The organism is Enterobacter sp. UPMP2052 (assembly GCF_053709675.1).
Genome location: NZ_JBSKJR010000002.1, coordinates 57,672 through 114,230, shown reverse-complemented (window position 1 = coordinate 114,230; position 56,559 = coordinate 57,672). Strand labels below are relative to the sequence as shown.

Genomic DNA, 56,559 nt, shown 5'->3' with positions numbered 1-56,559 from the left:
CCTTCGCCGCAACGCGGGAATGCTTCTGTGAAGATAAATAAAGCGCTACTGATGCGCCTCGCCCCCCTGTTTAGCCTGGTGCTGCTGGTGCTGTTTTTCAGCTTCAGCTCACCGTTCTTCTTTAATACCGAAAATATCATGACCATCGCCCTGCAAACGGCGGTGATTGGCATCATGGCTATTGGCGTCACCTTTGTGATTATCACCGCCGGGATCGACCTGTCGCTTGGCTCGGTGGTGGCCTTTTCAGGCGTTGCAGTGGGGATCGCCGCCGGGTTTGGACTGCCGCTGCCGGTGTGTATTCTGGCGGGCGTGCTGGCGGGCGGCGTGTGCGGCTATGTGAACGCATTTTTGGTGACGAAGATGACCATCCCGCCGTTTATCGCCACCCTCGGGCTGATGATGTCGGTTCGCGGCATCAACATGGTGATGACCGACGGGCGCGCGATTTACTTCTCTGACTACCCGCAGTTCCGAATGCTGGCGCAGGGCCGTCTGTTCGATGTCCTGCCCTATCCGGTGTTTTACCTGGTGATTGTGGCGCTGATTGCCATGTGGATCCTGAAAAAAACGGTGATGGGGCGCTATATCTACGCCGTCGGCAGCAATGAAACCGCAGCGCACCTTTCCGGGATCAACGTGCAGCGGGTGAAGATTTTCGTCTATGCCTTCTGCGGCCTGTTAACCGGCGTGGCCGGGGTGATCCTCGCCTCTCGCCTCAACTCCGGCCAGCCCACCGTGGGGGTGGGTTACGAGCTGGAAGCTATCGCTGCCGTGGTTATCGGCGGCACCAGCCTGATGGGCGGCGTGGGTACCATCGGCGGCACCATCATCGGCGCGTTCATTATGAGCGTGCTGAAAAACGGCCTCAATTTGATGGGGGTCTCCCAGTTCTGGCAGATGGTGGCGATGGGAGTCGTGGTCGTTGCTGCCGTCTATCTGGATACGTTGCGTAAAAGAATGCGTTAGGTTCCCGACATAAAAAAGCCCTGCAAACCCTACTACGGAGCAAAATAATGAAAACCAGCCATATCCTGAGCGCCCTGTCGCTCGCCGCAATCATGACCAGCAGCGCGCTGGCGAAAGAGTTAAACCTGCCGGTGGTCAGTAAAGGCTACCAGCACGAATTCTGGCAAACGGTCAAAATGGGGACCGAAGCCGCTGCAAAAGAGCTGGGGGATAAGACCAGCTACGTAGGCCCGGCGGATGAAACGCAAATCGCCGAGCAGATCCAGCTGGTGGAAAACACCATGGCGCAAAAACCGGACGGCCTGCTGCTGGCTGCGCTGGACGCCAACGCCCTTGCCCCGCTGGTGGAAACCGCCAACAGCCGCGGGATCAAGGTCGTGACCTTTGACTCCGGCGTTAACTCCGATATTCCGGCCAGCTTTGTCGCCACCAACAACCGCAAGGCGGGCGCGCAGGCGGCCGATGCGCTGGCCGAACAGGTCGGCAAAAAAGGCAAGGTGGGCATTATTGCGCACGTTGCCGGAACAACATCGGCTATCGAACGCTCCGAAGGTTTCAGCGAAGAGATGAAGGCGAAGTACCCGGACATTCAGGTGCTGCCGGTGCAGTACAGCGACGGCGATCCGCAAAAAGCGATGGATAAAACCATCGATATGGTTCAGGCCAACCCGGATATCGCGGGCATTTATGCCACCAACGAAGGTTCAACGCTGGGCGTGGCGAACGCCATCGACAGCCAAAACCTGAAAGGCAAAGTCAAAGTCATCGGCTTCGACAGTACCGAAGCGATCATCAACTTCCTCAAGAACGGTGTGATCCAGGGGTTTGTGGTGCAGGACGCATACCAGATTGGCTATCAGGGGATTAAGGCGCTTAATGCGGCGATCGCCGGGCAGACCGTGGCGAAAGAAATTGATATTCCAGTCAAATATGTCAACGCGCAGAATATCAACACCCCTGAAATTGATAAACTGCTGCATCCGTTTGGTAAAAAATAAGGGAGTTCAGGATGAGTGACGGCTATTTCCTCGGGGTTGACGTCGGATCGGCCAGCGTGCGCGCCGGGCTGTACTCCGCACAGGGCGAGCGTTTGCGCTTCGCGACCCGCCCGATTTCGCAGTTTCGCGCCGACAACGCGCGCGTAGAACAATCCTCTGCGGAAATCTGGCAGCAGGTTTGCGCCGCGGTACGGGAAGCCGTCAATGCATCCGGGGTCGCCCGCGACGCGATCCGCTCCATAGGGTTCGACGCCACCTGCTCGCTGGTGGCGCTGGACGCCCAGGGCCATGGCCTGAGCGCGTCGCCGGACAGCCCGGCGGCGCAGGACATTATTATGTGGATGGATCACCGGGCGCAGGAGGAGACTGCCCGCATCAATGCCACCCGCGACCCGGCACTTGGCTACGTGGGCGGCGAGGTGAGCATTGAGATGGAGCTGCCAAAGCTGCTGTGGCTTAAAGAACGCCATCCTGAAACCTGGAACAACGCCTGGCGCTTTTTCGATCTGGCTGATTTTCTGGTGTGGAAAGCGACCGGTCAGGACGTCGCCAGCCTGTGCACCCTCACCTGCAAGTGGAACTATCTGGCGCACGAGGCGCGCTTCAGCGATACGCTGCTTCAGGCCGTGGGGCTGGAGAGCCTGCTGACCAAAATCCCAGAGACGATCCTCGACGTGGCCGACCGCGCCGGCACGCTAAGCCCGCTGGCCGCACAAGAGCTGGGATTACCCGAACACGTTATTGTCGCCAGCGGGATGATTGACGCCCACGCGGGCGGCGTGGCGCTGACCGGCGCACAGCCTGAAGGTACGCTGGCGCTGATTAGCGGCACCTCAAACTGCCATATGCTTGCCAGCCAGACGGCGATCTTTACTCCCGGCGTCTGGGGCCCGTACTGGGGGGCGATGCTTCCCGGCTACTGGCTGACGGAGGGCGGGCAAAGCGCCGCGGGCGCGCTGGTTGACTGGACGCTGCGCGAGCATCACGCCAGCGCGGCGCTGTTTGCCAAAGCCGAGGCGGCGCAACGCCATCCGGTCGCGGTAATTAACGACTGGGTGGCCGCGCTGGAGCAGGAAGAGAAATACCCGACCCGTAACCTGCATGTTCTGGCGGATCACCACGGCAACCGTTCCCCGCGCTCGCGCCCGGACGCCCGGGGGAGCGTAGTGGGGCTGACGCTAGAAACCGGCGAGCGCGCGCTGGCGAGGCTCTACCTTGCGACGTTGCAGGCTATCGCCTACGGCACGCGGCATATCATCGACACCCTGCACAATCACGGTCACAGGCTGTCGCGCATTGTTATCTGCGGCGGGGCGACCCATAACCGGCTGTGGCTGCGGGAGTATGCCGATGCCACCGGCTGTCACATTCACCTTCTGGCTGAAGAAGATGCCGTTACGCTGGGGGCTGCACTCTGTGGCGCGGTTGCCAGCGGCGCGTGGGCAACGCTGTCCGACGCGACCCGGGCGATGGTCAACACCGGCGACGCCATCGCCCCTCGCCCGGAAACCGCCACCTTCCACCAGCAAAAATATGCCGCCTACCTGGCGCTATGGACCCAGCAGCAGGCGCTTAATCAACTGATGCAACAGGAAATGTAATGGCAGGATGCGTATGCTTTATCTGCGGTTTTTCACACACGAAAAGGATTGAGGCGTAGCGATGGCCAAAACAGTTGAACAGATAGCGAAGGATCTGAATTTATCCGTTACCACCGTGCGCCTGGTGCTGGGCGGCAAAGCCGGGCAGTACCGGATCAGCATGAAAACGCAGGCCAGAATCAATGAACACGTTGAGCGCTACGGCTACACCCTGAATCATTCAGCACGCAGCCTGAAGCTGAACAAAACCGAGACGCTGGGGCTGATCGTCCCCAATATCTCGAACGTGTTCTTCGCCACGCTTGCAGAAAAGCTGGAGCTGCGCTGCCGCCGTTCGGGCTATCAGCTGATGATCAGCTGTACCTACAACGACGTGGACTATGAGAACAAGCTGGTCAGAGCCCTGATGGCGCGAAACGTCGATGGCCTGTTTATCGTCCCCTCGACGCTGGAAAACCAGCAGCATCATCTGCGGCAGATCCAAAAGCCGCTGGTGCTTCTCGACCGGGATTTTGGCTTCACCGACAACGCGCTGGTGGAGAGTCATAACGAAGCCGGTGGCGATGAACTGGCGCGCAGCATGTTGGGCGTCAGCGATACCCCGCTCTGGTTCCTGGTAGGCGATACCGCCCTGCCGAGCATCACTGACCGACTTAACGGCTATTTGCATGCCCTGAACACGGCGGGCATTGATCACCGCGACTGGGTGATTGAAGGCCCGGACAATACGCCGCAGGGAGGATATGCCCTGATGGACAAACTGATCGACAGCCATGGCGTGCCCCAGGCCTTTATCGCCTCGTCGCTCCCGGTGCTGGAAGGGGCAATCGAGGCGCTGCGCGCGCGCGCCGGCACCGTGCCGCAGCACATCAATATCGGTACGTTCGATGAACACCCCATGCTGGGATTCCTGCCGAACAGCGTCTGGTCGATGCAGCAGGATGAAGATACCTGGGCGGAAAAAGCGTTTGAGCTGATGCAACGAGCCATCGACGGCGAAGCGGTCAACGAGACGGCGAAGGTGGATATGAAGCTGGTCAAACGTTCCCGTCAGTAAAAATAAAACTGTACCCGGAGAATAAAAATGGAACGAGCCAGATTAGCCAGAGACATCATCGACACCTGCCTTGAGATGACCCATCTGGGATTGAATCAGGGCACCGCAGGCAATATCAGCGTGCGCTACCGCGACGGCATGCTGATCACGCCGACCGGCATTCCCTACGAGCGCCTGACCGAAGAGAGCATCGTCTACGTTGATGCCGGGGGTCGCCACGAGGAGGGGAAGCTGCCGTCCAGCGAATGGCGTTTTCATCAGGTGGTGTATCAAACCCGCCCGGAAGCCAACGCGGTGGTGCATAACCATGCCGTCCACTGCACGGCGGTTTCGATACTCAATCGTCCGATCCCGGCCATTCACTACATGATCGCGGCCGCGGGCGGCAACTCAATCCCCTGCGCGCCCTACGCCACCTTCGGCACGCGGGCGTTATCCGAACACGTTGCCGTTGCCCTGCGCGATCGCAACGCCACGCTGCTGCAGCATCATGGGTTAATCACCTGCGAAGAGAGTCTCGAAAAAGCGCTGTGGCTGGCACAGGAGGTGGAAGTGCTGGCAAAACTGTATCTGACAACGGTGGCGATTGTAGACCCGGTTCCGGTGCTGGATGACGACGAAATTGCCGTCGTGCTGGAGAAATTCAAAAGCTACGGCCTGCGCGTGGAAGCGTAATTTTTTTACCCGGGGGTGCTTTTATTACACCCTCGTAATATCTCTTAAACAAACACCTATTTACCACACTTATCACCCCGCCTAAACTATGGCCTGCTTTTTGGTAGAGGTGGTAATGAACGATTATAAAATGACGCCGGGCGAGTTGCGCGCGACCTGGGGTTTAGGGACTGTTTTCTCGCTACGTATGCTTGGCATGTTTATGGTCCTGCCTGTTCTGACCACGTACGGCATGGCGCTTCAGGGCGCCAGCGAAGCGTTGATTGGCCTGGCCATTGGTATCTATGGTTTAGCCCAGGCCATTTTCCAGATCCCCTTTGGCCTGCTGTCAGACCGCGTGGGCCGTAAACCGCTTATCGTCGGCGGGCTGCTCGTCTTTGTGCTCGGCAGCGTGATTGCCGCCCTCTCCGACTCCATCTGGGGGATTATTCTTGGCCGCGCCCTGCAAGGCTCCGGCGCGATTGCCGCTGCCGTCATGGCGCTCCTGTCGGATTTAACCCGCGAGCAAAACCGCACCAAGGCGATGGCGTTTATCGGCGTCAGCTTTGGCGTCACCTTTGCCATCGCGATGGTTCTCGGCCCGATCATTACCCATCACCTCGGCCTGCACGCCCTGTTCTGGATGATCGCCGTGCTGGCGAGCGTGGGTATCGCCTTAACCCTGTGGGTGGTGCCGGACAGCAAAAACCACGTCCTCAACCGTGAGTCCGGCATGGTGAAAGGCTGCTTCAGCAAAGTGTTGGTTGAACCGCGCCTGCTGAAGCTGAACTTCGGCATCATGTGTCTGCATATTCTGCTGATGTCGACCTTTGTCGCCCTGCCGGGCCAGCTGGCGGCTGCGGGCTTCCCGGCGGAAGAACACTGGAAAATTTATCTGGTGACGATGCTCATCTCCTTCCTCTCGGTGGTGCCGTTTATTATCTATGCCGAAGTGAAGCGCAAGATGAAGCGCGTTTTCGTGGGCTGCGTGGCGCTGCTGCTGATTGCGGAGATCGTGCTGTGGGGCTCCGGCCCGCACTTCTGGGAGCTGGTTGCCGGCGTGCAGCTGTTCTTCCTGGCGTTTAACCTGATGGAAGCCCTGCTGCCGTCGCTGATCAGCAAAGAGTCTCCTGCGGGCTATAAAGGCACGGCGATGGGCATTTACTCCACCAGCCAGTTCCTCGGCGTGGCTATCGGCGGCTCGCTCGGCGGCTGGGTGGACGGCCTGTTTGACTCGCAAACCGTATTCCTGATGGGGGCGCTGCTGGCGATGGTCTGGCTGTTTGTCTCCAGCACCATGAAAGAGCCACGCTACGTGAGCAGCCTGCGCGTTGAAATCCCTGAGGGCATAGAGATTAGCGAAACGCTGAAACAGCGGCTTGAAGCCACGGAAGGGGTGAATGAAGTGCTTATCGTCCCGGAAGAGCGCAGCGCCTATGTCAAAATTGACAGCAAAGTCACCAACCGGTTTGAAGTGGAGCAGGCGCTAAACGCCTGAAAAAATGCCCGGTCTGACCGGGCATTTTCGTCTTAATCGCGGAAGTTTTTAAACTGGAACGGCTGTCCCAGATCGCCGCCGCGGATCAGCGCCATTACGCCCTGCAAATCATCACGGGATTTACCGGTAACGCGGATCTCTTCGCCCTGGATCTGCGCCTGGACCTTCAGCTTGCTGTCCTTGATGAGCTTAACGATTTTCTTCTGCACCGCGCTCTCAATACCCTGCTTGAGTTTGGCTTCAACAAACCAGGTTTTCCCGCTGTGGACAAACTCTTCCGGCACGTCCAGCGAGGTGCCTTCAATGCCGCGTTTTAACAGCTTGGCGCGCAGAATATCGAGCAGCTGATTGACCTGGAAATCAGACTCGCTCAGCACTTTAATGGTCTTATTTGCGTCGTTCAGCTCAAACGTCGCCTCAACGCCACGAAAATCGAAACGTGACTCAACTTCACGGCTTGCGTTATCCACGCCGTTGCGGACTTCCTGGATATCAACTTCGGAAACAATATCGAAAGATGGCATCTTTTCTTCTCCCTTCATTTTTGTTGCGTTGCATAATACCCGTAACGAGGCATAACGAGAAGCTTAGCTGACGGCGCTATACTTAGGCCGTAACACCTGGCGCAGTTGCAGGTGAGGAGGAACAATGAAAATAACAGTGCTCGGATGCGGGGCGCTTGGTCAGCTGTGGCTGACGGCGCTGTGCAAGCACGGACACGAGGTACAGGGCTGGCTGCGTGTGCCACAGCCCTATTGCAGTGTAAACCTGATTGATGAAGACGGAAGCATCTTTAACGAATCACTCATCGCCAACGATCCGGATTTTCTGGCGCAAAGCGATCTGCTGCTGGTCACGCTGAAAGCGTGGCAGGTTTCAGATGCGGTAAAAGCCCTGGCGGCCCAACTCCCCCCGACATCGCCTATTCTGCTGCTGCACAACGGCATGGGAACCCTTGATGAGCTGAAAAGTATCGCGCAGCCGCTGCTGATGGGCATTACCACGCACGCCGCGCGTCGGGATGGCAACATCATCGTCCACGTTGCCAGCGGCGTAACGCACATCGGCCCTGCCCGCGAACAGGATGGCGACTACAGCTATCTGGCTGACGTTCTGCAAAGCGTGCTGCCGGACGTGGCCTGGCACAACACTATTCGCCCGCAGCTGTGGCGTAAGCTAGCGGTGAACTGCGTGATAAATCCGCTGACCGCGCTGTGGGATTGCCCCAACGGCGAGCTGCAAAATCATCCGCAGGAGGTTGCCGTGCTGTGTGCCGAGGTGGCGGCAGTGATTGAGCGTGAAGGCCTGCACACGTCGGCGGAGGATTTACGCTATTATGTCGACCAGGTAATTGATAGTACGGCAGAAAATATCTCGTCGATGCTGCAGGACGTTCGGGCGCTACGCCATACCGAAATCGACTATATCACCGGCTATCTGTTAAAACGCGCTCGCGCGCACGGTGTTGCAGTGCCGGAAAACGCCCGCCTGTATGACCTGGTTAAACGTAAGGAGAGTGAATATGAGCGTGTCGGCACTGGTCTGCCTCGCCCCTGGTAGCGAAGAAATGGAAGCCGTGACCACCATCGATGTGATGGTACGCGGCGGTATCGCCGTCACAACGGCCAGCGTGGCCAGCGACGGCAATCTGGCTGTCACCTGCTCACGCGGCGTGAAGATCCTCGCCGATGCGCCGCTGGTGCAGGTGGCGGATGGCGATTACGACATCATCGTGCTGCCTGGCGGTCTGAAAGGCGCGGAGTGTTTTCGCGACAGCCCGCTGCTGGTTGAGACCGTTCGTCAGTTTCACCTTTCAGGGCGCATCGTCGCCACTATCTGCGCCGCAGCCGGCACGGTTCTGGTGCCGCACGATCTCTTCCCGATTGGCAACATGACCGGCTTCCCTGCGCTCAAAGAGACCATCCCGGAAGATCAGTGGGTGGACAAGCGCGTTGTCTGGGACCCGCGCGTCAACCTGCTCACCAGCCAGGGGCCAGGTACGGCGATTGATTTCGGGCTGAAGATTATCGACCTGCTGGTCGGGCGCGAGAAGGCCTACGAAGTGGCTTCGTCGCTGGTGATGGCGGCGGGAATTTATAATTTCTACGAAGCCTGATGCATAAAAAAGCCGGGTGACGGCTACGTCTTACCCGGCCTACAAGACCACAACGCAGGCCCGGTAAGCGCTCGCGCTACCGGGCAAGAACGCTACGGGCGATACACCTTCACATTGGCAAAGCCCTGCTCACGCAGATAGAGCGCCTGCAGACGGCTCATCACGCCACGCTCACACCACAGCAGGTAGGTTTTGCTCTGATCAAGATCGCCGAATTTGGTGCTCAGCTTGTAGAACGGCAGAGACACGACCTCAACGCCTTCAACCTGCAATGGTTTGTCGTCCTGCTCGTCAACGGAGCGAATATCAAGGATCGCGTCGTTAGCGCCGAAACCGCTGACGGTTTCAACTTCTACGACGTCCTGCTGAGTCTGCTGAGCGATCTCGCGGATATCGATGTTCGACGCTTCCGCCACCACCTTATCCAGGATTGCGAAATCAAAGTTTTCTTCTTCCGCTTCGATTTTCGCCTTCACCGCCTTCACGGTTGGGCTTTTCGAGATCACGCCGCAATATTCCGGCATGGTACGGGCGAAATCTTCAGTGCCGATTTCACGCGCCAGATCGATGATGTGCTCTTTGTCATGGGAGATCAGCGGGCGCAGGATCAGCGTGTCGGAGACGTTATCGATCAGGCGCAGGTTGGTCAGGGTCTGGCTCGACACCTGGCCCAGCGCTTCGCCGGTGACCAGCGCCTGCACGCCGTAGCGCTCAGCCACTTTCGACGCTGCGCGCACCATCATGCGCTTGAGCACCACGCCCATCTGACCGTCGTCGACCTTCTCCAGGATTTCACCGACAACCGGTTCAAAGTTGATCGCCACAAAGCGTACACGGTGGGAGCTACCGAAGCGGTTCCACAGATAATGCGCCACCTGACGTACGCCAATTTCATGCGCCGCGCCTCCCAGGTTGAAGAAGCAGTAGTGAACGCGACAGCCACGACGCATCAGCATATAGCTGGAAACGCCGGAGTCAAAACCGCCAGAGATCAGCGACAGCACATCTTCCTGCGTGCCGATCGGGAAGCCGCCGATACCTTCGTAGCGGCCTTTCACCAGCAGCAGGCGATCGTTCTCGATTTCGAGATTCACGGTCACGTCAGGGTGAGTCAGACGCACGCGCGCCGTTTCAACGTGCTGGTTCAGACCGCCGCCAACGTAGCGTTCCACTTCAATTGAGCTGAACTCATGCTTGCCGCGACGCTTCACGCGCACGCAGAAGGTTTTGCCTTCGATCTGATCGCGATACTGCGCCAGCGCCTTCTCAAAGATGTCATGCAGGGAAGTGAAGGGTACATCTTCCACTTCCAGAATATGGTGGATACCCGGAATGCGGGTCAGCGCGTCGCGAATATCCAGACGCTTGTTTTCGTCTTTCGCGCGAACTTCTACGTGGTCCCAGTGACGCACCACGGCAAGGGTGTCATCGTAGTGCTTTAATACGTTACGGATGTTCCCGGTGAGAATTTTAATAAAGCGCAAACGCACAGATTGGCTTTTGATGGTGATTTCAGGGAACAATTTAATGATAAACTTCATGGCGGCAATGTTTCTTAGGCAAGCGATAAGGCTTGTAATGGAAAAGTACAGCAGCCCCTATAACCGAAGGCTGCTTCCAGGCGCGCAAGTATACCACCATCGCGCGGCTCCTGTGCACATTGCGCGTTATTTGATAATTGCCCCGAGTCCGTTACCATGTCGGGGCTGAGAATATAAGAGTCAATTCACTATGCCGAAGAAGAACGACGCACCGGCCAGTTTCGAAACTGCGCTGAATGAACTGGAGCACATCGTAACCCGTCTTGAAAGCGGCGATTTACCGCTGGAAGAGGCGCTGAACGAATTCGAACGCGGCGTGCAGCTGGCGCGCCAGGGGCAGGTCAAACTGCAGCAGGCCGAGCAGCGCGTACAGATCCTGCTCTCTGATGCCGAAGATGCCAAACCTGCGCCCTTCACACCGGACGCCGAGTAAATGGATTTTGCCACCGAGCTTCAGGCGCGCGTTGTGCGCGCCAACGACGCCCTGCGCCGTTTTATCGCGCCACAGCCTTTTCAGAACACTCCACTGGTTGAAGCCATGCACTATGGCGCACTCTTGGGTGGAAAGCGCCTGCGGCCGTTCCTGGTGTATGCCACGGGCAACATGTTCGGTATCAGCGACGCCACGCTGGACGCCCCGGCCGCTGCCGTTGAGTGTATCCACGCCTATTCGCTGATCCACGATGATTTACCGGCCATGGACGATGACGATCTGCGTCGCGGCCAGCCGACGTGCCACATTAAGTTTGGCGAGGCGAATGCCATTCTGGCCGGAGACGCCCTGCAAACGCTGGCATTCTCGATTCTGAGCGATGCGCCGATGGTCGAAGTGAGCGATCGCGATCGTCTGGCCATGGTGTCCGAACTGGCGATGGCCAGCGGCGTGGCCGGCATGTGTGGCGGACAGGCGCTGGATCTGGAAGCCGAAGGCCGTCAGGTGAATCTTGAACAGCTGGAGCGTATTCATCGCCATAAAACGGGGGCATTAATACGTGCCGCCGTTCGACTGGGGGCATTGAGCGCCGGGGAGCAAGGGCGGAAAGCCCTGCCGATTCTGGACAGATACGCAGAAAGCATCGGTCTGGCGTTCCAGGTTCAGGATGACATTCTGGATGTGGTGGGCGATACTGCAACATTGGGTAAACGTCAGGGTGCGGACCAGCAGCTTGGCAAAAGTACCTACCCCGCCCTGCTGGGACTTGAGCAAGCCCAGCGTAAAGCCCGAGATCTGATAGAGGATGCCCGTCAGTCGCTGAGTCAGCTGGCCGCGCAATCCCTGGATACCTCGGCACTGGAAGCGCTAGCGGACTACATAATCCAGCGTAATAAATAAACTACCTATCTCGATGAGCCTTTGATGAGTTTTGATATTGCCAAATACCCGACACTGGCGTTAGTGGACTCCACCCAGGAGCTGCGTCTGCTGCCGAAAGAGAACCTGCCGAAGCTGTGCGACGAACTGCGTCGCTACCTGCTCGACAGCGTCAGCCGCTCCAGCGGCCATTTCGCCTCCGGGCTTGGCACGGTTGAACTGACCGTGGCGCTGCACTACGTCTACAACACGCCGTTCGATCAGCTGATCTGGGACGTGGGACACCAGGCATATCCGCACAAAATTCTGACCGGACGTCGCGATAAAATTGGCACCATTCGTCAGAAAGGCGGCCTGCACCCGTTCCCATGGCGCGGTGAGAGCGAGTATGACGTGCTGAGCGTCGGCCACTCGTCCACGTCGATTTCTGCCGGGATCGGGATTGCCGTTGCCGCCGAAAAAGAGAATAAACAGCGCCGCACCGTCTGCGTTATTGGCGACGGCGCGATCACCGCGGGCATGGCCTTTGAGGCGATGAACCACGCGGGTGATATCAAGCCAGACATGCTGGTTATCCTCAATGATAACGAAATGTCGATCTCCGAGAACGTCGGCGCGCTGAATAACCATCTGGCGCAGCTGCTTTCCGGCAAGCTCTACTCCACCCTGCGGGAAGGCGGCAAAAAGGTCTTCTCCGGCGTGCCGCCAATCAAAGAGCTGCTCAAGCGTACGGAAGAACATATCAAAGGCATGGTTGTGCCGGGCACGCTGTTTGAAGAGCTGGGCTTTAATTATATCGGCCCGGTCGACGGCCACGACGTGCTGGGACTGGTGACCACGCTCAAGAACATGCGTGACCTCAAAGGGCCGCAGTTCCTGCATATCATGACCAAAAAGGGACGCGGATACGAACCGGCGGAAAAAGATCCGATCACCTTCCACGCGGTACCGAAATTTGACCCGACCAGCGGCTGTCTGCCAAAAAGCAGCGGCGGCATGCCGAGCTACTCCAAAATCTTTGGCGACTGGCTGTGCGAAACCGCCGCGAAAGACAACAAGCTGATGGCCGTAACACCTGCGATGCGTGAAGGCTCGGGTATGGTGGAGTTCTCCAAAAAATACCCTGACCAGTATTTCGACGTGGCGATTGCCGAGCAGCACGCGGTGACCTTCGCCGCCGGGCTAGCGATTGGCGGTTACAAGCCGATTGTGGCGATCTATTCCACCTTCCTGCAGCGCGCCTACGACCAGGTGATCCACGACGTGGCTATCCAGAAGCTGCCGGTGCTGTTTGCTATCGACCGTGCGGGCATCGTCGGTGCCGACGGCCAGACGCACCAGGGGGCGTTCGACCTGTCATTCCTGCGCTGCATTCCTGACATGGTGATCATGACCCCGTCAGATGAAAACGAATGTCGTCAGATGCTTTTTACCGGCTACCACTATCAGGATGGCCCAAGTGCGGTTCGCTATCCGCGCGGCAACGCCGTGGGGGTCGAACTTAAGCCGCTGGAAAAACTGGCGATCGGCAAAGGCCTGGTCAAGCGTCGCGGTGAGAAAGTCGCCATCCTCAACTTCGGTACGCTGATGCCGGAAGCCGCTCAGGTCGCCGACACGCTGAACGCGACGCTCGTCGATATGCGCTTTGTGAAACCGCTCGACGAGGCGCTTATTCTTGAGATGGCCGCCAGCCACGAGCTGCTGGTCACGCTGGAAGAAAACGCCATTATGGGCGGCGCGGGCAGCGGCGTGAACGAAGTATTGATGGCGAACCGTAAATGGGTGCCGGTACTGAACCTCGGCCTGCCGGATCACTTTATTCCGCAGGGCACCCAGGACGAAGCCCGCGCGGCGATTGGCCTTGACGCCGCCGGTATCGAAGCCAAAATCCGCGCCTGGCTGGCATAATCCCTCCCCTTTTCCGCTCCTGCTATGCTTAAACATCAGGTTTAAAAACAGCAGGAGTGGAACCATGCAATACACAACATTAGGAAAAACAGACCTCAAGGTTTCCCGACTTTGCCTGGGCTGCATGACGTTTGGCGAGCCTGACCGCGGGAATCACGCCTGGACGCTGCCGGAAGAGAGCAGCCGCCCCATCATCAAACGCGCCCTTGAGGGCGGCATTAACTTCTTTGACACCGCCAACAGCTACTCCGACGGCAGCAGCGAGGAGATCGTGGGCCGCGCCCTGCGCGATTTTGCCCGTCGTGATGAGGTCGTCGTTGCGACGAAGGTTTACCATCAGGTCGGCGATCTCGCCGAAGGGTTGTCCCGGGCGCAGATCCTGCGCTCCATCGATGACAGCCTGCGCCGCCTGAACATGGATCACGTCGATCTGCTGCAGATCCACCGCTGGGATTACAAGACGCCCATCGAAGAGACGCTGGAGGCCCTGAATGACGTGGTCAACGCGGGCAAAGCGCGTTATATCGGCGCGTCGTCGATGCATGCGTCGCAGTTTGCCCAGGCGCTGGATCTGCAGGCGCAGCACGGCTGGGCGCGATTTGTCTCAATGCAGGACCATTACAACCTGATCTATCGCGAAGAAGAGCGCGAGATGCTGCCCCTGTGCTATCAGGAAGGGGTAGCGGTGATCCCGTGGAGCCCGCTGGCGCGGGGACGCTTAACCCGCCCGTGGGGGGAAACGACAGCCCGCTCGGTATCGGATGCGTTCGGTAAAACGCTGTATGAAAATACGGAAAGCAGCGACGCCGTGATTGCGGAGCGCCTGGCGGGCATTGCAGATGACACCGGCGCAACGCGCGCGCAGGTGGCGCTGGCATGGCTGCTGAGCAAACGTGGCGTTGCGGCACCGATTATCGGCACCTCGCGCGAGGAGCAGCTGGACGAACTGCTGAACGCGGTAGACATCACGCTGACGCCAGAACAGATTGCCGAGCTTGAGACGCCGTACGAGCAGCATCCGGTGGTAGGGTTTAAATAAACAAAAGCCGGGTGGCGGCTTCGCCTTACCCGGCCTACAAAATCATATGCTCGCGTAGGCCGGGTAAGGCGAAGCCGCCACCCGGCAACACGGAGCGTACAAAATCACCCGAAGTGATCGTACCCTTTCCAGTCGAGCGTGACCGGCGCGCCATCCCGGACAAACTGCAGCCCTTCGCTTTCCGGCATAATCTGCCCGATGCAGGTAAACCGCGCGCCCAGGTGCCCTAACGCAACGTCCAGCGTCCCGCGGTTCAGTTCCGGAACGGTAAAGCACAGCTCGTAATCTTCACCACCGGACAGCGCCCAGCGCAACGCCTGCTCAGGCGCTGTGTGACGCAGGAGCTGTTCTGACAGCGGGAAAAGGTCGAGATCGACACGCGCACCTACGCCGCTGGCCTTGAGGACATGACCGAGATCGGAGATCAGGCCATCAGACAGATCGATAGCCGAACTGGCGCGATCGCGCAGCGCCTGGCCGTGCAGAATACGCGGCGTTGGGCGCAGATGGCGTTTGACCAGATACGCCGCATCGTCTTTATCTTCAACGGTTAAACGGTCCTGAAGGATCGCCAGCCCTGCGGCGCTATCCCCCGGCGTACCGGTAACGTAAATCCAGTCGCCCGGTTTGGCCCCGGAACGCTTCAGGGCCCGTCCAGCGGGAACATAGCCGTGGATCGCCAGGGTCATGGACAGCGGCCCGGCCGTGGTGTCTCCCCCGATCAACTGCATATCGTAATAGTTGAGCTGATCAAACAACGCATCGCTAAAGACTTCAAGCCAGACTTCATCGACATTCGGCAGGGTTAAGGCCAGCGTCAGCCACGCGGGATCGGCCCCCATCGCCGCCAGATCGCTGACGTTAACCGCCAGCGCTTTATACGCCAGGTCAGCAGGATCGATATCGGGAAGGAAATGACGTCCGCACACTAAGGTGTCGGTGCTGATAGCCAGCGTCTGTTTTTCAGGAATATTGAGAAGTGCACAGTCATCGCCAATGCCAGTTTCAACATCAAGACGAGAGGTTCTGACACGGTCGAAATAACGGGCAATCAGGGAGAATTCGCCGCATGCCATACGTTATGCCTCAGCAAATAAAAGAAAAAACCGGAGCCGCACTGCCGGTGAGGCAGTGCAAGACTCCGGTTTGCGGATCACTTTTTGTGGGGACGGATCGCAGGTGCGGCTTTATCCAGCACGCCGTTAACAAACTTGTGGCTGTCTTCAGCGCCGAAGGTTTTCGCCAGTTCGATCGCTTCGTTGATGGCCACTTTGTACGGCACATCATCACGTTTGGACAGCTCGAACAGCGCGATACGCAACACTGCTTTTTCAACCTGACCCAGCTCTTCAAGAAGACGGGACAGGTATGGCTTCATCAGGCCATCGAGATACGCGCTATTAGTCGCCACTCCCGACAGCAGTTCACGGAAGTACAGAACATCGACGTCTTTCACGTCCTGTTCTGACAGGAACTGGTACTCAACATCGGCGATGTCGTTGTGGGACAACTGCCAGGAGTAAAGTGCCTGAACGGCACATTCACGGGCGCGGCGACGAGCAGCAGGTTTCACGGAATTCCCCTTACAAAAAAATCAGGCCTTAATGGCTTTCAATACGTTGATCATTTCAAGCGCGGTCAGTGCAGCTTCTGCACCTTTGTTACCGGCCTTGGTGCCAGCGCGTTCGATGGCTTGTTCAATACTTTCGGTGGTCAGCACGCCAAACGCGACAGGAATTTCAGCGTCCTGGGCGACGTGTGCCAGACCATTGCTTGCACCGCCCGCTACGTATTCGAAGTGCGCAGTGCCGCCACGAATAACCGTACCCAGGGCAATCACCGCGTCGTATTTACCGGTTTTCGCCAACGCGCCCGCTGCCAGTGGCAGTTCGTAAGCACCTGGAACCCAAACAACGGTAATGTTGTCATCTTTTACCTGGCCGATACGTTTCAGGGCGTCAATTGCACCTTCCAGCAGGCTGTCGTTGATGAAGTTGTTGAAACGCGCAATGGTGATGGCGACGCGAGCGTCCGGGGTAGCTACAGCAGCTTCAATAATGTTCATACTCTTCCTTTACGGGTTCATTTGGCCCCGCAGGGGGGCGGATTTTATCATAATACTTTGCATACTGCTTCCCTATTTCGGGAGCAATTATGCTGTCGTTAAGTGCAGGCAAACATCCGGGCCTACCGGACGGATCTCGCTGAATTTGAGTTGCGGTGCATCGGCCAGTTTTTCAAGGCCAGGCAGCACAAACAGGCCGCGCGCGTCGTTGCCCAACAGCACAGGGGCAACGTAGACAATCAGCTCGTCCACCAGCCCCGCCTGCAACAGCGCACCGGCCAGCGTCGGCCCTGCTTCAACCCAGATGCTGTTCACCTGCTGCTTGCCCAGCAGCATCATCAGCACCACTAAATCAAGATGGCCGTTGTGTTCCGGCACCATAATGCTGCGAACGCCTTCCGGCCATTGACGCGAATCGTCTTTGGTGCGGGCAAACAGCGTTTCACCGGGCTGGTGCACGATACGGTGTTCAGGCGTAACGCGGTTCTGGCTATCAATCACAATGCGCAGCGGCTGGCGCAGGTTTTCCTGCGGGTAGAGCGCCTGGGTATCGGCGTTCAGTTCGTCCCAGCGCACGGACATCGCCGGATCGTCGGCCAGCACCGTTTCACTGCTGGTGAGGATAGCATGGCTTTGCGCGCGCAGACGTTGCACATCGCGCCTTGCCTGCGGCGAGGTGATCCACTGACTTTCACCGTTGGCCATCGCCGTGCGGCCGTCCAGAGATGCGCCCAGCTTAAGCTGAATATAGGGGAACCCGGTTCGCATACGCTTCAGGAAGCCTTTGTTGAGGGCTTCCGCATCCTGCATCATCAGGCCGTGGCTAACGTCGATCCCTTCCTGCTGCAAGCGGTACAGCCCGCGCCCGGCCACCTGCGGATTCGGATCCTGCATAGACGCGACAACGCGCGAGACACCTGCCGCAATCAGCGCTTCACAGCACGGCGGCGTGCGCCCGTGGTGGCTGCACGGCTCCAGCGTCACGTAGGCGGTTGCCCCCCGCGCCTTTTCGCCGGCCATCCGCAACGCGTGGACCTCGGCATGCGGCTCACCCGCGCGGTAGTGGAACCCTTCGCCGACGATCTCGCCGTCTTTCACGATAACGCACCCTACGTTCGGATTAGGATGGGTGGTAAAACGCCCGCGCTGCGCCAGCTTCATGGCTCGCGCCATGTAAATCTCATCCTGCATGCGTTTAATCCTGTAAGCGGGCGATCTCTTCGCCAAACTCTTTGATATCTTCGAAACTGCGGTAGACCGAGGCAAAGCGGATATAGGCAACTTTATCGAGCTTTTTAAGCTGCTCCATCACCAGGTTGCCAATCATTTTGCTTGGCACCTCGCGCTCCCCTAACCCACGAAGATGCGATTTAATGTGGTTTAACGCCATTTCGACGTCATCTGCACTGACGGGCCGTTTTTCCAGCGCTTTTAGCATCCCGCTGCGCAGCTTCTCTTCATTGAACGGCTCGCGGACATCGTTGCTTTTGACCACGCGCGGCATCACCAGTTCGGCCACCTCAAAGGTGGTGAAACGCTCGTTGCACACCAGACACTGCCGACGGCGGCGTACGGAGGACCCTTCGCCCACCAGGCGAGAGTCGATGACTTTGGTATCCACAGCGGAGCAGAATGGGCAATGCATACGGTATCCCTGTTATCTGGTTAACTGAGTTTCATTTTACCCTGATCTGGCCCGACAACAAAGGAAGAGCTTTTTGAGACAAAGGATCTATGCCTGACGACAGGATGCTGGCTACCATTACACGCATCCGTTATTTCAAGGGAAATAAACGCAATGACAAGACGTTACCTAAGAATTCTCCTGGTGGGAAGCCTCTTCACCCTTAGCGCATGCGCACAGCAAACTGAAGTCCGCGAGATGAAACAAAGCGTGAATACGCTTAACACGGCGATGGACAAACTGAATAAAGAAACCGTGAAAATCACGCAGCAAAACGCGCTGAATGCAAAATCCGCCAGCGGTGTGTATCTTCTGCCCGGTGCCAATACGCCTGCGCGCCTGAACAGCCAGATCGGCATGCTGAAAATGTCGCTGGTTAACCTCGCGCCGAACGCCGAAGGCACGCGCGCCACGCTGCGTATTCAGGGCGAATCCAACGATCCGTTGCCGGCGTTTAGCGGCACCGTAGAGTGGGGGCAGATCCAGGGCACCACGGAAAGTTTCCAGGAGGTGAACGTGAAGAATCAGCTGATCACGGCCCCTGCCAGCACGCTCGCGCCGAGCGATGTTGATATCCCGGTTCAACTGAACGGCCTCACGCCGGACCAGTTAGGCTTTGTTCGCATCCACGACATCCAGCCCGCCGCGCAATAATCCTCCTCTTTAGCGGAGTACGCTGTTACTCCGCTAACATTTACACGCTGAAAACATTGGCAACATAAATGGTTGTCGATACAATCCCCGCCGTTTAAAGTACGCAAACGTGAACGCAATCGATTACGTATGTGAGAGAACTGTGAAACAACACGTATTTTTGTGAGCAGGGATTCCTATAATAGGCTCCGCAGAAACACGAAATATTTAGAAACGCAATTCGCGCATTTTTCACTCCCGGAAGGGAATTTCAATCAGTGGCATGATTATGAAAAAAACATTACTCGCAGCCGGTGCAGCGCTGGCATTGTCCTCCTCTTTCACTGTTAACGCAGCGGAAAATAACAAACCAGAATATGTTTCCGACTGGTGGCATCAGAGCGTTAACGTGGTGGGCAGCTACCACACCCGTTTTGGACCGCAGATCCGCAACGATACCTACCTGGAATACGAAGCGTTCGCTAAAAAAGACTGGTTTGATTTCTACGGCTATATGGATGCGCCGGTCTTCTTCGGCGGTAACACCGACGCGAAAGGTATCTGGAACCACGGTTCTCCGCTGTTCATGGAAATCGAACCACGTTTCTCCATTGATAAGCTGACTGGCACCAGCCTGGCGTTTGGTCCGTTTAAAGAGTGGTACTTCGCAAACAACTACATCTACGACATGGGCCGCAACGCCTCCGGTCGTCAGAGCACCTGGTACATGGGTCTGGGTACGGACATTGAAACCGGCCTGCCAATGAGCCTGTCCATGAACGTCTACGCGAAATACCAGTGGCAGAACTACGGTGCCGCGAACGAGAACGAGTGGGACGGCTACCGTTTCAAAGTGAAATACTTTGTGCCACTGACCCAGCTGTGGGGCGGCAACCTGAGCTACATCGGCTTCACCAACTTTGACTGGGGTTCAGACCTGGGCGATAACGATTTCCGCGACCTGAATGGCCGTAAAGCGCGCACCAACGACTCCATCGCCTCCAGCCACATTCTGGCGCTGAACTACGATCACTGGCACTACTCTGTCGTGGCGCGTTACTGGCACAACGGTGGTCAGTGGAACGATGACGCCAGCCTGAACTTCGGCAACGGCGACTTCAGCGTGCGTTCTACCGGCTGGGGTGGTTACCTGGTGGTGGGTTACAACTTCTAATCTTTGCGGGATTCGCCCGGTGGCGCTGCGCTTACCGGGCCTGGGATCCGAAATTGTGCGGGCTGATGCCCTCACCCCTACCCTCTCCCACGGGAGAGAGTGCAAAGACAAAAAAAATCCCGGTCAACAGACCGGGATTTTTTTATGCGGAAGACGCTGTCTTACGGCAGAATTGACGGCTGATCCGCCCCTTCTTTTTCGACCTTCTGCTGCAGCAGGTGCTCACGCTTCATGCCGAGTTTCAGTGCCAGCGCGGACGCCACGTAGATGGACGACGCCGTACCGATAGAGACACCAATCAGCATGGTCAGCGAGAAGCCTTCCAGTACCGGGCCACCGAAGAGATACAGCATCAGGATAACCATCAAGGTGGTACCGGATGTGATCAAGGTACGGTGCAGCGTCTGGGTCAATGACACGTTAAAGATTTCGTACGGCGTACCGCGACGGATCTTACGGAAGTTTTCACGGATACGGTCAGATACCACGATACTGTCGTTCAGTGAGTAACCGATAACGGACATCAGGGATGCCACAATCGTCAGGTCAATCTCAATATGGAACAGAGACAGTACGCCCATGGTGATCACCACGTCGTGCGCCAGGGCGATAACCACGCCTGCCGCCAGTCGCCACTCAAAGCGGAAACCAACGTAAATCAGGATGGAGATCAGCGCCACCATCAGCGCCATCGCACCGGTTTGCGCCAGGTCCGCACCCACGCTTGGGCCGACGAACTCAATACGCTTAACCGTCGCATTCTGGCTGGTCGTTTCGTTAATGACGTGAACGACCTTGCTGCCCAGCTCCTGGCTGCCGTTGGCATCGTGCACCGGCGGCATACGCACCATGATGTCGCGACTGCTGCCGAAGTTCTGCAGCAGCGGCTCTTCGAAGCCCGCTTTCTGCAGCGATTCGCGCATCTGGTCCATATCGACCGGTTTTTCCAGGGTGATTTCAATCACCGTACCACCGGTGAAATCGAGACCCCAGTTAAAGCCTTTCACACCCATAATGGCGATGGAGAGAATCAGGAGAAAACCTGAAATCCCGAAGGCCCAGTAGTCCCAGCGCATAAAGTCCCAGACTTTACGGCCGTGGTTCAATTGTTCAACAGTATATTCCTGTGCCACAACGCACTCCTCAGATAGACAGCTTTTTGACGCGCTTGCCGCCATACAGCAGGTTCACGATGGCACGGGTGCCGACAATAGCGGTAAACATTGACGTTGCAACACCGATACCGGTCGTAATTGCAAAGCCTTTGATAGCGCCAGTCCCCACTGCATACAGGATAAGAACCTTAATCAGTGTTGTTACGTTCGCATCGAAGATGGAGCTAAACGCCCCTTTATAGCCTTCTTCAATCGCCTGCTGCACAGAGCGACCGTTGCTCAGCTCTTCTTTGATACGTTCGTTTATCAGTACGTTCGCATCGACCGCCACCGCAAGGGTTAAGACGATACCCGCAATCCCCGGCATGGTCAGCGTTGCCCCCGGCAGCAGAGACATGATACCGATGATCAGCACCAGGTTTGCCACCAGCGCGGAGGTCGCAATCAGACCAAACTTCTTGTAGAAGAAGATCATGAAGAGAATAGAGACCACCAGACCGGCCAGACACGCTTCCAGACCCTGTTTGATGTTCTGCATACCCAGGGTTGGACCAATGGTACGTTCTTCAACAATCTGGATTGGCGCAATCAGCGCACCGGCACGCAGCAGCAGAGAGAGCTGACGCGCTTCGTTCGGGTTGTTGATACCGGTAATACGGAAGCTGTTACCCAGACGAGACTGGATGTTGGCGATGTTAATCACCTCTTCCTCTTTCACCAGCACAGAGCGACCGTTAGCGTCTTTCTTACCGCTGTCTTTGTACTCCACGAACAGGGTCGCCATCGGTTTGCCGATGTTGTCCTTGGTGAAGTTAGACATGATGTTACCACCCGCGCTATCAAGCGAGATGTTAACCTGCGGCTGGTTGTATTCGTCCTGGCTGGAAGTGGAGTCGGTGATATGGTCACCGGTCAGGATCACGCGTTTGTACAGCACAACGGGCTGGCCTTCGCGAGTCTGTTTCACTTCGGAGTCGCCTGGCACACGGCCAGAAGCGGCAGCCGACTGATCGACGTTGGTATTCACCAGGCGGAATTCCAGGGTTGCGGTTGCACCCAGAATCTCTTTCGCACGCGCAGTATCCTGGATACCCGGCAGTTCTACCACGATACGGTCAGCACCCTGACGCTGTACCAGCGGCTCGGCCACGCCCAGCTGGTTTACACGGTTACGCAGAATGTTGATGTTCTGCTGAACAGCGTATTCACGGGCTTCACTCAGACGCGCATCGGTCATGACCGCACGCAACTGGTTGCTGCCCTGGGAGGTGATCACCAGATCGCGATGACGTTGAGACAGGTAAGTCACAGCCTGGTCGCGTGCCGCGCCGTCGCGGAACGTGATGCTCAAGCCGTAGTTATCTTCTTTACGCACGGTCGTGTAGGCGATGCCTTTTTCACGCAGATCGCTGCGCAGGCTGTCGATATTCTGTTCCTGCAGCTTGCCAAGGGCAGTGTCCATATCCACTTCCATCAGGAAGTGAACGCCACCACGCAGGTCAAGACCGAGTTTCATTGGCTCTGCGTTCAGCGCAGCCAGCCAACGTGGGGTTGCAGGAGCAAGGTTAAGCGCCACGACATATTTATCACCCAGCACGCCCATCAGCGCTTCACGGGCGCGGAGCTGCGTGTCGGTGGTGTCGAAGCGAGCAAGAATTGCGCCCTCTTCCAGTGCCACAGACTTAGCGGTAATTTTTTCTTCTTGTAACGTTTTCTGGACCTGGATCAGCGTTTGCTCACTGGCGGCGACACCGCGCGCGCCAGTGATTTGAACGGCCGGATCCTCACCATACAGGTTGGGAAGCGCGTACAGCAGGCCGACGATAATCACGACGACCAGCATGATGTACTTCCACAAAGGATAACGGTTTAACACGGCAGTTCCCTTTGGGAAAAGTTGGGATTACAGCGCCTTCATGGTGCCTTTCGGCAGAACGGCAGCTACGAAGTCACGTTTGATAACCACTTCAGTGGTGTCGTTCAGGGCGATAGCAATATAGCCGCTTTCAGCTACTTTGGTTACGCGACCGACCAGGCCACCGTTGGTCAGCACTTCATCGCCTTTCGCGATGGAGTTCATCAGGTTTTTGTGCTCTTTGGTGCGTTTCTGCTGTGGACGCAGGATCATGAAGTAGAAGATCAGACCGAACACAACCAGCATCAGAATCAGAGACATTGGGCTGCCCTGTGATGGCGCGCCAGTTGCTGCTACCGCATCAGAAATAAAAAAGCTCATTCAAATTCCCTCATTATTAAAATTAATCAACGTTCAACGGCGGAACATCCCGACCCTGACGTTGGTAGAAATCGGTCACGAAGCTCTCTAATTTACCCTCTTCGATAGCCTTACGTAAACCAGCCATTAAGCGCTGATAATAACGAAGATTATGAATGGTATTGAGACGCGCACCTAAAATCTCGTTGCAACGATCGAGATGATGCAGGTACGCACGAGAATAATTGCGACAGGTATAGCAATCGCACTCGGAATCGAGCGGGCTGGTGTCACTCTTATGCTTCGCGTTACGGATTTTCACCACGCCATCGGTCACAAACAGATGCCCGTTACGCGCGTTACGGGTTGGCATGACGCAGTCGAACATATCAATGCCGCGACGAACGCCTTCCACCAGATCTTCTGGTTTACCCACACCCATCAGGTATCGCGGTTTATCGGCCGGGATTTGCGGGCAGACGTGCTCCAGAATGCGGTGCATGTCTTCCTTCGGCTCACCCACAGCCAAACCGCCGACAGCGTAGCCATCAAAGCCTATCTCTACCAGACCTTTAACGGAGATATCACGTAAATCTTCGTAAACGCTGCCCTGAATAATGCCGAACAGCGCATTTTTGTTCTGCAGGGCGTCAAAACGGTCACGGCTGCGCTGCGCCCAGCGCAGGGACATTTCCATTGAACGCTTGGCGTAATCCCAGTCTGCCGGGTATGGCGTACATTCATCGAAGATCATCACGATATCGGAACCGAGATCGTACTGAATCTCCATGGATTTTTCCGGATCGAGGAAGATCGGATCGCCGTTGATCGGATTACGGAAGTGCACGCCTTTTTCGGTGATCTTGCGGATATCGCTCAGGCTGAAGACCTGGAAACCGCCGGAGTCGGTAAGAATAGGGCCTTTCCACTGCATGAAGTCGTGCAGGTCGCCGTGCAGCTTCATGATTTCCTGGCCCGGGCGCAGCCACAGGTGGAAGGTGTTGCCGAGGATAATTTGTGCGCCAGTGGCTTCAACTTCTTCCGGCGTCATCCCTTTTACGGTGCCGTACGTGCCCACAGGCATAAACGCGGGGGTTTCCACCACGCCGCGATCAAACACCAGGCGACCGCGGCGTGCGCGACCGTCGGTGGTATCAAGTTCAAATTTCATTTTTTCTCCGACGTCAGAAAAACAGTCCAACGTTGTAAAACGGTGCCGCGGACTTATTCCCCGACACGCTCATTCAAAGCCTGCGGATTGTACGTGATAAACATCGCGTCCCCGTAGCTAAAAAAGCGATATTTTTGTTCTACCGCAGACTTGTAGGCCGTCATCGTGTGCTGATAACCCGCGAAGGCCGACACCAGCATAATTAATGTTGATTCAGGCAGATGGAAATTGGTTACCAGCGCATCAATCACTTTGTACTGATAGCCTGGGTAGATAAAGATTTGGGTATCGCCAAAGAACGGCTCGATAAGATCGGTTTTTGCCGCCTGCGCCGCGCTCTCAAGTGAACGCACGGAGGTTGTCCCGACCGCCACAACACGGCTTCCACGCGCTTTCGCCGCCAGCACCGCGTCAACCACCTCCTGCGGCACTTCGGCATACTCGGAGTGCATGATGTGATCTTCAATGCTGTCTACGCGTACCGGCTGGAACGTCCCCGCGCCAACGTGCAGCGTGACGAATGCCATCTCAATGCCTTTTGCGCGCAGCTTTTCCAGCAGCGGTTCATCAAAGTGCAGGCCCGCCGTGGGGGCAGCCACCGCGCCAGGCTTCTGGCTGTAGACGGTCTGGTACAGCTCACGGTCAGACTCTTCATCCGGGCGCTCAATGTACGGCGGCAGCGGCATATGGCCGATGGCGTTGAGGATATCCAGCACCGTGCGTTCGTCGTTAAACTCCACCTCAAACAGCGCATCGTGGCGCGCGGTCATGGTCGCGTTAATGCTCTCGTCATCGCCCAGCAGCAGCTCTGCGCCCGGCTTCGGCGCTTTCGAGGCGCGAATATGTGCCAGAATACGTTTATCATCGAGCATACGTTCAACCAGCACCTCAATCTTGCCGCCGCTGGCTTTACGACCAAACAGGCGCGCCGGGATCACGCGGGTATTGTTAAACACCAGCAGATCGCCAGGGTTGAGCTTGTCGAGCAAATCGGTGAAAGTACCGTGCGTCAGCTCGCCCGTCGGCCCGTCCAGTGACAGTAAACGGCAGCTACTGCGCTCAGGCATGGGATAGTGAGCAATCAGGGATTCAGGTAATTCAAAGGAGAAATCGGCGACGCGCATGACGTATACTCGTGACTTAAAAACAGGCGGCATAGTCTAGTGCTCACACCCTTTTGCTGCAACAACTAGCCGCCCCCGGACAAATAAAACGCATGAATTTTCTCGCTCACCTGCATCTTGCTCATCTCGCAGAAAGCTCTTTATCCGGCAACCTGCTGGCCGATTTCGTGCGCGGCAACCCCGCCGAGGCGTATTCCGCAGAGGTTGTCGAGGGGATCTTTATGCATCGCCGGATCGACGTCCTGACCGATAACCTGCCGGAAGTGACCGAAGCGAAAGCATGGTTCCGCCCCGAAACCCGCCGCGTCGCGCCAATTACGCTCGACGTCATGTGGGATCACTTCCTGTCGCGCCATTGGGAACAGCTGTCGCCGAACCTGCCGCTGCCGGAATTTGTACGCTATGCCCGTCAGCAGGTGGCGATAATTTTACCGGACTCCCCGCCGCGTTTTGTCAATCTCAACAACTATCTGTGGTCTGAACGCTGGCTGGAGCGGTATCGCGAGATGGATTTTATCCAGAACGTCCTGAACGGCATGGCCAGCCGCCGCCCGCGTCTCGATGCGCTACGCGATTCCTGGCACGACCTGGACACGCACTACGACGCGCTGGAGAGCCGTTTCTGGCAGTTCTACCCGCGCATGATGGCGCAGGCGAAAAACAAACAGCTGTAACAGGATCTGCATTGATAGGTAAAAGCTGGCTGAACGATTGTCAGCACCTCTTTGTCTTATGGCTGCACACTCTCTATACTGGCCCGCGTTGCGTTCCAAATAACCTTAGTATCTACAGGAGAATCATATGGTTCTGGTAACTCGTCCGGCTCCGGATTTTACGGCTGCAGCAGTTCTGGGCAACGGTGAAATCGTTGAAAACTTCAACTTCAAACAGCACACCAACGGTAAAGCGACCGTTCTGTTCTTCTGGCCAATGGACTTCACTTTCGTTTGCCCGTCTGAGCTGATCGCGTTCGACAAACGTTATGAAGAATTCCAGAAGCGTGGCGTGGAAGTCGTTGGCGTCTCCTTCGATTCTGAATTTGTACACAACGCATGGCGTAACACCCCTGTCGACAACGGCGGCATCGGTGCGGTGAAATACGCGATGGTTGCGGACATCAAACGCGAAATCCAGAAGGCTTACGGTATTGAGCATCCGGACGCAGGCGTTGCGCTGCGCGGTTCTTTCCTGATCGACGCGTACGGCATCGTTCGTCACCAGGTTGTGAACGATCTGCCGCTGGGTCGTAACATCGACGAAATGCTGCGCATGGTTGACGCGCTGCAGTTCCACGAAGAGCACGGCGAAGTGTGCCCGGCTCAGTGGGAAAAAGGGAAAGAAGGCATGAACGCGTCTCCGGACGGCGTGGCTAAGTACCTGTCTGAGAACGTATCTAGCCTGTAATCGGCACGGTTTACGAAAAAGGCCCGCTTATGCGGGCCTTTTTGTTTGTGCGTTTCCCCCCTCACCCCAACCCCCTCCCTCAAGGGAGAGGGGGCAATCCGTGCGGAAAACGCTTTCGCTCCCTCGCGTTAAAACGCGAAGCATGAACAGCCAAGCACGCCCCAGAACGCCTGCTCGTCCGATACCGGAATCGATGACTGGCGCGCGATACCGTGCGCGTGCCCATGCACCCCGCAGCTGCCGATACACTGATGCATCTGAACCACGGCGCCAACGTGATTGGCTGCAGGCGGCGCAGAGCGGTAATGGCCTGGCACTTTCACCACCGGTGACCACTCCGGCACTACCGGAACAGGCGGCGGCGACAGCGGGCTGAACTGCCCGGCGGCATACACCACCTTGCCATCGACCACCGTCAGCACCGATTCAATGCCCTTAATCTCCTCCTCCGGCACGCTGAAGTAGTCTTTCGACAACACCACCAGATCCGCAAGCTGCCCTTCGACCAGGCGGCCCTTCTTGCCCTGCTCGCTTGAGAACCATGCGCTGCCCGCCGTCCACAGCTCCAGCGCCACGTCGCGCGGCAGGCGGTTGTTATCGTCATACATTGCCAGCCCACCCACGGTGCGCCCGGATACCAGCCAGTAGAGCGCCGTCCACGGGTTGTAGCTTGCCACCCGGGTTGCGTCGGTACCTAACCCAACCGGCACCTCCAGCTCCAGCATTTTGGCCACCGGCGGCGTGTGTTTCACCGCCTCTTTGCCGTAGCGATCGACAAAGTACTCTCCCTGGAAGGCCATACGATGCTGCACCGCGATCCCGCCGCCCAGGGCCTTCACGCGCTCGATGTTGCGCTCGGTGATGGTCTCCGCGTGGTCAAAGAACCAGTGCAGGCCGTTAAACGGAATATCTCGGTTGACCTTCTCGAATACGTCCAGCATACGGCTGATAGATTCGTCATAGGTAGCGTGCAGGCGGAACGGCCAACGGTGCTCTACCAGATGGCGCACCACGCGCTCCAGCTCGTCTTCCATCCCTTCCGGCAGGTCCGGACGCGGCTGGAGGAAGTCTTCAAAATCCGCCGCCGAGAAGACCAGCATCTCGCCCGCGCCGTTGGCACGGTAAAAGTCCGTTCCCTGCCCCGGCTTGAGCATGTCGGTCCAGCGCTCAAAATCTTCCAGCTCCTGTTTCGGACGCTGGGTAAAGAGGTTGTAGGCAATACGTACCGTCATCTGCTCTTTGGCGTGCAGCTCGGCGATCACCTCGTAATCTTCCGGGTAGTTCTGGAAGCCGCCGCCCGCGTCGATGGCGCTGGTCAGCCCAAGGCGGTTCAGCTCGCGCATAAACTGGCGCGTGGAGTTCACCTGCTGCTCAATCGGCAGTTTCGGCCCTTTCGCCAGCGTGGCGTACAGGATCATGGCATTCGGTTTGGCGATCAGCATCCCGGTCGGATTGCCGTGGTTATCGCGCACGATCTCACCGCCCGGCGGGTTTGGCGTCTCTTTGGTATAGCCGACGGCTTTAAGCGCCGCCCGGTTAAGCAGGGCGCGATCGTAGAGGTGCAGGACAAACACCGGGGTATCCGGCGCCGCTTCATTAAGCTCCTCGATGGTTGGCATCCGGCGCTCGGCAAACTGGAACTCGCTCCAGCCGCCTACCACGCGCACCCACTGCGGGGAAGGCGTACGGTCAGCCTGATCTTTCAGCATCCGCAGCGCGTCCACCAGAGACGGCACGCCTTCCCAGCGCAGCTCCAGGTTGTAGTTCAGCCCGCCGCGGATCAGGTGCAGGTGCGAATCGTTCAGGCCGGGAATGACCGTACTCCCCTTCAGGTCAACAATCTGGGTGCCCTGGGTCGCAAAGCTCATGATGCGATCGTGATTCCCCGTGGCAAGGATCTTGCCGTTGGCGATGGCGACCGCTTCCGCGAGCGGATTGTCGCGATCGAGGGTGTGGATCTTACCGTGGGTGAAGATCAGTGTGGCAGTGTGGGACATAAGGTCCTCCTTTGGGCCGACTCAGGCTTTTTTCAGCCATCCGGCAAACAGACGGGTCACGATGGGCATCCATAGCCAGACCACCAGCGCGACGACACAGGCATCGTTAATCAAATGCAGCAATAAAGAGCCTTTCAGACCAGGAAGTAGCGCCCCGGTTACCTGCGGCACCACGTTGGTGCTGGGGAAAATCACCAGCAGCGTGATAAGAAACTGCTTCCACTGCTTCGGCTTGCGGATGTGCGGTTCGGGCGGGGTAAACCAGAATGCCGCGTCGGTGCGCACTTCGGTTTTGTCTCCTTCCGCCAGTAACGGCTCAATCTCTTTCACCAGCGCGTTACGGGTTTCAGACTGCGTCCACGCATAGAGGTGTTCGGGGGTGTCGAAACGAATAATGATCGTCCACAACTGCTGTCCTTCCTGGGGGCGGATCACGTTCGCGCCAAGGTGTCCGGGAAAGTCCGCCGCAATGGGCATAATTTTGCCAAGCCACTGTTCGTACCGCTCAGCCTGTCCCGGAAGAAGCGTGTGAGCAATCACCAGCGTCACATGAGATGTTTGCGCCATATAAATTCCTGGTCAAAATCGGGCGGGAAAGACCCGCCCTGAAAGGCTTAAGCTTTACGCTCAGGCGCGCCATGTACGAGGGTATAGGCATAATCGACACCCATGCCGTACGCGCCGCTGTGCTCGCGCACCAGGTCCATCACCGCATCGTAGGTGCCTTTACGTGACCAGTCGCGCTGGTACTCAAGCAGAACCTGCTGCCAGGTCACCGGCACCGCACCGGCCTGTACCATACGGTCGATAGCGCGTTCATGGGCATCCACTGAAGTGCCGCCGGAGGTGTCGGTTACCACGTAGACTTCAAAGCCCTCATCAAGCGCCATCAGCGCCGGGAAGGTCAGGCAGACTTCGGTCCACAGGGCAGAGATGATGAGTTTTTTGCGGCCCGTCGCTTTTACCGCCGCAACAAACGCGTCATCTTCCCAGGAGTTCATTGAGGTACGTTCAATCGGTTTGACGTCAGGATGAACTGCCAGCAATTCTGGCCAGATATAACCACTAAAACTTTTTGTTTCGACTGAGGTATAGATAACCGGTACATCAAATATTTTGCCGGCTTTCGCCAGGGCAACCGTATTATTCTTTAATAATTGTCGGTCAATATTAGCGACTCCAAAGGACATTTGTGGCTGGTGATCGATAAAAATCAATGCGGAGTTTTGTGGGTCAATCAGTTCACGAATAGACATAAAAGTACCTTTTAATCAATATGTTAAAAGCCAACGTTTGTGTGTGCTAAATGAGAAAGGGCCCTGACTGATTAAGCAAATTGAGTATAGCGAGAATTGATTAAGAGGATATTAAAGAAATTTGTCTCCTCTGGTGAATTAAACAGAACAAGATCGAATATATTCTGCGGCAGGAAATAAACACCTGCCGCGATTAAGGATTAATTGCCGAACCAGATACTGGCGGAAACGGCAGGTAGCGACAGGATATTTTCCTGAATGGTGCCTTTTCCCTCTTTAAGCAGCCACGTTTTTACGTTTAGCAGCGGAGAGTGGTCCAGCACCACCTCACAGGCTTCACCGCGGTTTATCGCCACCAGCACGCGCTGCTGGTTATAGACGCGGACAAACACCACCACGTTATCGTGGGCGTAGACCACCTGACAGCCGCCGTAGCGCAGGGCGAGACTCTGTTTACGCACTTTCGCCAGGCGTTGATAGAGGCTAAACAGAACCTTGTCCTGTTTTTCTGGCTCCCATGGGAAGGTTTTGCGGCAGAACGGATCGTTATTGCCATCCAGCCCCACCTCATCGCCGTAGTAAATGCAGGGTATGCCCGGCCAGGTAAAGAGCCAGGTAACGGCCAGCGGCAGGCGCGCCACGTCCTTACCCAGTAGCGATTTAAAGCGGGCGGTATCGTGGCTGTCCAGCTGGTTGAACATCCTGAGCTGCTGCTGATGCGACAGGCCAGCGCGGTAGTTATCCATCCACGCCATGCAGGTTTCAGCGTCGATATGCTGCGGATCGTAAGAGATATCCGTGTTGGCAAGGAATCCCCACAGCGGGAAGGTAAAGCCGCGATAGTTCATCGACGCATCTTCCGCATCGGCCTGCAGCCACTGGCGGGCGTCGCCAAAATGTTCACCAAAGACGAACGCGTCGGGGTTGGCGACTTTCGCCGAGTGGGTGATTGCGGCAACGTGGATCAGGTTGTTTCGCGCCCCACCCGCTTCGCCCAGCATATGCACCACGTCCAGCCGCCAGCCGTCCATGCTCCACGGCGCCTTCAGCCAGTGGCGCACAATGCTCTCTTCGCCACCGTAAATCTCATTCACCAGCGTGGGCGACTGAAAATCCAGCTTCGGCAGGCTGGGATAGCCCAGCCAGTCGAGCGCGCGCCCTTCCTCATCGAAGCTGTACCAGTCGCGCTGCGGCGAATCCGGGTTGTGGCACGCGCCGCCCATCGACTGGTTATGGCGGTCAAACCAGGCGTGCGAATCGCCGCTGTGGTTGAATACGCCGTCCAGAACCAGACGCATACCTTCGCGCTGCGTATTTTCCCGTAAGCGCAGGAGCGCTTCATCGCCGCCAAACTGCTCGTCAACGTGACGATAGTCCTGGGTATCGTATTTGTGCACGCTCGGGGCTTTAAAGACCGGGTTCAGGTACAACGCGGTGACGCCGAGGGACTTCAGGTACGGAAGTTTTGCGCTGATCCCGTCGAGATCGCCGCCGTAAAAGGTCGAGCCGCCCGCCTGCGCGGTAAGCGGTTCATCCCATGCTTTCAGGATAATGTCGTGCCCTGCCGCATGGTGGTAATAGACCTTATCCTGATCCGCGGTCCGCTTTTCGCTTCGGGCAAAGCGGTCCGGGAAAATCTGGTAAAAGACCTGGTCATTAACCCACTGCGGGCCGTGATCGGGATAATCCACCGCGAACTGCTCCAGGCGCGCGGGCGGGAAACGGCTGAACCCCTGCGGAGTGAACCACAGCTGGCGGTTATTCCACAGCAGTTTAAAGCTATAGCGCCGACGCGGCTGGCCGCTGCCCAAATCAATATTCGCCCGCCACGCCGTCACCCCAGGCTGCGGCTGGATGCGCTGTTTGTGCATTTTCAGCGTCGTTTCTTCGTTATCCACTTCAGCGCGAAGCGTCACGCGTTCAGGCTGATTTTCTCCCGCCAGCCAGAGCGTAATCACCAGATTGTCTTTGTTTTGCTTAACAAATGGGGCAACCGGAAGGTGCCAGGCATTTAACATCACGAATCCCCTTTGATGAAATTGACGTCACCTTGCCACAGGGTAGTTAAGGTTAGCTCACCATGAGGGGATTTATTGGGGGAGGAGGACGGGGGAGGAGGCATCAGGCCCCTCTCCCACAGGGAGAGGGGAAAGAGGATTACTGCGCTTGCGCCAGCTGACGGTCATGGCGGCGTTTAAACACCCAGCCCACCAGCAGCAGGACGATCCACGCCAGGCCGACGTACAGCGAAATGCGGGTATCCGGGTGATAGCCAATCAGACCGATGATAAACACCAGGAAGATCAGCCCGGCCACGGTGGTTGGTACCCCGCCCGGCACTTTAAACTTCAGCGCCTTAACCTCGTCCGGCGGCAGCCGACGGCGGAATGCAATCTGCGACAGCAAAATCATGATCCACACCCACACGGTAGCGAACGTGGCCAGCGAGGCAATCACCAGGAAGACGTTTTCCGGCATGATGTAGTTCAGGTAAACCGAGAACAGCAGCGCAACGGTCATGACCACCACCGTCACCCACGGCGTACCGCGGCGCGACGTTTTGGCAAACACCTTCGGCGCGCTGCCCTGCTCCGCCATGCCGTGCAGCATACGGCCTACGCCAAACACGTCACTGTTGATCGCGGAAAGCGACGCGGTGAGCACCACGAAGTTCAGAATGCTGGCCGCAAAGGCAATGCCCATGTGCTGGAAGGTCAACACGAACGGACTGCCGTTGGTGCCCACCTGGTTCCACGGATAAATGGACATGATCACGAACAGCGTCCCCACGTAGAACACCAGAATACGCATCGGCACGGAGTTGATGGCGCGCGGAATGGATTTCTCCGGGTCTTTCGCTTCGCCCGCGGTAATACCGATAATCTCGATCCCACCGTAGGCAAACATCACCATCTGCAGCGACATCACCATTCCAAGCCAGCCGTTGCTGAAGAAGCCACCGTTGGTCCACAGGTTATGGATCCCGGTCGGCTGCCCGCCGTTACCAATACCCCAGATGATAATGCCGAAACCGGCGAGGATCATGATGATGATGGTCGCGACTTTGAAGAAGGAGAACCAGAACTCCAGTTCGCCAAACACCTTCACGCTCATCAGATTCACGGCGCAGATGATCAGCACGACGCTCAGCACCCATATCCAGTGCGGGACGGCGGGGAACCAGACGCCCATATAGATCCCAAACGCCGTGACGTCGGCAATTGCCACTATCAGGATTTCAAAGCAGTAGGTCCACCCGGTAATGAAGCCCGCCAGTGGGCCGAGGTTTTCCTGAGCATAACGCGAGAAGGAGCTGGCGGACGGATTATGAACCGACATCTCCCCGAGCGCGCGCATAATGATGTAGGCCGCCACGCCGCCGATGATATAGGCCAGCAGCACGCTGGGACCGGCCATTTTGATGGCATCTGCCGAGCCATAAAAAAGACCGGTACCGATAGCAGAGCCCAGCGCCATAAAGCGGATGTGGCGAGTGCTCAGTCCACGTTTAAGTTTGTTAGTGCTTTCCATTTAAGTCTTGCCATTCAACACGAAAAAACAAAAAACCACGGGGCCTTAAGCCCCGTGGTTAAACACTTTGTTGCCGTTGATTAATGGGCGTTCGATGTTACCTGACGCCCTGCTGCACGGTCCCAGACAATAGCCAGAACCAGCGCGACAACGGTAGGCAGCAGCCAGGCCAGACCTTGCTCGGACAGCGGCAGACGCTGTGTCCAGCCAGGCAGCACTTCACTGAATGCCGATGCTTTAATCCCGTCAAGGATACCAAAAATCAGGCTGATAAACATGGCCGGCGCAATAATTCGCGAGGAGTTGTTCCACCATGGACGGGTAAAGCTCAGCACCACCAGCACGATGCACGGCGGATAGATGGCCGTCAGCACCGGAATAGAGATTTGAATCAGGTGGCTCAGCCCCAGGTTGGATACCGCCATGGAGAAGATGCCAAGGATAAAGACCAGCGTGCGGTAAGAGAGCGGCAGATACTGAGCAAAGAACTCCGCACAGGCGCAGGTCAGGCCAACCGCGGTCACCAGACACGCCAGGAAGATCAGTACCGCCAGCAGCATGCTGCCCGCACCACCAAAGGTGTGCTGAACGTAAGCATGCAGGATCGCCGCACCGTTGGCATTCTGATCAACCAGCGTTGCGCTATCGGACCCCAGGCGGAACAGCGCCAGATACAGCAGCGTCAGACCCACACCGGCCATCAGGCCAGCCCAGATGGTGTAGCGGGTCAACAGGCGCGCTTCGGTCACGCCGCGAGAACGCGCGGCATTCACGATAACAATACCGAAGACCATCGCACCCAGCGTATCCATCGTCAGATAGCCGTTTACAAAGCCGTTAGAGAAGGCTGCGTTCTGGTAGGCATCCATCGCGTGGCTGATAGGCCCCGCCGGCCAGATGATGGCGGCAACGGCCAGCACGATCAGCGCAATGATTTTCAGCGGAGCCAGGAAGTTACCCACGGTATCCAGCAGTTTGCCCGGATAGAGGGAAACCAGAATCACGATGGCAAAATAAACCAGGCTGTAGATAAACAGCGGCATCGCGCCGTCACCGGTCAGCGGAGCAATCCCCACTTCGAAGGAGACGGTCGCGGTACGCGGGGTCGCAAACAGCGGGCCAACGGCCAGATAGCAGACGGTCGCCAGCAGGACGCCCGCCACTTTGCCAATTGGCGTGCTGAGGCTATCGACGCCGCCACCCACTTTCGCCAGCGCGACCACGGTAAGCACCGGCAGCCCCACGGCAGTAATCAGGAAGCCAAACGCGGCGGTCCAGACGTGTTCACCCGCCTGTAAACCAACCATAGGAGGGAAAATGATGTTGCCTGCGCCAACGAACAGCGCAAATGTCATAAAGCCCAGCGCGATGATGTCACGCGATTTTAAGTGATGGGTCATAGAACCTTACTGCCTGTGGATGTGGTGTTGAAAACGTTGAGATTTTCGCCATCCCTCGCGGGACGATACAGCGGAAAATTTGCTCAATTTCAGCGGGATATGCTCCCGTCCTGGCGTGGCGAAGAATAGTTTTTCGATTTACCACGCAAATACAGTCGGTCTGACAGTATATGGGGGGCAATTTAAACGCTTATAACGTTTAAAGGCAAGGAGGGATCGTAAAACCAGAACAATATACCAGCATAGAAATTCAAGGCAGCACGATACGCCATATTCAGGAAAAACCCATGGCTAATCATGCGAACAAAAAAACAACAGCCGTATAATATTCACCCGCGTTTCGCTTGACTGCAAAGCAAACGGGCCAGCATACGCTGACCCGTGGAAAGGTAAAATGACACGCCCGCCGTCAGGCGATCTTTTTGGCAATCAATCGTTCCGGCATGACGAAACTGAAACGGGTTCCTTTGCCCGGCGTACTCTGAATATCAAGACGGCTTTCGTGGTGATTCACCGCATGTTTCACAATCGCCAGTCCAAGACCGCTGCCCCCGGTCTGGCGTGAGCGCGCTTTATCCACACGGTAAAAACGCTCGGTCAGGCGCGGAAGGTGCTCCGGCGCAATGCCCGGACCGTTATCCTCGACGCTGAACTCAGCCCCCGCCGGGGTAGGCTGCCAGCGCACTACGATATGCGTTCCCTCCGGCGTGTGGTTCACCGCGTTATAGACCAGGTTGGAGATGGCGCTGCGCAGTTCATCCTCGCTGCCGAGCACTTTGAGGCTGTTATCCACCTCAAAGTTGAAGGTGTGTTTCTTATGGCTTAACGTCTGTGCTTCACGCTCCACCACGCGCAGCATCATCGGCACGTCAATGGTGTCAGTGAGCGCCAGCGACGGAGCCGCTTCGATTTTCGAGAGCGTCAGTAGCTGCTTCACCAGCCCTTCCATCCGGTGCGTCTGCTCGCGCATGGTGTGCAGGGCTTTCTCGCGCGGTGCTCCTTCCAGCGTTTGCTCCTGCATCATCTCCAGATAGCCCTGCAGCACCGTCAGCGGCGTGCGCAGTTCGTGGCTAACGTTGGCGAAGAAGTTGCGGCGCGCCCCTTCCAGCTGGTGCATCTGGGTCACGTCGCGCGCCACCATCAGCCACTGCCGATCGCTGTAGGGCATCACGCGGATCTCAAGATGACGGCCATTGTTGAGCTTCAGATCGTGCGGGCGGGTAAAGTCACGCTTTTTGAGGTACAGCGTGAACTCGGGATAACGCAGAAGGTTAAGGATATTCTGGCCATTGTCATCCGGCCAGCGCAGGCCGAGCAGCTGTTGCGCCAGGCCGTTACACCAGAAGATGGTCCCCTCTTCGGTGGTTAAAATAACCGCATCCGGAAGCGATTCTGCGCCGCTGCGAAAGCGTTTTATCAGGCTGCCCAGCTCGCGGCGGCGCTTTTTATTACGCATCTGCATCTGGTGCAGGCCGTACAGCAGCGGCTCCCAGCTTCCGCTTCCCGGCGGAGGGGTCATACTTCTGTCCACCCACAGCCACCAGGAGAGGCGCAGCAGATTCCAGAAATGCCAGATCAGCAGTCCGGTCACCGCGGCCAGTAAAAACCACGGCAGATAGCCAAAAATAGCCCCCAGAATGAAGGCCGGAATACAGCATAAGATCAGTTCAAAGACGAGCCTTTTCCATGACAGACGTTCCAGCACGCGTCACACTCCTGTCATTGTTCAGAAACGGGTCGAAAAACGATAACCCGTGCCGCGGACCGTCTGCACCATGCGATCGTGGCCGCTCAGTTCCAGCGCTTTACGCAGGCGGCGAATATGGACGTCAACCGTTCGGTCTTCGACATAGACGTTAGTTCCCCAGACGTTATTCAGCAACTGTTCGCGGCTGTAGACGCGCTCCGGATGGGTCATAAAGAAGTGCAGGAGCTTAAATTCGGTCGGCCCCATGTCGAGAGGATTTTCGCCGGTCATGACGCGGTGCGAGGTCGGGTCAAGGCTCAGGCCCTGCATCTCAATCACCTCTTCCACCGCCATCGGCGAAATACGGCGCATCACGGCTTTGATGCGGGCAACCAGCTCCTTCGGGGAGAACGGCTTGGTAATGTAATCATCCGCGCCGGTTTCCAGACCGCGAACGCGATCCTCTTCTTCACCGCGCGCCGTCAGCATAACCACCGGAATATCGCGGGTCATCGCTTCACGTTTAATGTGTTTGATAAACTGCAGGCCGGAGCCGCCGGGCAGCATCCAGTCCAGCAGGATCAAGTCGGGCCAGGGTTCATTCAGCTGATTCACCGCGCTGTCATAATCTTCCGCTTCAATCGGCTGGAAACCGTTTTGTTCGAGCACGAAGCACACCATTTCACGAATCGGAGCTTCATCTTCTACGACCAGAATACGTCTCGCCATACTTTGCCCTGTTTTGTCTTATTTAAGTTACATGTTGTAATTCGGCGCCATTATGCGTCAGATTTATGACAGATTTATGAAAAACATTACCATCATCAATGGCAAACTGTTGTTTTATTACAGCGGTTATTTTCCGTTCCCTGAAAGTTTATAATCCCCCCATCTTTTTTCGCCACGGATCTGATATGCGCATACTTCACACCTCGGACTGGCATCTGGGTCAAAATTTTTACAGCAAAAGCCGCGCCGCTGAACATGAAGCGTTTCTGAACTGGCTGCTGGAGACGGCCCGGTTGCAGGAGGTCGACGCAATTATCGTGGCAGGCGATATTTTTGATACCGGACAGCCGCCGAGCTATGCGCGCGAGTTGTATAACCGCTTTGTGGTCAACCTGCAGCAAACCGGCTGTCATCTGGTGATTGTCGCGGGCAACCATGACTCCGTCGCCACGTTGAATGAATCCCGCGATATTTTGGCGTTCCTCAACACGACCGTGGTGGCGAGTGCCGGGCACGCGCCGCAGATCCTGAACAAACGCGACGGCACGCCGGGGGCAGTGCTGTGCCCAATCCCGTTTTTACGCCCGCGGGATATCGTTCAAAGCCAGGCCGGCCTTTCCGGCAGCGAAAAGCAGAAGCATTTATTGCAGGCCATCACCGACTATTATCACCAGCAACACGCACAGGCCTGCACCCTGCGCGGTGAACAACCTCTTCCCGTTATTGCCACCGGCCATTTGACCACCGTCGGAGCCAGTAAAAGTGACGCGGTTCGCGAGATCTATATCGGCACCCTGGACGCTTTCCCGGCGCAAAACTTCCCGCCTGCCGACTACATCGCCCTTGGGCACATTCACCGCGCGCAGGTGATTGGCGGCTGCGAACACATCCGCTACTGTGGCTCGCCCATTCCGCTCAGTTTTGACGAAACGGGCAAGGCGAAATGCGTGCATCTGGTGAGCTTCACCCACGGCAAACTCAGCGCCGTTGAGCCGCTGGAAGTCCCTGTCACCCAGCCGCTGGCGGTCCTGAAGGGCGATCTGGCCGCCATTACCGCCCAGCTTGAGCAGTGGCGCGGCGCAGCGCTTAACCCGCCCGTCTGGCTGGATATCGAAATCACCACCGACGACTACCTGCACGATATGCAGCGTAAAATTCAGGCGCTGACGGAAGATCTTCCCGTCGAAGTGTTGCTGGTACGCCGCAGCCGCGAGCAGCGCGAGAAACTTCTCTCAGGTGCCCGGCGCGAAACGCTTAGCGAACTCCGAGTGGAAGAGGTCTTCGAGCGGCGGCTTGCGCATGAAGAGCTGGACGATGACAAACGCACAAGGCTCAACGAGCTGTTTGTTCAGACTCTGCACACCCTGCATGACGAGGAAGAAAGCGCATGAAAATTCTCAGCCTGCGTCTGAAAAACCTCAACTCGCTCAAGGGCGAGTGGAAAATCGATTTTACCGCTGAGCCTTTCGCCAGCAACGGGCTGTTTGCCATTACCGGTGCTACCGGTGCAGGCAAAACTACCCTTCTCGACGCTATTTGTCTGGCGCTGTACCACGAAACGCCGCGCCTGCAAAAAGTGTCTCAGGCGCAAAACGACCTGATGACGCGCGACACCGCCGAGTGCCTGGCAGAGGTGGAATTCGAGGTCAAAGGCATCGCCTACCGCGCGTTCTGGAGCCAGAACCGCGCGCGCAATCAGCCGGACGGGAACTTACAGGCTCCGCGCGTGGAACTGGCGCGCTGCGAAGACGGCAAAATTCTCGCCGATAAAGTGACGGATAAGCTGGAACAAACCGCCGCGCTCACCGGGCTGGACTATGGCCGCTTTACCCGCTCAATGCTGCTCTCTCAGGGGCAATTCGCCGCGTTTCTTAATGCTAAGCCGAGCGATCGCGCCGAGCTGCTGGAGGAGCTGACCGGCACCGAGATCTACGGGCAGATTTCGGCCATGGTGTTTGAGAAGCACAAAGCCGCCCGCAGCGCGCTGGAAAAGTGTGAAGCGCAGGCTGCGGGCGTCGTGCTGTTAAGCGAAGAGCAACAGCAGCAGTTGCAGCAAAGTTTGCAGGTGCTTACTGACGAAGAGAAAACCCTGCTGGCAGAGCAGCAAAGCCACCAGAAAGCGTTCCAGTGGCTGACGCGCAGCGACGAGCTGATTCGTGAACAGCAGCGCGCCGCCGCTTCGCAGCAGCAGGCGCAGCAGGCACTGACCGATGCCGCGCCTGAGCTGGCAAAGCTCCAGCTGGCTCACCCCGCCGCCCAGCTACGCCCGCTGTGGGAGCGCCAGCAGGAGCAAACCACCCGCCTGGCGCAGACGACCCAGGTCATTGCTGAAGTAAACACTCGCTTACTCGACAGAGCAGCGCTGCGCTCGCGTATCCGCAACGGCGCGCTTCGCCATCGGGAGCAGCTGCAGGCAGAGCATACGGCTCTGGCGCAATGGCTGAGCGAACAGGATCGTTTTCGCCAGTGGGGACAAGAGATTGCTGGCTGGCGGGCGCAGTTCGCGCAGCTGAATCGCGATAAAAGCCAGCTTGCGGCACAATCGGCGCGCATTGCTGAACTGCGCCAGAAGCTGGCTGAAATGCCGGAGAGCGCGCTGACGCTGACGGCTGAGGCCATCACTACGGCAATGGAGCAGCAGGCGCAGTCACGGGCGCTCCGTCAGCGCCTGACCGCGCTACACGCGCGCTATCAGCCACTGCAAAAACGGCTGCGCCAGAATGCGCAAAGCGTGCAGAAAGCGCAGGCTGAGCAGGTAAAACTTAACGAAACCCTGAGCCTGCGTCGTCAGCAGTACAAAGAAAAAAACCAGCACTATCAGGATGTCGTTACGCTTTGCGAACAAGAAAAGACCATCAAGAAACTGGAGGCGGAGCGGGCAGATTTGCAGGCAGGCAAACCTTGCCCGCTCTGCGGTTCAACCACTCATCCGGCCGTCACGGAATACCGGGCGCTGGAGCTGAGCGCCAATCAGCTGCGTCGTGACGCGTTAGCCAAAGAAGTTGCCGCGCTAAAAGACGAAGGGTTGCTGGTGCTCGGGCAGGTAAATGCCCTGACCCAACAGATCCAGCGCGAGACAGAAGAAGCTCAGGCGCTCTCTCAGGAAGAGCAAGCACTCACTAAAGAGTGGCTGGAGGTCTGCACCTTCCTGAACATAGCGCTGAACATTCAGGATGATATCGCCCCGTGGATGAGCGAGCAGGAGCAGTACGAACGCCAGCTGTATCAGCTCAGCCAGCGACTGACCCTGCAAAACCAGCTCAATGAACTGGACGCACAGGCGCGCCAGTACCAGCAGCAGCTGACGTCGACGCGTCAGGCGCTGGCATCCTCGCTCCAGTCGCTGTCGCTTAACGTGCCCGATGACGGGGCTGAAAGCGTCTGGCTCAGCGCACGCGAAACCGAATATGCTCAATGGCAGGAAAAACAGACCCAGCACGGTGCGATTCAGGAACGTATAAACGCGTTAACGCCCATTCTGGATACGCTGCCGGTCGGCGACGATGCACAAGCCGAAGCGGTGATTCCTGAACACTGGCGCGCGATCCACGACGAATGCGTGTCGCTGCAAAGTCAGCTCAGCACGCTTCAGCAGCAAGAGACACTGGAGCGCGAACGGCTCCAGCACTCTCAGGCCCAGTTCAGCGCCGCGCTGGACGCAAGCTGCTTCACCGATCGCGACGCGTTCCTTGCCGCACTGCTGGATGAGGATACCCTCCTTCGTCTTGAACAGCTTAAGCAGACGCGTGAAAATCAGCTTCAGCAGGCCACAGCGCTGGCCGGGCAGGCCAATCAGCAGCTTGCCGGACATCAGACGCTTCGCCCGCAAGGGCTGGAAGCCGATGCACCTGCGCTGCAGGCGACGCTGACGCAGCTGGCGCAAAAACTGCGTGAAAACACGACGCGCCAGGGTGAAATCCGCCAGCAGCTTAAGCAGGACAGCGACAACCGGCTGCACCAGCAGGCGCTGATGCAGCAAATTGAAGAGAGCGCCCGCCTGGCCGACGACTGGGGATACCTGAATGCGCTGATTGGTTCCAGTACGGGCGACAAATTCCGTAAGTTCGCGCAAGGCCTTACGCTGGATAATCTGGTGTGGCTCGCCAACCAGCAGCTTAACCGGCTGCACGGGCGCTACCTGCTTCAGCGCAAGGCCAGCGACGCCCTGGAGCTGGAAGTGGTCGATACCTGGCAGGCCGATGCCGTGCGTGATACGCGAACCCTTTCCGGGGGAGAGAGCTTCCTGGTCAGCCTGGCGCTGGCCCTGGCGCTTTCTGACCTGGTGAGCCACAAAACCCGCATTGATTCCCTGTTCCTTGACGAGGGCTTCGGCACCCTCGACAGCGAAACGCTGGATACCGCGCTGGACGCGCTCGACGCGCTGAACGCCACCGGGAAAACCATTGGCGTGATCAGCCATGTCGAGGCGATGAAAGAGCGCATTCCGGTGCAGATCAAAGTGAAGAAAATTAACGGACTGGGTTATAGCAGGCTGGATAAGGTGTTTGCGGTGGGGTGAGGGTACAGTGGTGCGGTCTGATGCCCTCACCCCAGCCCTCTCCCTCGAGGGAGAGGGCTGGGGTGAGGGGGAGCGGGCCGCACCACGGGCCGCACCACCCAATATCTCACTGTGGCCACAGCCACGCTGCGCCGCGCACGCCGCTGGAATCCCCGTGCACCGCTTTGCGGATGGGGGTTTCGCACTCTCCACCGAAGACCCACTGCTTCACCAGGTTTGGCACCGTGGCGTACAGCCGATCAACGTTGCTCATGCCGCCGCGGAGGACGATAACGTCAGGATCAAGGATATTCACCACGTGCGCCAGCGATTTTGCCAGACGCATTTCGTAGCGACTGAGCGCCAGTTCCGCTACCGGATCCTGCTCTTCAACCAGCCGCATGATCGCATTGCCCTTGAGCGACTGCCCGCTCAGGCGATGGTAATCCGTGGCAAAACCGGTCCCGGAGATAAACGTCTCAATGCACCCCTGCTTGCCGCAGTAGCACGGAACCTCAGCACGGTATTTCAGCTCGTCTTCATCCATCCAGGGCAGCGGATTATGGCCCCACTCGCCCGCCGTGCCGTTACCGCCAATGTGCGCGCGGCCGCCAAACGCCACGCCTGCGCCGCAGCCGGTGCCAATAATGACCGCAAAGACGGTCTGCGCGCCCGCTGCCGCGCCATCAATCGCCTCCGACACCGCCAGACAGTTGGCATCGTTTGCCAGACGCACGTCGCGGTTCAGGCGTTGACTTAAGTCTTTATCGAAAGGCTGTCCGTTGAGCCAGGTGGAATTGGCGTTTTTCACCACCCCGCTATAGGGCGAAAGCGATCCCGGGATGCCCATTCCCACGGTGCCGCGCTGCCCCGTGGCCTGCTCGGCCATCTCAATCAGGCTCGCGATTGTCTCGATGGTTTGATGATAGTCATCACGCGGCGTCGGCAGACGGTGGCGAAACAGCTGCTCCCCCTGCTCGCTCAGCGCGATAACTTCTGTTTTGGTGCCGCCCAAATCGATCCCAATACGCACAGGACACTCCTCTTTATTTTGATTATCAACAGAGTAGAAGCGGTCTACCCGATTAGCAATGCAAGCGATGCGACAATTCGCTATCATGCCCGCTGATTTAACGACAAGGCCGTGGAAATTATCATGCTGTGGTTCAAAAATTTGATGGTTTACCGTCTCAGCCGCGACGTTTCGCTGCGTGCAGAAGAGATGGAAAAACAGTTAGCCGCTTATACCTTTTCCCCTTGCGGTAGCCAGGATATGGCGAAAACCGGCTGGGTTCCGCCAATGGGTTCACAAAGCGATGCCTTGACCCACGCCAGCAGCACGGGCCAAATCATCGTCTGCGCCCGTAAAGAGGAAAAAATCCTGCCGACGCCGGTGGTGAAGCAGGCGCTCGAAGCGAAGATTTTCAAGCTGGAAGCCGAACAGGGCCGTAAGCTGAAAAAGACCGAAAAAGATTCCCTGAAGGATGAGGTGCTGCACTCGCTGCTGCCGCGCGCCTTCAGCCGCTTTAGCCAGACCATGATGTGGATCGACACCGTCAACGGGCTGATCATGGTGGACTGCGCCAGCGCCAAAAAAGCTGAAGATACGCTGGCTCTGCTGCGTAAAAGCCTCGGCTCGCTGCCGGTGGTGCCGCTGGCGCTGGAAACGCCGATTGAGCTGACCCTGACCGAATGGGTGCGTAGCGGCAGTGCCGCGCAGGGCTTCCAGATCCTGGATGAAGCCGAGCTGAAAGCGCTGCTGGAAGATGGCGGCGTGATCCGTGCCAAAAAGCAGGACCTGGTGAGCGACGAGATTGCGGTGCACATTGAAGCAGGCAAAGTGGTCACGAAACTGGCGCTCGACTGGCAGCAGCGCATTCAGTTTGTGATGTGCGACGACGGCTCCGTGAAGCGTCTGAAGTTCTGCGATGAGCTACGCGATCAGAATGAAGATATCGACAGGGAAGATTTCGCCCAGCGCTTTGACGCAGACTTTATCCTGATGACAGGCGAGCTGGCGGCGCTGATTCAGAGTCTGGTGGAAGGCCTTGGCGGAGAAGCGCAACGCTAAGGTAAAACACAGGCCGGGCACGCGTGAGCGCTACCCGGCTTAACTTTATTTCAGGTAGCGGCACAGATAAGAGGTCGGTTCAGCCACCTGCAAGTGAAACTCGCTGTGGCCCGGCACGTTGAAAACCTGGCCCGCGGCAAACACTTTCCACTCTGTCTCGCCCGGCAGCAAGACGTTCAGCGCGCCGCTGACAACCGTCATCTCTTCCGCTTCTGCGGTACCAAAGGTGTATTCTCCTTCAGCCATCACGCCGACACTGGCACGGCCAGTACTGCTGCTGGTAAAACCAATGGATTTCACTTTACCGGAAAAGTATTCATTACTTTGAAGCATGGGCTGGCCCTTATATTTATTGATAAAAATTCACTATAGGGGCCAGGCTCATCGCCTGTCACGCAAAATCATCAGACCAGCAGTTCAGAGGCCAGGCGGGCAACCAGCACGTTGGACAGGAGCACCGGCACATCCAGTGCTTTCTGCAGTAAATCACGATGCCGCTGGTGGAAACCCAGACAATCCAGCATCAGAACGTCAGCCCCCTTTTCTATCAGCTCACGGCCCGCGGCAATCAGTTTCGTCTCGCTATCCCAGAACGGATTGGCCAGCGCGTAGTGCGGGGTTTTCGCCAGTACCTTCCATTTATTGGCCTGGTTATCGAGCAGCTCTTCGATAGGGACGATAACGCCCACCTGATGACCGTCAACAATAGAGGCAACCAGCGGCGGGATAATACGCATCGGTTCAAGGAGGATTGCATTACGTGCCACCAGGCCAGTAATGGGGGCGGTGCTCATCAGCAGGATGACGTCATAATTTTGATTATCAAGGACTTCAATGACGCCCTGCAGGGCGCGCTCAATTTTTTGTCGCGAGACGTGCGCTATTTCACCGTCACTTAACAATGTCGGCAGGGCATCCTCCCCCGGTTCAATAGCGTAGTCTTCCATGACCTCTTCCCGACTGATCTTACCCAACAGGCTCAGATGGACAATCTGTTGTTCAGAGATATGCTCGGTTAAGAGCGGTAACACTTCGCTTACGGGAACCACCCCAATAGTGAGGATCGCCAATGTTGCCTTCATTTTTTTCGCCTTCATTCACTACCACTGCGTTGACACAGGCACAGGCTCACTACGCTGCGCGCCTTCTGTTGCACTTTACCAGCACAAAAGCGTAGCAGCTGATCTTCAGACCGAAGTGTAAAGATCCCATGGCCTTTCCGAAAGCGCCTGTAATAACTAAATATTAACTCCTGCTTAACAACAACGCCGAGTTAAAAGTGTGATATCAACACAGTTGTAGCGAATTTAGGAATTTGTCAGGTCTTTTCAGGATCTTCGTAACGCCGTTTGGCGTCCCGCGCTTCCTGTTCAGTTTCATGTTCGCTGATCAGCGAGTCTGGTTTCGGGTGGTCAGCACGCAGCTGGTACCAGGTAACGGTTTGATCGCCGTTACCTTTTTCGACGGTAACAATACGGGCTTCACGCGGATAAGGGGGTCTGGTTGGCATAGTTCATCCTTTTTGACTGTCTGAACTATGAGTATAGACGGCGGCTAGCTGGCGCAAGCCAAACGCAGGGCGGTAATTATCTGAATTACTACCTCTTCAGGGGCAGCAGAGGCATCAACCACGTGGTGTGCCGCTTCGCGATAGAGCGCATCACGCTCCGCCAGCACCTCGCTTACCTCTTCGCTGATCGGCTTGCCGGTGAGCGTCGGGCGTTGCCCCTCTTCCGGAAAGGCTTCCAGTCTGGCCACCAGCGTGGATACCGGGGCGCACAGATAGATTACGATCCCGTTCTCGTGCATAAACTGACGATTATAAGGTGCCAGAATGATCCCGCCGCCGGTAGCCACAACGGTGGAAGGTGCCGTTACCGCTTCGAGGGTTGCCGTTTCGCGTGCGCGAAAACTCTCCCAGCCCTCTTCGTCGACGATCTCCGCGATGGTTTTCCCGACCTGCGTCTGTAGCCAGTGATCGGTGTCGACAAACTGACTGTGATTGATCCGCGCCAGTTCAAGACCAACGGTGGTTTTCCCACAGCCGCGGGGGCCAACTAAAAAGATGGGTGGGTTCATGACCAGGTGTTCCCCTTGAAGCCGGATGGCTGAAGACTGTAAAGAAATTATTGCAGAAGATGTTGCGTTTACTTTACTGCAAAGCGGTACGGAATGACAACCCTGTGGAGGCCACACTGTACCACAATTTAAGAAGGGTTCTTATTTCGCCGTGCGGCGCTTCACCTCGAGCAGCCATTTATCCAGCTCTGCGGCAAACTGCTGGCGGTCACGTTGCGATAAGCTGTCTGGCCCACCGGTTTGCACACCGCTGGCACGCATCGTATCCATAAAATCACGCATGGTAAGTTTTTCGCGGATGGTCGCAGGCGAGTAGCGTTCGCCGCGCGGATTCAGCGCCGCCGCGCCTTTCTCCAGCACTTCTGCGGCCAGCGGAATATCCGCCGTGATCACTAAATCCTCGGCGCTGCACAGGCGCACAATTTCGTTGTCTGCCACGTCAAACCCCGCCGGCACACGCAGGGAACGGATAAACTTCGACGGCGGTACGCGGATATTCTGGTTCGCCACCAGCGTCAGCTGCATCTGCACGCGGTCGGCCGCGCGGAATAAAATCTCTTTAATCACATTCGGACACGCGTCCGCATCAACCCAAATCGCCATATTGTCTCCCCTTGTTGATCTGTGACTATTGTCGCCTGCATTTCGTTGTTAAGCTATCCATCAGAGACGACAACGCATAATAACGGAGAAACGTGATGGATAAGAAAATCGGGTTTATCGGCTGCGGCAATATGGGCAAAGCGATTCTGGGCGGTCTTATCGCCAGTGGACAGGTTCTGCCGGGGCAGATTTGGGTCTATACCCCATCACCGGATAAAGTCGCGGCGCTGCGCGATGAGTATGGCGTTAATGCGGCGGAAAGCGCTCAGGAAGTGGCCCAGGTGGCGGACATCGTCTTCGGTGCAGTCAAACCCAACATCATGATTAAGGTCCTGAGCGACGTCACCTCCAGCCTGAATAAAGAGACGCTGGTGGTCTCGATTGCCGCGGGCGTGACGCTCGACCAGCTGGCGCGTGCGCTGGGACATGACCGCAAAATTGTCCGCGCCATGCCGAACACCCCTTCGCTGGTCAATGCTGGTATGACGTCCGTGACCCCGAACGCGCTGGTCACCTCTGAAGACATTGCCGATGTGCTCAATATTTTCCGCTGCTTCGGTGAGGCGGAGGTCATTAATGAGGCCATGATCCACCCGGTGGTGGGCGTAAGTGGCTCTGCACCCGCCTACGTGTTTATGTTTATCGAGGCGATGGCGGATGCTGCCGTGCTGGGCGGGATGCCGCGCGCGCAGGCCTATAAATTTGCCGCACAGGCGGTGATGGGGTCTGCCAAAATGGTGCTGGAGACCGGCAAACATCCGGGTGAGCTGAAAGATATGGTCTGTTCACCGGGCGGCACCACCATTGAAGCCGTACGCGTGCTCGAGGATCGTGGGTTCCGCTCGGCTGTCATCGAGGCGATGGAAAAATGCATGGAAAAATCAGAGGCGCTCAGTAAATCCTGATCCGCAGTGCCGGGCGTCAGGCGGCGACTTCAGTGCGGCCGCGCCCGGCGTTTTTCGCCTTATAAAGGGCAACATCAGCGGCTTTCAGCCATTCGCGATAGTGCCCAAACTGCGTCCTCCACGGCGCAACGCCGACGCTTATCCGTAACCGCACGCCTGGCGCCCGGGGTAACGTCATGTGATTCAGACGCTCATGAACGCGCGACATCGCCGCAATCGCACTCTCCGCAGGCGTGCCGGACATAATCACCGCAAACTCATCCCCACCGAAGCGGCCAATAAAATCGCCCGCGCGCAGCGACATCTGAAGCTGGCGGGTGATAGCAATAATGGCCTCATCGCCCACGTCGTGCCCCCAGGTGTCGTTAATGCTCTTAAAGTGATCGATATCGATCAGCAGGATGGTCGCTTCCCGATGGCTGCGGCGGCACTGCTCGTACTCATTTCGCAGGAGATTTTCCCAGTGGCGGCGATTGTAAACGCCGGTCATGCCGTCACGGCTGCTCATGAGTTCCAGCCGCCGCTTATGTTCAGCTAGGCGAATTGCCGTCTGGTGGCTGACCCAGGCGAAGAGCATGGGATAGAGGATCAGCACCGGCAGCGTCAGCCCCCACTCCAGCCCGCCGGGCGCGAAGGTTACGATGTTGCCGGTCAGGTGTAAGGTGATCAGCGCTGAGAGCACGGCCAGGATCGTGCCGGTTAAGAACAGGCGAAAGCCGCCCGCCCCCATCATATTCATGCCGATCATCATGAACAGCGCGGCAGACGGCAACGCACCGATCCCCATCAGGCCAATCCAGACCCCGGCGATAATGGCGTCCACCTTCAGGTTGTAGACTTCCCGGCGGTAAGGCGCGGCGGAGCGGAAGGCGAGCTGCCAGGCCAGGTGCGGCCAGATAAACGCCCAGCCGACCAGCAGTAGCCACCAGCCGCCGGGCAGAAAATGGCTGACCAGCACGCCCGCAATCGGGAAAAACATCGCCGCCAGCCCCACGGTTCGCGCCAGCCGCACCCGCCGGGCAAACAGGAGGCCGGAACGGTGTGAGTCATCCTGAAAAAGATCCTGATGCCACTCTTCCTGAACGCTCTCTTTAGTGTAAAAAATTTCATCATTGATCATTTTTGGGAATAGTCTGAAACAATTTCCCAAATTATAGAGAGGGGGTGTACGGGGGAAGTATGAAATTTCGGGTGAGGCACGACCGTGCCTCACCCGTTTGCACTACACCTGTTTCTTCAGGCAGGCACTCATAAATTTGCTGCGATCCTCGCCCTTAAGCATTTGCTGCGTTGCCTGGGCGCTGCATTCACGCATCTTTTGCTGCTGCGGCGTCAGGCTTTTCTCGCCCGGCTTTGAAGCGCCGTTTTTAAGGCAGTCGCTCATGTAGGTTTTACGCGCATCCCCTTTGAGGGTTTGCGCTGTCGCCTGCTGGTTGCAGGTGGTCATGCGCTGCTGCTGAGGCGTTAAGGTTTTTTCTGCCGCGTTCGCTGAAGCCATCAGGAACACGCCGGAGAGTAGCGTAATCAGTATTGTTGTTTTCATTGCACCATCCTTTTGTGAAATCACCCTTTAAGTCTGGTTCGTGGTGCAGAAAAAACCACCCGGCGGATCGCATTTCCGCCGGGAAAAACCGTTATTTCAAGCCAAGCGCCGCTTTCATGGTGTAGAAGAGATCCGTCTGGTCAGTCAGCCCTACCACGTTGGCCGCATGCGGGCCGTAGGCCGCAATGCGCAGCTGGGTGCCGGTATGCTCCATTGACTCTTCTTCAGCGTTGCCGTAGCTCATCACCATCACCGCGCCGTCTTTGGTGTTCAGCGCCTGGGTCAGACCCGGTGCTTTAGCGTCTGACGGGATAATCTGGCTGGCATGCGCGTGGTCAGCGGTGACCACCACCAGGGTGTTACCGTCTTTCTTCGCGAACGCCAGCGCCTTCTGCACCGCCTCGTCGAGATCGACCGTTTCGCCAATCTGGCCGCACGGGTTGGCCGCGTGATCCTGTTTATCAATTGACGCACCTTCTACCTGAAGGAAGAAGCCTTTTTCATTTTTGCTCAGCAGCGAGATGGCTTTGTCCGTCATTGCCGCCAGGGTCGGCACGCTGTCATTGCGTTTTGGGTTGGGCGTGCAGGTCACGGCAGGTTTGTCGATGTTGCCGTGGTAAGAGGCTTTCGGCCCTTCCCAGCGCACCGGCATATTCCCTTCAGAGAAGAGGCCCAGCAGCGGTTTATCCTGATTCGCCTCGGCGATCCCGTCCAGTGAGGCCGCATCGCTGACTATCTGGTAGCCGCGCGCCTGCGCCTGCTCGCGCAGGGTTTTACCCTGCCACTCGCCTGCCGTCGCGGTTTCTGCGAAGGTTTTCGCACCGCCGCCCAGCGTCACGTCTGGACGCGCGTTCAGCAGTTGTTCGGTAATCGAGCCTTTCCCGCCTTTTTCCAGCGCGTTACCCGGGCATTTCTCGCTGGTCACGGACGGGCCATAGCATTTCCGCGAGGTGACATGGGAAACCAGCGCCGCCGGGGTCGCATCCTGCAGCTCTGCGGTTGAAACGTTGCCCGTTGCCAGACCTGCCGCTTTGGCCATCTCAAGAATGGTTTGATGATTTTTTTCGTGGATATCCACGCCCAGCGCGCCATTGTAAGTTTTCACACCGGTTGACCATGCCGTTGCGGAGGCCGCAGAATCTGTCACGTAATCGGGTTTGCCGGTTTTTTTATCCAGCGCGTAGTGGGTATATTGCCCGGTCAAGGGTAAGGCATCGATGCCTTTAAAAAATCCACCTGCCCCTTCGGCATAATTACGCGCGGCAGTAATTTCAGAATCGCCCATGCCGTCGCCAATCAGCAGAATAATATTTTTGGCGGGCCTGTCATTGACCGATGCGCGAATAGCGGCAGTCTGATCTTCTGAGAGGCGGCGTGCTCCGCCGGGTTGGGTGATATCGCCCTGAGCCGCACGATTATCCAGCACCTGAGTATTGAGGGTATCGGCATGAATAGCGGGGGTAATTAACAGGGGAAGTAATGCGATGAAAAGTGCGCTCTGTTTCAATTTATTTTCTCCATGTAAAAATACATAAAAATAAAACAGAGCGACTATAGGCATCCTGCATGACAATTCAATGACACTGGCTCAGGCCCTGAAATCGTTTAGCTGCGAGGATGCCTTAAAAGCTTCTTTACGTATTGCTGGAGCATTTCGGCATCCTGGGCCGGAACCTGCAGGTCTGGCTTAGCTTTCTCAAGCGCCCCCTCAATGCTGTCTATCAGGGCCTGTTGCTCCTGTTTCGCCATATGCCGTAGCAGCGCCGTGACCACAATTTCCAGCGCCTCGACCTGGGCGACCAGCTCTTTTGACTCTTCTTCCTTTTCGGCAAGCTTCACCAACAACTCAGCAATGAGATTTTTCATCGTGCTATTTCCTTATGGGATTTTCCCTGAAATTAGCATTGTCATTGAATAATGCAAAGAGGAGAAAAGTATTATCTTATGCAAAAGTGATGTCGCTGCCAAAATAGAGAGAGGGAACGCGCAGCGAAACGTTTTTCTATAAAAAAGATGCTGCATTTAGTTATAAATAAACGCAGCGCACATAAGAATATATAATACATCATCCTTTTGATAATCGTGCTGACTTTGCCTCGGCAATTTGTCTGCGGCGACGCATGGCAATAGCGAGCTGAATAATATTCAGCAGCACCACAACAGCCGTGGCGGCGAAAACCCACCGGAACCCGGCCATCGCGGAAACTGACGCCCCGATAAGCGGGCCGGCCACGTTGCCCAAATACATAAACGACTGGTTGTATCCAAAAATACGCCCGGTGACCTGGTCACTGGAATATTTCACCAGCAGCGTCTGCACCGCCGGGAGCATGGCCCCATCGGCAAACCCGAGCAGGAATCGCAGCACGCCGAGCTGGAACGGCGAGGTGACGAACGACATGGCAAAAAACAGCACGACCGCAAAGATGAGCGTCGCCATCAAAATGCGCGCCGTGCCGATCCTGTCTCCCAGTTTCCCGAGGCGCGGCGCGGAGATCAGCGCAGAGACGCCCGGTACGGCCGCAATCATCCCACTGAGAAAAGCGATGTTGTTACTGTCTGGTGCCATCGATTTGATAAACAGCGCCAGGATCGGCCCGACGGAGCCGTTACACAGCTGGATCACCATGGTGGTGACGAAGAGGCTAATCATCAGCCCCGGATAGGGAAGCGACGCAAAGACCGCCTTGCCGCTCAGGCGCTCAGCTTTACTGACAACCGGACGCCCGCCCTCTTTGATGAGAAACAGCGTAACCAGAAAACTGACCACCAGCAAAATGGCGGTAATAAAGAAGACCGCGCGCAGGCCAACGTGGTCCGCCAGAAAGCCCCCCATCAGCGGCCCGCCAATCACGCCGCTTATCTGTGCGGTAGACAGCGTGCTCAGCGCCCACCCGCTGCGTTCGCGCGGGACCTGCGAGGCCACCAGCGCCATCGCGTTAGGGATATAGCCGGAGGTGAGCCCCATAATCGCGCGCAGAATAAACAGCTGCCAGACGTTGGTGGCAAAGGCCTGCAGCAGAATAGCGATTGCCATCCCCAGCGAGGCGCGCAGCAGCATGAGCTTACGCCCTTTGCGATCCGCCAGGCTGCCCCACATGGGCGAGACAATCGCGGAGACCAGAAAGGTGACGCTAAACGTCAGGCCTGACCACATCGACAGGGCTTCATGGGATGAAACCCCGAGTTGGGCAACGTACAGCGGCAGGAACGGCAGGATCTGGCTAATGGCAAGCCCGGTAAAAAAGCAGCCGAACCAGACCGATATAAGGTTAACTTTCCACGATTCCATAACAGAGGCAGTCTTCATTTTTAGGCGAATTCGCCTGTAGATTAGCAAGTTACGCCAGGTCACGTAGCGCGAGAGATGCGGCCCGATCGACTTTGGTGTTTTATCTTCCCAGTCATCATATTTGTGAAACAAGTCACAAATCATACCGTTTTTGGCGGAGGATTATGCTTCAACGGCAGAGTCCGTACCCGCGCATTCCAAGATGAAAATGGTTGGCGTGGGCGGCGTTATATTCCGGGCCGAGGCCATTGCCATAGTAGCCGCAGCTTGCCGCCAGCAGCGCCTTAAGCCAGGGCTGGGTACGGGCTGAACGCCACCCGCTGAGGATGGTCACCCGCTGGCCATCTGCCAGACGAAACGCGCTGATATCCAGCGCGTCGGCCGTGGCGTGCTCGCTGCGTCGCGCGTCCGCACGATGATAGATATTGCGGCAGGCGAAGCTTCCCAGATGATCGATGCGTGTCAGCTCTGCGCCCATAAACTGTTTCGTGAGCGGGCGAGCCTGCTGACTAACGAATAACGCGGAGCTGAGCGCCAGCGGACAGCTGGCTAAAAAGCTGCCGCTCAGGCTGACCGGGCCAAAGCTGCGCACGCGCACAACGTTGCTGAGAGGGCACTCTCCCGCACTGTCGGCAACCGGCTGCGAGCGGATGAGCTTTCTGTCGTTGGCCTCCGATAACAAATTCTCGCAGGCCTCGGGCGTTAAACGGCGCAGTTTAAACTGGGTTATCTTGCCCGGCGGATCGTCAAGAGTAAGAGGCGCAAACGGGTTGTACCATGACGGCAACCAGCGGTAGCCCACCGTCACAGCAGCCACAATCATGATACAAATCAGCCATTTTATGCCTTTCACATATCCTCCTGACGCGGGTTAAAACATTATGGCAGAAGGCCGCGAAACCCGCCGGGCATCGTGGTATGTTATGGGCTTTTCGTCAGACTGGAAGAGAGTGAAATGGCAAAGCAGCGCGTAGGTATTGTCTTTGGGGGAAAATCAGCAGAGCACGAGGTTTCATTGCAATCGGCCAAAAATATCGTCGACGCAATTGATAAAAACCGCTTCGACGTGGTGCTGCTGGGCATTGATAAACAGGGCCAGTGGCACGTTAACGATGCCAGCCAGTATCTGTTAAATGCTGACGATCCGGCGCACATCGCCTTAAACCCTTCTGAAATCAGCGTTGCTACCGTACCTGGCGTCGTTCAGGGACAATTTATCAATGCCGGAAACGCGCAGGCGCTGGCCCAGATTGACGTGGTATTCCCGATTGTGCACGGCACGCTGGGCGAAGATGGCTCGCTGCAGGGCATGCTGCGCATGGCTAATCTGCCGTTTGTCGGCTCTGACGTACTCGGTTCCGCCGCCTGCATGGATAAAGATATGACCAAGCGGCTGCTGCGCGATGCCGGACTGAATATTGCGCCGTTTGTCACCCTGACGCGCGCTAATCGCGAAAGCTATACCTTTGCCCAACTCTCGACCCAACTGGGCCTGCCGCTGTTCGTTAAGCCGGCAAATCAGGGCTCTTCCGTTGGCGTGAGTAAAGTGTCCAGCGAAACCCAGTATACCGAAGCGGTTCGCCTGGCATTTGAATTTGACCATAAGGTGGTGGTTGAGCAGGGAATTAAAGGCCGTGAAATCGAATGCGCCGTGCTGGGCAATGATTTCCCGCAGGCCAGCACCTGCGGCGAAGTGGTGTTAAACAGTGACTTTTACTCTTACGACACCAAATACATTGATGACCAAGGCGCGCAGGTGGTGGTCCCGGCGGATCTCGATCCGGCCATCAACGATAAGATCCGCGCGATCGCCGTTGAAGCCTATCAGGCGCTGGGTTGCAGCGGTATGGCGCGCGTCGACGTATTTCTCACCCCAGAGAATGACGTGGTGATTAACGAAATCAACACGCTGCCGGGCTTTACCAACATCAGCATGTATCCGAAGTTATGGCAGGCCAGCGGGCTTAGCTATCCGGACCTGATTACTCGTCTGCTGGAACTGGCGCTGGAGCGTCACGCGGCCGACAGCGCTCTTAAAAGCTCGGTAAACGGTTAATCGATCCGCTTTGCCGTTTCCGCCTCTTCCGCTGTCGTCTCTTCCGGACGGCGGCGGATAATCAACCCCGCCAGCCAGAAACCGATCACCCACGTCACCAGCCCGACCGCATAGGTTTGCCAGCCTTTCGCCTCGAACCCGAGCAGGCCCACCACACCGTTAAGAATAAAGATCAGCCCAATCGCAAAGGCATAGTAGTGCCAGTCACGGCGTAGTTTAGAAGTGAGTTTCATGGCAGCTCCGGCAGGAAAAATATCATCCTCTCACAGTTTTGCGGCCAGGTCTGTGGCGGATGCGGAAATTCTGAAACGAGCGCAAATTTCACCTAAGTCATAAATCTGTGATGCGCTGCAGAATTCATCAATCCAGGAGGATTCCCTGGCGTAAATTACCACGATTCTGATATTGACAAATGTTATGACCTGTCAAACTCACCTTGTAAGACCTATTTCTGAACTGGGTGATATTGTGGGAGGTCGTTATGGCTGATTTTACATTGTCGAAACCGATTTTTGGCGGTAAACAACCAAAAACCTCAACGCCGGGTAATATCGCTTACGCGCTCTTCGTGCTGTTCTGCTTCTGGGCCGGATCGCAGCTATTGAATATGCTGGTCCATGCGCCAGGCGTGTATGAACATCTGATGCAGGTTCAGGACAGCGGACGCCCGCGCGTAGAGATCGGCTTTGGCGTAAGCACCGTTTTTGGGCTTATCCCCTTCCTCACGGGTTGCATGGTGTTGGGCGCAATCGCACTCGTCATCCGCTGGCGTCATCGTCACTGATTACAGCCCCATACAGCGCGCCCGTCGATCGTCCACACGTTTGGCAAACCAGGCCGTCGTGAGGTTACGCGTGATCTTCGGGCTTTCAAGCTGAATGCCCGGCAGCATAGCTCTTGGTAAAGCTTTCCCACTTTTCCGCTCGGCCAATGCAAAGACCTGCTGATAGAGTTCGGTTTTCTCAAACGCCAGGCTGTCACCCTTTTCCAGCTGACGACGAATGTCGCTGTCGCTCATGCCCAGCCTGGCGGAGAGCTTGCGCACCGCCCGCTCCGTGGTTCCGGCTTCGCTGCTGCCGTAGGCGATAAGGTCGCCGTCCAGCGCCAGCTTAACGCCGCTTGCACGGCTCACCGCATTCTGGAAAGCCGCGTTGCGGCTGGCGTACCAGCCCGCGTTAAAGTCCGCGAAGCGATAGAGCGGTTCGTCATAGTTCGCGGGATAGTTCAGCAGATGATAGGTGCCAAACCACAGCCCGCCCCGCAGGGAGAACACTTCCTGACGCACCGTACCGTCGATTTTCCACGGGTATCCATCGGTATGTTTTTCCGCAAACGCAATGCTGACCTGCATCGGCCCGCCGGTATGCACCGGGTTAAGCGAGCCAAACAGCGTCTGGCCCATCGGCACCATATTGATGAAATCATCAAAGATAGCGCTCAGCTGCTTCTCGGTTTTGACCGTATCCAGCCGCTCGCTGTAGCTTTTGCCGTTCGGCGAGGTGATTTTGAGGGCGGTATGGACCAGGAACACCGGGATATGCATCGATTCGGCGCGCCGGTCGATCTCTTTCCAGGCAATTTTGTTCAGCCCGGGCACTGCCGGGTCTGACTGGTACATCGACTCCTGCTGCGCA

The 56,559-nt window shown here is 57.0% G+C and carries 56 protein-coding genes (2 of these 56 running past the window's edge); 22 read left to right on the top strand and 34 right to left on the bottom strand.

Translation table 11 applies throughout. The annotated features are described in order from the left end of the window. The 6 genes from ACWKX3_RS10695 to ACWKX3_RS10670 all read left to right on the top strand — a co-directional run. Positions 1–969, top strand: the 3' portion of a protein-coding gene (locus ACWKX3_RS10695) for an ABC transporter permease (protein ID WP_101738159.1). Its footprint begins 15 nt before the window's first position; only the last 969 of its 984 coding nucleotides appear in the window; its start codon lies off the left edge, out of view; it ends in the stop codon at positions 967–969. 47 nt (positions 970–1,016) lie between these two features. Beyond that, positions 1,017–1,967 carry an ABC transporter substrate-binding protein gene (locus tag ACWKX3_RS10690; RefSeq protein ID WP_006176892.1) on the top strand — a complete coding sequence of 317 codons (951 nt, stop codon included), beginning with the start codon at positions 1,017–1,019 and terminating at the stop codon, positions 1,965–1,967. An 11-nt stretch (positions 1,968–1,978) separates the two neighbouring features. Next, the gene (locus ACWKX3_RS10685) at positions 1,979–3,568 is read left to right on the top strand and encodes an FGGY-family carbohydrate kinase (RefSeq protein WP_454541724.1); all 1,590 of its coding nucleotides are present in this window, start codon (positions 1,979–1,981) and stop codon (positions 3,566–3,568) included. Between the two features lie 61 nt (positions 3,569–3,629). Then, positions 3,630–4,625 carry a LacI family DNA-binding transcriptional regulator gene (locus ACWKX3_RS10680; protein ID WP_006176890.1) on the top strand — a complete coding sequence of 332 codons (996 nt, stop codon included), beginning with the start codon at positions 3,630–3,632 and terminating at the stop codon, positions 4,623–4,625. 27 nt (positions 4,626–4,652) lie between these two features. Next, positions 4,653–5,300, top strand: a complete 648-nt coding sequence (fucA, locus tag ACWKX3_RS10675; RefSeq protein ID WP_137271673.1) for an L-fuculose-phosphate aldolase — start codon at positions 4,653–4,655, stop codon at positions 5,298–5,300. 115 nt (positions 5,301–5,415) lie between these two features. Further along, complete coding sequence (locus tag ACWKX3_RS10670; RefSeq protein WP_042320811.1) at positions 5,416–6,777, top strand: MFS transporter; 1,362 nt, start codon at positions 5,416–5,418, stop codon at positions 6,775–6,777. Between the two features lie 32 nt (positions 6,778–6,809). Here ACWKX3_RS10670 and ACWKX3_RS10665 read toward each other — a convergent pair whose 3' ends face one another. Beyond that, positions 6,810–7,301 carry a YajQ family cyclic di-GMP-binding protein gene (locus ACWKX3_RS10665; protein WP_042320808.1) on the bottom strand — a complete coding sequence of 164 codons (492 nt, stop codon included), beginning with the start codon at positions 7,299–7,301 and terminating at the stop codon, positions 6,810–6,812. Positions 7,302–7,425: 124 nt separating this feature from the next. Between ACWKX3_RS10665 and panE the strand changes: the two genes are divergently transcribed. Continuing rightward, positions 7,426–8,337, top strand: a complete 912-nt coding sequence (gene panE, locus ACWKX3_RS10660) for a 2-dehydropantoate 2-reductase (protein WP_454541723.1) — start codon at positions 7,426–7,428, stop codon at positions 8,335–8,337. Further along, positions 8,300–8,893: a protein deglycase YajL gene (gene yajL, locus ACWKX3_RS10655; RefSeq protein WP_042320805.1), complete on the top strand. Its 594-nt coding sequence runs from the start codon at positions 8,300–8,302 to the stop codon at positions 8,891–8,893. Before panE ends, yajL begins: the two co-directional genes overlap by 38 nt. Positions 8,894–8,985: 92 nt before the next feature. Here the strand turns inward: yajL and thiI are convergent, their stop codons facing one another. Beyond that, entirely contained in the window at positions 8,986–10,434 is a 1,449-nt protein-coding gene (thiI, locus tag ACWKX3_RS10650) for a tRNA uracil 4-sulfurtransferase ThiI (protein WP_058609301.1), read from the bottom strand. A gap of 190 nt (positions 10,435–10,624) precedes the next feature. Between thiI and xseB the strand changes: the two genes are divergently transcribed. From xseB to ACWKX3_RS10630, 4 genes are all read left to right on the top strand, one after another. Continuing rightward, positions 10,625–10,867, top strand: a complete 243-nt coding sequence (xseB, locus tag ACWKX3_RS10645) for an exodeoxyribonuclease VII small subunit (protein ID WP_006176880.1) — start codon at positions 10,625–10,627, stop codon at positions 10,865–10,867. Further along, positions 10,868–11,767, top strand: coding sequence for a (2E,6E)-farnesyl diphosphate synthase (gene ispA, locus ACWKX3_RS10640; protein WP_058609302.1), 900 nt, complete (start codon positions 10,868–10,870; stop codon positions 11,765–11,767). Positions 11,768–11,791: 24 nt separating this feature from the next. Further along, complete coding sequence (gene dxs, locus ACWKX3_RS10635) at positions 11,792–13,654, top strand: 1-deoxy-D-xylulose-5-phosphate synthase (protein ID WP_006176878.1); 1,863 nt, start codon at positions 11,792–11,794, stop codon at positions 13,652–13,654. 64 nt (positions 13,655–13,718) lie between these two features. Next, the gene (locus ACWKX3_RS10630; protein ID WP_101738168.1) at positions 13,719–14,693 is read left to right on the top strand and encodes an aldo/keto reductase; all 975 of its coding nucleotides are present in this window, start codon (positions 13,719–13,721) and stop codon (positions 14,691–14,693) included. A 104-nt stretch (positions 14,694–14,797) separates the two neighbouring features. On the opposite strand, the gene thiL is transcribed toward ACWKX3_RS10630, so the two are convergent. The 5 genes from thiL to nrdR all read right to left on the bottom strand — a co-directional run bounded on the left by thiL (position 14,798) and on the right by nrdR (position 18,403). Continuing rightward, complete coding sequence (gene thiL / locus ACWKX3_RS10625) at positions 14,798–15,769, bottom strand: thiamine-phosphate kinase (RefSeq protein ID WP_137271671.1); 972 nt, start codon at positions 15,767–15,769, stop codon at positions 14,798–14,800. A 77-nt stretch (positions 15,770–15,846) separates the two neighbouring features. Then, positions 15,847–16,266 (bottom strand): transcription antitermination factor NusB, encoded by a 420-nt coding sequence (gene nusB, locus ACWKX3_RS10620; protein WP_014882759.1) that lies wholly within the window; start codon positions 16,264–16,266, stop codon positions 15,847–15,849. A gap of 21 nt (positions 16,267–16,287) precedes the next feature. Further along, positions 16,288–16,758, bottom strand: a complete 471-nt coding sequence (gene ribH, locus ACWKX3_RS10615; protein ID WP_006176874.1) for a 6,7-dimethyl-8-ribityllumazine synthase — start codon at positions 16,756–16,758, stop codon at positions 16,288–16,290. Positions 16,759–16,845: 87 nt separating this feature from the next. Next, a complete protein-coding gene (gene ribD, locus ACWKX3_RS10610) occupies positions 16,846–17,949 on the bottom strand; it encodes a bifunctional diaminohydroxyphosphoribosylaminopyrimidine deaminase/5-amino-6-(5-phosphoribosylamino)uracil reductase RibD (RefSeq protein ID WP_137271670.1) in 1,104 nt (367 codons plus the stop codon). Between the two features lie 4 nt (positions 17,950–17,953). Further along, the gene (nrdR, locus tag ACWKX3_RS10605) at positions 17,954–18,403 is read right to left on the bottom strand and encodes a transcriptional regulator NrdR (protein WP_006176872.1); all 450 of its coding nucleotides are present in this window, start codon (positions 18,401–18,403) and stop codon (positions 17,954–17,956) included. A gap of 153 nt (positions 18,404–18,556) precedes the next feature. Here nrdR and ACWKX3_RS10600 point away from each other — a divergent pair, with 153 nt between their 5' ends. Both ACWKX3_RS10600 and ACWKX3_RS10595 read left to right on the top strand, forming a co-directional pair. Then, positions 18,557–19,096, top strand: a complete 540-nt coding sequence (locus tag ACWKX3_RS10600) for a SadB/YajI family lipoprotein (RefSeq protein ID WP_006176871.1) — start codon at positions 18,557–18,559, stop codon at positions 19,094–19,096. A 268-nt stretch (positions 19,097–19,364) separates the two neighbouring features. Beyond that, positions 19,365–20,249: a nucleoside-specific channel-forming protein Tsx gene (locus tag ACWKX3_RS10595; protein ID WP_042321399.1), complete on the top strand. Its 885-nt coding sequence runs from the start codon at positions 19,365–19,367 to the stop codon at positions 20,247–20,249. Positions 20,250–20,410: 161 nt separating this feature from the next. Here ACWKX3_RS10595 and secF read toward each other — a convergent pair whose 3' ends face one another. From secF to queA, 5 genes are read right to left on the bottom strand one after another with little or no spacing between them, the layout of a single operon-like run. Then, on the bottom strand, positions 20,411–21,382 hold the full coding sequence (gene secF, locus ACWKX3_RS10590; protein ID WP_006176868.1) for a protein translocase subunit SecF: 972 nt from the start codon (positions 21,380–21,382) through the stop codon (positions 20,411–20,413). Between the two features lie 10 nt (positions 21,383–21,392). Continuing rightward, entirely contained in the window at positions 21,393–23,240 is a 1,848-nt protein-coding gene (gene secD, locus ACWKX3_RS10585; protein WP_088207855.1) for a protein translocase subunit SecD, read from the bottom strand. Positions 23,241–23,267: 27 nt separating this feature from the next. Continuing rightward, entirely contained in the window at positions 23,268–23,600 is a 333-nt protein-coding gene (yajC, locus tag ACWKX3_RS10580) for a preprotein translocase subunit YajC (protein ID WP_042320789.1), read from the bottom strand. Positions 23,601–23,622: 22 nt separating this feature from the next. Beyond that, positions 23,623–24,750 carry a tRNA guanosine(34) transglycosylase Tgt gene (gene tgt, locus ACWKX3_RS10575; protein WP_454541722.1) on the bottom strand — a complete coding sequence of 376 codons (1,128 nt, stop codon included), beginning with the start codon at positions 24,748–24,750 and terminating at the stop codon, positions 23,623–23,625. A gap of 53 nt (positions 24,751–24,803) precedes the next feature. Further along, entirely contained in the window at positions 24,804–25,874 is a 1,071-nt protein-coding gene (gene queA / locus ACWKX3_RS10570) for a tRNA preQ1(34) S-adenosylmethionine ribosyltransferase-isomerase QueA (protein ID WP_088207856.1), read from the bottom strand. A 92-nt stretch (positions 25,875–25,966) separates the two neighbouring features. Between queA and acpH the strand changes: the two genes are divergently transcribed. Both acpH and ACWKX3_RS10560 read left to right on the top strand, forming a co-directional pair. Beyond that, on the top strand, positions 25,967–26,548 hold the full coding sequence (gene acpH / locus ACWKX3_RS10565; protein ID WP_006176863.1) for an ACP phosphodiesterase: 582 nt from the start codon (positions 25,967–25,969) through the stop codon (positions 26,546–26,548). A 127-nt stretch (positions 26,549–26,675) separates the two neighbouring features. Further along, positions 26,676–27,278: a peroxiredoxin C gene (locus ACWKX3_RS10560; RefSeq protein WP_454541721.1), complete on the top strand. Its 603-nt coding sequence runs from the start codon at positions 26,676–26,678 to the stop codon at positions 27,276–27,278. A gap of 128 nt (positions 27,279–27,406) precedes the next feature. Here ACWKX3_RS10560 and ACWKX3_RS10555 read toward each other — a convergent pair whose 3' ends face one another. The 8 genes from ACWKX3_RS10555 to phoB all read right to left on the bottom strand — a co-directional run bounded on the left by ACWKX3_RS10555 (position 27,407) and on the right by phoB (position 37,878). Next, positions 27,407–29,275 carry an amidohydrolase gene (locus ACWKX3_RS10555; protein ID WP_058609308.1) on the bottom strand — a complete coding sequence of 623 codons (1,869 nt, stop codon included), beginning with the start codon at positions 29,273–29,275 and terminating at the stop codon, positions 27,407–27,409. Positions 29,276–29,296: 21 nt separating this feature from the next. Continuing rightward, positions 29,297–29,842: an antibiotic biosynthesis monooxygenase gene (locus ACWKX3_RS10550; protein ID WP_006176860.1), complete on the bottom strand. Its 546-nt coding sequence runs from the start codon at positions 29,840–29,842 to the stop codon at positions 29,297–29,299. A 47-nt stretch (positions 29,843–29,889) separates the two neighbouring features. Then, positions 29,890–30,531 (bottom strand): hydrolase, encoded by a 642-nt coding sequence (locus ACWKX3_RS10545; RefSeq protein WP_006176859.1) that lies wholly within the window; start codon positions 30,529–30,531, stop codon positions 29,890–29,892. 200 nt (positions 30,532–30,731) lie between these two features. Then, positions 30,732–32,549: a maltodextrin glucosidase gene (gene malZ / locus ACWKX3_RS10540; RefSeq protein ID WP_454541720.1), complete on the bottom strand. Its 1,818-nt coding sequence runs from the start codon at positions 32,547–32,549 to the stop codon at positions 30,732–30,734. Positions 32,550–32,688: 139 nt separating this feature from the next. Beyond that, entirely contained in the window at positions 32,689–34,062 is a 1,374-nt protein-coding gene (proY, locus tag ACWKX3_RS10535) for a proline-specific permease ProY (RefSeq protein WP_006176857.1), read from the bottom strand. 80 nt (positions 34,063–34,142) lie between these two features. Then, on the bottom strand, positions 34,143–35,462 hold the full coding sequence (brnQ, locus tag ACWKX3_RS10530; protein ID WP_006176856.1) for a branched-chain amino acid transporter carrier protein BrnQ: 1,320 nt from the start codon (positions 35,460–35,462) through the stop codon (positions 34,143–34,145). A 409-nt stretch (positions 35,463–35,871) separates the two neighbouring features. Beyond that, entirely contained in the window at positions 35,872–37,167 is a 1,296-nt protein-coding gene (gene phoR, locus ACWKX3_RS10525) for a phosphate regulon sensor histidine kinase PhoR (RefSeq protein WP_454541719.1), read from the bottom strand. 21 nt (positions 37,168–37,188) lie between these two features. After that, entirely contained in the window at positions 37,189–37,878 is a 690-nt protein-coding gene (phoB, locus tag ACWKX3_RS10520) for a phosphate response regulator transcription factor PhoB (RefSeq protein WP_006176854.1), read from the bottom strand. 185 nt (positions 37,879–38,063) lie between these two features. On the opposite strand from phoB, the gene sbcD reads away from it, so the two are divergent. Continuing rightward, a complete protein-coding gene (sbcD, locus tag ACWKX3_RS10515; RefSeq protein WP_454541718.1) occupies positions 38,064–39,269 on the top strand; it encodes an exonuclease subunit SbcD in 1,206 nt (401 codons plus the stop codon). Next, entirely contained in the window at positions 39,266–42,397 is a 3,132-nt protein-coding gene (gene sbcC, locus ACWKX3_RS10510; RefSeq protein WP_454541717.1) for an exonuclease subunit SbcC, read from the top strand. The genes sbcD and sbcC overlap by 4 nt, the downstream gene beginning before the upstream one ends. A gap of 106 nt (positions 42,398–42,503) precedes the next feature. On the opposite strand, the gene mak is transcribed toward sbcC, so the two are convergent. Beyond that, the gene (mak, locus tag ACWKX3_RS10505; RefSeq protein ID WP_454541716.1) at positions 42,504–43,409 is read right to left on the bottom strand and encodes a fructokinase; all 906 of its coding nucleotides are present in this window, start codon (positions 43,407–43,409) and stop codon (positions 42,504–42,506) included. Positions 43,410–43,532: 123 nt separating this feature from the next. On the opposite strand from mak, the gene rdgC reads away from it, so the two are divergent. Beyond that, positions 43,533–44,447: a recombination-associated protein RdgC gene (gene rdgC, locus ACWKX3_RS10500; protein WP_006176850.1), complete on the top strand. Its 915-nt coding sequence runs from the start codon at positions 43,533–43,535 to the stop codon at positions 44,445–44,447. 45 nt (positions 44,448–44,492) lie between these two features. Here rdgC and ppnP read toward each other — a convergent pair whose 3' ends face one another. The 5 genes from ppnP to ACWKX3_RS10475 all read right to left on the bottom strand — a co-directional run bounded on the left by ppnP (position 44,493) and on the right by ACWKX3_RS10475 (position 47,129). Next, positions 44,493–44,780 carry a pyrimidine/purine nucleoside phosphorylase gene (gene ppnP / locus ACWKX3_RS10495; protein WP_006176849.1) on the bottom strand — a complete coding sequence of 96 codons (288 nt, stop codon included), beginning with the start codon at positions 44,778–44,780 and terminating at the stop codon, positions 44,493–44,495. 71 nt (positions 44,781–44,851) lie between these two features. Then, the gene (locus tag ACWKX3_RS10490) at positions 44,852–45,529 is read right to left on the bottom strand and encodes an AroM family protein (RefSeq protein WP_042320780.1); all 678 of its coding nucleotides are present in this window, start codon (positions 45,527–45,529) and stop codon (positions 44,852–44,854) included. Positions 45,530–45,765: 236 nt separating this feature from the next. Beyond that, a complete protein-coding gene (gene yaiA, locus ACWKX3_RS10485; protein WP_006176847.1) occupies positions 45,766–45,957 on the bottom strand; it encodes a protein YaiA in 192 nt (63 codons plus the stop codon). Between the two features lie 44 nt (positions 45,958–46,001). Next, positions 46,002–46,526: a shikimate kinase AroL gene (gene aroL, locus ACWKX3_RS10480; RefSeq protein WP_400442918.1), complete on the bottom strand. Its 525-nt coding sequence runs from the start codon at positions 46,524–46,526 to the stop codon at positions 46,002–46,004. A gap of 141 nt (positions 46,527–46,667) precedes the next feature. Further along, positions 46,668–47,129 carry a YaiI/YqxD family protein gene (locus ACWKX3_RS10475; protein ID WP_058609316.1) on the bottom strand — a complete coding sequence of 154 codons (462 nt, stop codon included), beginning with the start codon at positions 47,127–47,129 and terminating at the stop codon, positions 46,668–46,670. 95 nt (positions 47,130–47,224) lie between these two features. Here ACWKX3_RS10475 and proC point away from each other — a divergent pair, with 95 nt between their 5' ends. Continuing rightward, on the top strand, positions 47,225–48,034 hold the full coding sequence (gene proC / locus ACWKX3_RS10470) for a pyrroline-5-carboxylate reductase (protein ID WP_088207864.1): 810 nt from the start codon (positions 47,225–47,227) through the stop codon (positions 48,032–48,034). Positions 48,035–48,050: 16 nt separating this feature from the next. On the opposite strand, the gene adrA is transcribed toward proC, so the two are convergent. The 6 genes from adrA to ACWKX3_RS10440 form a co-directional block, all read right to left on the bottom strand. Then, on the bottom strand, positions 48,051–49,154 hold the full coding sequence (gene adrA / locus ACWKX3_RS10465) for a diguanylate cyclase AdrA (protein WP_400442916.1): 1,104 nt from the start codon (positions 49,152–49,154) through the stop codon (positions 48,051–48,053). Positions 49,155–49,256: 102 nt separating this feature from the next. Further along, on the bottom strand, positions 49,257–49,577 hold the full coding sequence (gene psiF, locus ACWKX3_RS10460; protein WP_006176842.1) for a phosphate starvation-inducible protein PsiF: 321 nt from the start codon (positions 49,575–49,577) through the stop codon (positions 49,257–49,259). A gap of 91 nt (positions 49,578–49,668) precedes the next feature. After that, entirely contained in the window at positions 49,669–51,084 is a 1,416-nt protein-coding gene (gene phoA / locus ACWKX3_RS10455) for an alkaline phosphatase (protein ID WP_368747263.1), read from the bottom strand. Between the two features lie 98 nt (positions 51,085–51,182). Further along, positions 51,183–51,443 (bottom strand): anti-adapter protein IraP, encoded by a 261-nt coding sequence (gene iraP, locus ACWKX3_RS10450; RefSeq protein ID WP_006176840.1) that lies wholly within the window; start codon positions 51,441–51,443, stop codon positions 51,183–51,185. 199 nt (positions 51,444–51,642) lie between these two features. Next, positions 51,643–52,869 (bottom strand): multidrug efflux MFS transporter, encoded by a 1,227-nt coding sequence (locus ACWKX3_RS10445; protein WP_368747299.1) that lies wholly within the window; start codon positions 52,867–52,869, stop codon positions 51,643–51,645. 169 nt (positions 52,870–53,038) lie between these two features. Continuing rightward, on the bottom strand, positions 53,039–53,692 hold the full coding sequence (locus ACWKX3_RS10440; protein ID WP_006176837.1) for an extensin-like domain-containing protein: 654 nt from the start codon (positions 53,690–53,692) through the stop codon (positions 53,039–53,041). Positions 53,693–53,824: 132 nt separating this feature from the next. Between ACWKX3_RS10440 and ddlA the strand changes: the two genes are divergently transcribed. Further along, complete coding sequence (gene ddlA / locus ACWKX3_RS10435; protein WP_454541715.1) at positions 53,825–54,925, top strand: D-alanine--D-alanine ligase; 1,101 nt, start codon at positions 53,825–53,827, stop codon at positions 54,923–54,925. Here the strand turns inward: ddlA and ACWKX3_RS10430 are convergent. Further along, positions 54,922–55,158, bottom strand: a complete 237-nt coding sequence (locus ACWKX3_RS10430) for a DUF2754 family protein (RefSeq protein WP_006176835.1) — start codon at positions 55,156–55,158, stop codon at positions 54,922–54,924. The two genes, ddlA and ACWKX3_RS10430, sit on opposite strands and share 4 nt — an antisense overlap. A gap of 248 nt (positions 55,159–55,406) precedes the next feature. On the opposite strand from ACWKX3_RS10430, the gene ACWKX3_RS10425 reads away from it, so the two are divergent. Then, entirely contained in the window at positions 55,407–55,709 is a 303-nt protein-coding gene (locus ACWKX3_RS10425) for a YaiY family protein (RefSeq protein ID WP_006176833.1), read from the top strand. On the opposite strand, the gene ACWKX3_RS10420 is transcribed toward ACWKX3_RS10425, so the two are convergent. Further along, a protein-coding gene (locus tag ACWKX3_RS10420) for a DUF1615 domain-containing protein (RefSeq protein WP_454541714.1) crosses the window boundary here: on the bottom strand, positions 55,710–56,559 show its 3' portion. 248 nt of this gene lie beyond the right edge of the window; 850 of the gene's 1,098 nt are visible here — the last part of the coding sequence; its start codon lies beyond the right edge, outside the window — the gene reads right to left on this strand; it ends in the stop codon at positions 55,710–55,712.

Excerpts from the sequence above, each read along its gene's own strand:
- ACWKX3_RS10690 (WP_006176892.1), top strand. The coding sequence starts at position 1,017 with ATGAAAACCAGCCATATCCTGAGCGCCCTGTCGCTCGCCGCAATCATG.
- ACWKX3_RS10685 (WP_454541724.1), top strand. The coding sequence starts at position 1,979 with ATGAGTGACGGCTATTTCCTCGGGGTTGACGTCGGATCGGCCAGCGTG.
- ACWKX3_RS10680 (WP_006176890.1), top strand. The coding sequence starts at position 3,630 with ATGGCCAAAACAGTTGAACAGATAGCGAAGGATCTGAATTTATCCGTT.
- fucA (WP_137271673.1), top strand. The coding sequence starts at position 4,653 with ATGGAACGAGCCAGATTAGCCAGAGACATCATCGACACCTGCCTTGAG.
- ACWKX3_RS10670 (WP_042320811.1), top strand. The coding sequence starts at position 5,416 with ATGAACGATTATAAAATGACGCCGGGCGAGTTGCGCGCGACCTGGGGT.
- ACWKX3_RS10665 (WP_042320808.1), bottom strand. The coding sequence starts at position 7,301 with ATGCCATCTTTCGATATTGTTTCCGAAGTTGATATCCAGGAAGTCCGC.
- panE (WP_454541723.1), top strand. The coding sequence starts at position 7,426 with ATGAAAATAACAGTGCTCGGATGCGGGGCGCTTGGTCAGCTGTGGCTG.
- yajL (WP_042320805.1), top strand. The coding sequence starts at position 8,300 with ATGAGCGTGTCGGCACTGGTCTGCCTCGCCCCTGGTAGCGAAGAAATG.
- thiI (WP_058609301.1), bottom strand. The coding sequence starts at position 10,434 with ATGAAGTTTATCATTAAATTGTTCCCTGAAATCACCATCAAAAGCCAA.
- xseB (WP_006176880.1), top strand. The coding sequence starts at position 10,625 with ATGCCGAAGAAGAACGACGCACCGGCCAGTTTCGAAACTGCGCTGAAT.
- ispA (WP_058609302.1), top strand. The coding sequence starts at position 10,868 with ATGGATTTTGCCACCGAGCTTCAGGCGCGCGTTGTGCGCGCCAACGAC.
- dxs (WP_006176878.1), top strand. The coding sequence starts at position 11,792 with ATGAGTTTTGATATTGCCAAATACCCGACACTGGCGTTAGTGGACTCC.
- ACWKX3_RS10630 (WP_101738168.1), top strand. The coding sequence starts at position 13,719 with ATGCAATACACAACATTAGGAAAAACAGACCTCAAGGTTTCCCGACTT.
- thiL (WP_137271671.1), bottom strand. The coding sequence starts at position 15,769 with ATGGCATGCGGCGAATTCTCCCTGATTGCCCGTTATTTCGACCGTGTC.
- ribH (WP_006176874.1), bottom strand. The coding sequence starts at position 16,758 with ATGAACATTATTGAAGCTGCTGTAGCTACCCCGGACGCTCGCGTCGCC.
- ribD (WP_137271670.1), bottom strand. The coding sequence starts at position 17,949 with ATGCAGGATGAGATTTACATGGCGCGAGCCATGAAGCTGGCGCAGCGC.
- nrdR (WP_006176872.1), bottom strand. The coding sequence starts at position 18,403 with ATGCATTGCCCATTCTGCTCCGCTGTGGATACCAAAGTCATCGACTCT.
- ACWKX3_RS10600 (WP_006176871.1), top strand. The coding sequence starts at position 18,557 with ATGACAAGACGTTACCTAAGAATTCTCCTGGTGGGAAGCCTCTTCACC.
- ACWKX3_RS10595 (WP_042321399.1), top strand. The coding sequence starts at position 19,365 with ATGAAAAAAACATTACTCGCAGCCGGTGCAGCGCTGGCATTGTCCTCC.
- yajC (WP_042320789.1), bottom strand. The coding sequence starts at position 23,600 with ATGAGCTTTTTTATTTCTGATGCGGTAGCAGCAACTGGCGCGCCATCA.
- tgt (WP_454541722.1), bottom strand. The coding sequence starts at position 24,750 with ATGAAATTTGAACTTGATACCACCGACGGTCGCGCACGCCGCGGTCGC.
- queA (WP_088207856.1), bottom strand. The coding sequence starts at position 25,874 with ATGCGCGTCGCCGATTTCTCCTTTGAATTACCTGAATCCCTGATTGCT.
- acpH (WP_006176863.1), top strand. The coding sequence starts at position 25,967 with ATGAATTTTCTCGCTCACCTGCATCTTGCTCATCTCGCAGAAAGCTCT.
- ACWKX3_RS10560 (WP_454541721.1), top strand. The coding sequence starts at position 26,676 with ATGGTTCTGGTAACTCGTCCGGCTCCGGATTTTACGGCTGCAGCAGTT.
- ACWKX3_RS10555 (WP_058609308.1), bottom strand. The coding sequence starts at position 29,275 with ATGTCCCACACTGCCACACTGATCTTCACCCACGGTAAGATCCACACC.
- ACWKX3_RS10550 (WP_006176860.1), bottom strand. The coding sequence starts at position 29,842 with ATGGCGCAAACATCTCATGTGACGCTGGTGATTGCTCACACGCTTCTT.
- ACWKX3_RS10545 (WP_006176859.1), bottom strand. The coding sequence starts at position 30,531 with ATGTCTATTCGTGAACTGATTGACCCACAAAACTCCGCATTGATTTTT.
- malZ (WP_454541720.1), bottom strand. The coding sequence starts at position 32,549 with ATGTTAAATGCCTGGCACCTTCCGGTTGCCCCATTTGTTAAGCAAAAC.
- proY (WP_006176857.1), bottom strand. The coding sequence starts at position 34,062 with ATGGAAAGCACTAACAAACTTAAACGTGGACTGAGCACTCGCCACATC.
- brnQ (WP_006176856.1), bottom strand. The coding sequence starts at position 35,462 with ATGACCCATCACTTAAAATCGCGTGACATCATCGCGCTGGGCTTTATG.
- phoB (WP_006176854.1), bottom strand. The coding sequence starts at position 37,878 with ATGGCGAGACGTATTCTGGTCGTAGAAGATGAAGCTCCGATTCGTGAA.
- sbcD (WP_454541718.1), top strand. The coding sequence starts at position 38,064 with ATGCGCATACTTCACACCTCGGACTGGCATCTGGGTCAAAATTTTTAC.
- sbcC (WP_454541717.1), top strand. The coding sequence starts at position 39,266 with ATGAAAATTCTCAGCCTGCGTCTGAAAAACCTCAACTCGCTCAAGGGC.
- rdgC (WP_006176850.1), top strand. The coding sequence starts at position 43,533 with ATGCTGTGGTTCAAAAATTTGATGGTTTACCGTCTCAGCCGCGACGTT.
- ppnP (WP_006176849.1), bottom strand. The coding sequence starts at position 44,780 with ATGCTTCAAAGTAATGAATACTTTTCCGGTAAAGTGAAATCCATTGGT.
- ACWKX3_RS10490 (WP_042320780.1), bottom strand. The coding sequence starts at position 45,529 with ATGAAGGCAACATTGGCGATCCTCACTATTGGGGTGGTTCCCGTAAGC.
- yaiA (WP_006176847.1), bottom strand. The coding sequence starts at position 45,957 with ATGCCAACCAGACCCCCTTATCCGCGTGAAGCCCGTATTGTTACCGTC.
- aroL (WP_400442918.1), bottom strand. The coding sequence starts at position 46,526 with ATGAACCCACCCATCTTTTTAGTTGGCCCCCGCGGCTGTGGGAAAACC.
- ACWKX3_RS10475 (WP_058609316.1), bottom strand. The coding sequence starts at position 47,129 with ATGGCGATTTGGGTTGATGCGGACGCGTGTCCGAATGTGATTAAAGAG.
- proC (WP_088207864.1), top strand. The coding sequence starts at position 47,225 with ATGGATAAGAAAATCGGGTTTATCGGCTGCGGCAATATGGGCAAAGCG.
- adrA (WP_400442916.1), bottom strand. The coding sequence starts at position 49,154 with ATGATCAATGATGAAATTTTTTACACTAAAGAGAGCGTTCAGGAAGAG.
- psiF (WP_006176842.1), bottom strand. The coding sequence starts at position 49,577 with ATGAAAACAACAATACTGATTACGCTACTCTCCGGCGTGTTCCTGATG.
- iraP (WP_006176840.1), bottom strand. The coding sequence starts at position 51,443 with ATGAAAAATCTCATTGCTGAGTTGTTGGTGAAGCTTGCCGAAAAGGAA.
- ACWKX3_RS10445 (WP_368747299.1), bottom strand. The coding sequence starts at position 52,869 with ATGGAATCGTGGAAAGTTAACCTTATATCGGTCTGGTTCGGCTGCTTT.
- ACWKX3_RS10440 (WP_006176837.1), bottom strand. The coding sequence starts at position 53,692 with ATGATTGTGGCTGCTGTGACGGTGGGCTACCGCTGGTTGCCGTCATGG.
- ddlA (WP_454541715.1), top strand. The coding sequence starts at position 53,825 with ATGGCAAAGCAGCGCGTAGGTATTGTCTTTGGGGGAAAATCAGCAGAG.
- ACWKX3_RS10430 (WP_006176835.1), bottom strand. The coding sequence starts at position 55,158 with ATGAAACTCACTTCTAAACTACGCCGTGACTGGCACTACTATGCCTTT.
- ACWKX3_RS10425 (WP_006176833.1), top strand. The coding sequence starts at position 55,407 with ATGGCTGATTTTACATTGTCGAAACCGATTTTTGGCGGTAAACAACCA.